The organism is Acinetobacter sp. ME22, from assembly GCF_022012315.1.
Taxonomy (GTDB): Bacteria; Pseudomonadota; Gammaproteobacteria; order Pseudomonadales; family Moraxellaceae; genus Acinetobacter; species Acinetobacter brisouii_A.
This window is the reverse complement of record NZ_JAKLTL010000013.1, coordinates 1-57,671: the sequence shown is the minus strand read 5'-3', so window position 1 is coordinate 57,671 and position 57,671 is coordinate 1. Positions and strand designations below refer to the sequence as shown.

The following is a 57,671-nucleotide window of genomic DNA, read 5'->3' as shown; positions in this document are numbered from 1 at the left end:
TTCCATTCAGTGCCATGCCAAACGTTGCAAACTCACCTGCAACAGGGCTGCGTTGCCAAGCCTGTGCTGTGCCAATCGCATGTGCTGCCAAGCCTAGAGCTAAACCTGCTGCGCGCTCATCATCAATATTTTTTAAAATTAAAGATGAAAATGATGCACCAATTACACCTGAAAGAATCACAATCAGCGTCACCAACGTTGCAGGAGCGTGAATAATTTCTGCAATATTCAAGGCAATCGGTGTGGTGATTGCTCGTGTTGTAAAGGCAAGAATGGTGGGTTCAGACAAATGAAGTAAATAAGCCAAAGTGACAGGTAAGGCGGAAGCGGTAAGGCTTGCGAAAACCAACATTTTGCTGAATTTTTTTAAAGGTAAATCCTGATATTTCATACAGGCTAAAGGAATCGCAAGCGCAACAGTCACATAGCCTAAGAGACGGCTAAATAAAGGCTGCACAGCATGACTATAGTCCTGATACGAAATCTTAAATATTGAAATTAATGCCAGAATAATAAACATCGAAAAGACAATAATTGGGATTTTTGGAAAAAGAGCATTCAGTTTTTTTGAAATCAGATAACCAATAAGCGTCAATGAGAATGAGATGATCAGTAACATGACATGCTCCCCGTGATGAATTTTTTACTGATCAAAGCATAAACCCACAAGGGAATTAGCGTACTGAATATCAAAATCCCTAAAAAAATCAATAAAGAGTCCTTAAGATGAAACAGCATGATCAATGACCCAACACATACAGGTAAGAAAGCAAAAGCACTTTCTTTCATTAATGCGCTGCTTGAAAAAATGAGGCTGGAAGGAATCTGTCTTATTTTTTTCCAGATCAGCATGATTGCTAATAATAAAAATAAACCTGCAAGATTGCCTAATTCTGGATGAGCAACATGGTTCATAGCCGCATAAGCCAGTTCACGACAGCTAATAATGAGCGCAATGACAAACACGCTCACTTTTAAATTGAGAGTCATAGTCAAATAATTACAGTGTAATAAGGAATAGTATATTTTTTTAAAACCAAAATGTAAACGTTTACATGAAGGTCAACCTATTTATTCTAGATGGTATTTGGTTGAAAATGCCTTTGCGAGATTAAAGATTTCGGAGGGATAGCAACCCGATTTGACAAGCTTGCAGAAATTTCAGTCTATGGTTTAGCTTGATTGTATGTGGATTTGTTGCAACGCCAAAAGTGGACATGTCCTAGGGAACAACGTCTGTTTTATATTTAATTCATACGAATATTACAGTTAAATGTTTGTTCAACAAAGCCATCAAGACCTGTTAGAATTAACAATATTCATGCAGACCTTATTCGATAAACAGGCGTAGCAACGGGCTATACTTTAAGTCAAAGATAAAAAAAGAATGTATGACTTAACAATAACTTTAGTCATTGTGTGAAGGGCTTGAGGTGAAAATTAAGTACAAATCCAAATATTTAGCACTACATAATTATTTTTTAGATCATGAAAATTCTTTATTATTGCTATTACCGCCTAGTGTTTTGACAATCATTCTTTTCTTTGTGAATGATTTAAGTTTTTTATTGGCACATACCTTAGCTGAACTTTTTTCTGTCATTGTCGCTTCGGTTGCATGCTTGGTGGCATTGACCTCGCAGCACTTTTCTCGTAATCACTATATTATTGTGCTATCGGTTGCTATTGGTTGGTGTGCTGTCCTTGATATCTTGCATATGCTTTGCTATCCGGGAATGAATTTATTTTCTAGTACGCAATATGATGCTAATTTAAGTATTCAATTTTGGCTTGCTGCACGTTTTTTACAAGCTTCTGCACTCTTAATTGCACCTTTGATGTTATCGCGCCAAGTCAATATGGCGAAATTACATTTACTATTTGGTGGCTTTAGTTTAGGTGGGGTGTGGATTGCAGCCAAAATGCCACTACCTTTGTGGTTTGTACAAGGTTATGGACTGACAAGCTTAAAAATTACCGCTGAATATCTGATTATTATCATGCTTTGCGGTGGTTGGTATTTTCTGTATCGACAGCGCCATAAAGTTTCATCAACCCTTTTTGTGAGTATGTGCTTATCTATAGCGATCACAATTCTATCTGAGCTACTATTTACTCAATATAAAACCACAGATGGTTTAGTTAATCTTATCGGGCATATCCTGAAAATTTATGCTTATTGGTTCATTTATATTGCCCTTGTGAACACAACACTGAAAAAGCCTTTTGGTGATTTAACACAAGTGATGAATGCGTATGATGCGATTCCTGAGCCAACATTTATTGTGAATCAGCAAGGATTAATTCAGCAGGCTAACTCGGCAGCAGAGCGTTATTTACAACAATCTAAACGGATTTTGCAGGGCAAGTCAGCTCATCAATTACTACATAATGTTCATATTCCGATAGCTTCTTGTCCAATTTGTCGACATCTTGTCCAATCAAGTCAAAAAGATTTTCTTGAAAAAATTAGACTTGAGCCACATAAAACTTTGGAATGTCATTTAGCCCCATTTCAGCACGACAGTCAGGGTGATTTAACTTGGGTTATGGTAATTCGGGATATTAGCCACAATGAGCGTCTAACCCAAGATCGAGAGCGACTTGTGAGTGATCTAGCCGCAAGAGTTCAAGAGTTGCGTTATTTAAATGAGATCATACAACAGTGTAAACATTCGCACTTATCCTTAGCGGAGTTATTTACAGCAATGCTGCGTCTAATTCCTTTGGGATTAGGATTAAAGGAATTAAAGATCCGAATTCAAACCCAATGGGGCAGTTTCGGGGAACCTGTATTGGCGAAGACATATAGCGAATTTCAACTAGAGCAAGAACAACAACACTACGGCACAATTTTTTTATGGGATTCAACGGCTATCACATTGTATCTTAGCCAAGAACAGCAACGACTGATGGGACAAATTTGTGCACAATTGGTTGATGCAGTAGTCCGAATGATGGCTTTAGAACGCATCCAGCGCTTGAGCTTTTTTTACGCGACTTTGAGTGCAACGAATCGTGCAATTAGTCATACACAAACACAGCAGCAATTATTAGAAACAGTGCAACAATCCTTATTGCAACAGCAATCATTTGATCAGTTATTTATTGCGCTTCCAGATGAAACCCAACAATTAACGATTTATTTTTCTCATCATATTGAGCAAGATATGTTACCAACTTTGCAAAAAGTTGTGAATCAATTACATCTCTCTTTACATAATGCAGTAGGTGAATATGCAAGTGACCCTGTTATTATTCACCACGTTTACGATATTAAAAATGCGAACTCATTTGAATATAAGGCATGGCAGCAATATTTACATCAGCAAGGCATTCATCAGGCTGCCATCATGCCGATTTTACAAGAGCGTAAACTTCGAGGGATTATTGGTTTATATAGTCAAAGTGCCATTGATTTTGATTTAGAACAAATTCAACTGCTTGAGAATTTATCCGCAGATATGTCATTTGCCTTAGAGCGCTTCTCTTCAGAAGAAAAACTCGCTCGTGCACAAAGCCGCTCTTTGGTGATGGCACAGCGATTTTCTGAGATTTTTCGTTCATCACCTGTTGCAATGCAAATTATTTCTACGAACACTCAGCAAATTAAAAATATTAATCCTGCTTTTGAGCGCTGGTTAGGTTTTTCATTAACTGAAATTTTTGAGTTGCCACAGTTTTTGGAAAAAGTCATACATCAAAAATCTCCAGAACAAGGTCAGGCACTTCAACAGTTATTTCAAGGTACCTTACAACAACCACTTTCTGAAATTTATGTGAAAGATTGCTTTGGAAAACAGTATGTTGCTCAGGCAACCTCAGTGATTGTGAATCAAGAGGTCATTGTTTCTTGGGTTGATCTTTCTTTGATTCATGAAAAAGAGCAGCATCTCATCGAGAGTGAGCAACGCTTTAGAAACATGGTTGAACAGGCTGTTATTGGGATTTATGTGCGTCGAGATGGTCGTTATATTTATGTCAATCCAAAATTCTGCGAACTGATTGGCTGGTCAGCAGAGCAGTTACTTGGGCAAGAAGTTTTAAACTATACATCCCAAGACCCTGAAAACCTAGAGAGTATTGTTGAGGCATGGCAAAAGTTACAGCAAAACCCAAGTCGTATTGTTTCTTATAGTTTGCCATTACGTTGTCAACATGGACAATATCGTGAAGTTGAAGTTCAAACCCGAAATATTTTATGGGATGATCAGCTGCCAGCAACCATCGCAATGGTCTATGACATCACTGAACGCAAACAAGCTGAACGTAAGATTGCACGTTACCTAGAGCGCTTAGAGGGAACAATTGAAGGAACATTGCAAGCAGTTTCTACCATGGTTGAATTGCGTGATCCTTATACAGCAGGACATCAGCGACGTGTTGGTTTAATTTGTCGGAGAATTGCAGAAGAATTTGGTTGGGATGAGAAACGTTGTCAACAGATGTATTATGTTGGTTTGGTGCATGATCTTGGTAAAATTTCGATTCCTGCTGAATTATTAAATAAGCCTACGCGTTTAAATAGTTTGGAATTGGAGCTGATCAAGGGGCATGCTCAAGCGACATATGAAATTTTAAAAGATATTCCATTCGATTTCCCATTGGCGCAAATTGCTTTACAACATCATGAACGCTTAGATGGAAGTGGCTATCCAAATGCTTTAACATCCGAGCAAATTTATTTTGAAGCAAAAATATTAGCAGTGGCAGATGTTATTGAATCTATGGCATCTCACCGCCCATATCGTGCCAGTCTAGGGCTTGATTTCGCACTTAAGGAAATTCAGCAAGGACGAGCTAAGATTTATGATGCCCAAGTTTGCGATATTGTTATGCAACTCTTCCAAGAAAAACATTATGTCTTACCTACTTGAGATCTCGTGTTCTGCATTTCAGTCAAACGAGAATATGTCCGTTGAATTTCAAAGTGCAATCGTTCACCCTGATAAATTTCAAAAATATTAACTTCGGAGCTAATCAAAAGTTGAATGTTTTGATCGTATAATTCATCCACCAAATAAATGAACCGCCGAACCACATCATAGATTTGATCATTTAAAACAGGTATTTCAGAAATCAGCACATACTGAAAACGCTGTGCCAGCTCAATATAATCCGCAGGGCTGCGTGGTTTGCGGCAAAGTTCATCAAAGCTAATCCATAGAACCTGATCTGAATAGGCATGTGGTTGCATCAATCTTTGTTGAATCAGCAAAGCATCATGGTAGATGGTTTCTGAGATACTGAGTTGTTGGAAACATTGCTGCATCCACTGCTCAGTTTGAGGGGTGAGTGGATATCGGAAATGCTGACCCTGCAAATCATTATCTCGATAGTCGATTCCTGAATCTAAATGAATCACTTGGCAGCGTTGCAAAATTAAATCAATCACAGGTTGAAAACGCTGATTGTTTAAACCATGTTGATAGAGTTGCTCAGGTGGAATATTTGAAGTTGCTACCAAAATGATGCCTTCAGCAAACAATAACTGGAATAGCTCAGTCATGATCATGGCATCGGTGAGGTTAATTACAAAAAACTCATCGAAGCATAAAATTCGGGTTTGTTCGGCAATTTTCTTGGCAACATCCTGTAGTGGATTGCGTTGCCCCTGACGCTCGATTAACAGTTGATGCACCATTTTCATAAAATGATGAAAATGCATACGTTGCTTGTGCTGAATCGTAAGACTATCGAAAAATAAATCCATCAGCCATGTTTTGCCACGCCCGACACCTCCCCAAATATACAGCCCTTGTGGTGGTGTTCCTGCTTTTCGAAAGAAGCGCCAGAAACCTGTGGGTTGAGCGGGTTGTTGTAACTGCTGCCAAAGTTGATCTAGTGCTAAAACCACGTGTTGCTGCTGAGTATCTGCACGTACTTTCTGGTTATTTAAAAGTTGTTGATAGTGTTGGGCAGGGGAAAGGGACAGTGATTTCATGAAATTAACCTGCACTGGTTGCAAAGCGGAACAATAAACTGATGCCTGAGCACAGAACTAAAATATAGATCAGTTGGTTGAAATGCGTCAGGCTCATCTTATTCATCATTTTTCGACCAATATATGTACCAAGTAGCATACTTGGTATGAGCAATATGACTAAAAGCAATAAATTGAAGGAATATAAACCTAAAATTAGACATAAGATCAAGCGAACGCTGGTACTCAGTGAAATTAGAACACTTTGCGTGGATTGGATCTGAATTTTTTGATCAAGATTTCGTTGTAAAAACAGCGCGTATAAGAAACCTCCACTGCCAAACAGCGCACCAAATAACCCACCAAAAAAACCAGTGACTGTCGCAAGATATGGCGAATTACTTTGAATTGGTGCAGTTTTTTTAAGAAGTTGATATACGCTATATGCGATACAGAAGATCGCCATGCACAAGAGTAAAAATTTGGGCTGACCATACGTCAGTAAACAAATGCCAATCGTTGCGCCAACCAACATAAATGGAAATAAGCGCTTAACTTGGAGATATTGCACATGCTGTTGCGATTGATACCAATTTTTAAAAGATGCAATGGCATCTAAAATTACAATCATGGGAATAATGTGATTCAGTGGCAGATATAGACTCAGCCAAGGTGCAGCAATGAGTGTCGTACCAAAACCAGAAAGCCCAAAAATAATATAGGCAAAGAAAATAATAGGAAGATATGCCCAATGCCAATCTGTCAGAATAAGTTCCATATTCAACATCCGATCTGTTTTAAAACAGCATAAGCCACTACAATGATCGAATCTAATTCAAGATTTATTATGATTAATCTAAAAATGAGATCAGTATGCCAAGTATGAAGCAACTGCAATATCTAAAAAAAATTGTGGAAACGGGAAGTTATCATTTAGCTGCAGAGCAGTTGTTTATTGCCCAATCGGCTTTGAGTCGGCAGATCATACTCTTAGAAGAAGAGCTAGGATTTAAGATTTTTAATCGGGAACAACGCCAGATTCAGCTCACAGTTGCAGGGGCATATTTTTATAAAAAAAGCTGTCAGCTTCTACACAGTTTGCAGCAAACCACACAGCAGGCACTGGAACTGAGTCAGGGTAAGCATGCTTATTTTCGTGTGGCACATTCGAGTAGTATTGGTTTATCTGAACGTTTTATTGCAGCAAGTCAGCAGTTTGCTTCGAGTCATCAACTGAGCATCGAATTTACCCAACATTCTTCTGAACAACAGATTGAATTATTAAAGAATCGGCAGCTTGATGTCGGCGTTTTGCGTTTGCCCGTACTGACGCATGATTATGCTGAACTGGAATTGTTTGAATATCAACAAGAACGCTTATATGCAGCGCTGCCTAAAGCCCATCTTCTGGCACAGCAGCAGACCTTACAGGTTGCAGATTTGAAACATGAACAGTTTGTTTCTGTGCCACATCCTGAACGTGGTGGCATGAGTTATGTCTTGCGGAGTTTATGTGTGGCAGCAGGCTTTAACCCAAAACCTGCCGCGTTACGTTCGCGTAAACGTATGCAATTGGCTTTGGTGCAGCAAGCCGCTGGGGTAAGCATTGTGGCAGAGTCAATGATTGACCTAGCATTTGAGGGTGTGCATTATGTGCCGTTAACGGATGCAGCTGCTCAGGCACAAGTGGTGATTGCACTGCATCGACAGGCGAGTCCATTACTCATGGCTTATGTTGAAATGTTGTGTGGTGCTCAAGGCTTATGAAATTAAACATGTATCTCGCGTGCGTTGTTTTATGTGTTTCATCTCATGTAGCGGCTCGCCAACCTGACTGGGCAAAAATTTATCAGCAAGCCTCTCCGAGTGTCGTGAGTATTTATGCTTTGCATCAGCCGAATATCGCTGCAAATCAGCAAACACAATTCAATACAGCAACAAGCAGTTATGGCAGTGGTTTTTTTATTGATCAAGACGGTTATATTCTCACCAATGCGCATGTGATTGCCAATGCCAGCCAAATTCTGATTCGTTTAAATTCCAAGCAGCAACAAATTGCACAACTGATTGGGCAAGATCGTCTGAGTGATTTAGCGGTACTCAAAATCAATATGACGGTACAACCGCTGCGTGTTGCCAAGAACCCATCTGTAAAAGTTGGGCAAGCAGTGGCAACAATTGGTAATCCACTCGGTTTAGAACAGTCTATGACCACAGGGATAATCAGTGCGCCACAGAGAGAAGGAGTAGGGGAGTTTATTTTTCCGTTATTGCAAAGCAATTTATTGCTGAATGTCGGTTACTCAGGTGGGCCATTACTCAACCCACAGGGGCAAGTGATTGGCATCAATACTCAAAGTATGTACAGTGCACAAGGTGCGATAGGAGTGAGTTTTGCGATACCGATTCAACCTGCTTTACAGATTGCGGCACAGCTCAAACAACAGGGTCACGTCAGTCATGCCTATTTAGGTGCTGCATTTCAGACAGATCCATTGACTCAGCAGGTCAGTATTAGCGCGATAGCAACTGATTCTCCCGCAGAAAAATCAGGGTTACAGGTTGGTGATATTTTTTTGAAATGGAATCATCAAACTGTAACCAATGAATCCCAAATTAAAAACTGGCTGTACAGCACTATGTCAAAGCAACAGGTTGAGTTGCTGATTTTACGTCAGCAACATCAAATCAACGTCAGCATAATGCTGAGTGAACAGCCCGTAGACTAAATTATTCAGTCACTTCAACGGTTAAACCATAAGTCCAAGTTTCAGCCGCAGGTTTTTTGCTATTGTCTGCATTGGCTTCTGGATAAGTTGTTGTAATTAAATACAAACCTGGCTTTTCAAATTTGATTTCCACTTCACCTTTGTTATTGGTTTTGGCTTGGGTTTCTTCACGCTCAGCATTGCGATCATACGCACCTGCACCTTTGAAAACTTCCATATTTAAATTTGAAACAGGTTTACCATTAAATAATACCTGACCTTTTAATGACTCGCCTGCATACAGCTCACTTGGATGAGTGGTTAGTTTGAACTCAAAACCTTTGTTGCTTGGTGCAGGAATTGCAGAAGGCTTGCCTTTGGTCACATAAGTTTCAGCTACAAAATGGCTCGTGACTGAGAAAGTTTGCGCATTGGCTGGAACCTGATCTTCTTGAATCATGCGTGGCGGCATTTTATTGCCTTCTTGACCCGCAGGGCGGTTGGCATTGGCTTGTTCGGGTTTTTTATCGCCTTCAGGCGCTTTTGGTTGACCTAAAAATGCAGGGCGTACACGTAACCAACGACCATCAATCAGTGCATATTTCGGACTGTTGCCCAAAGCATCTTGGGTCATAACGCGATATGTGCCTTCTTTCGGCAGATCAAATTCAGCCACGCTGAAACGCTTCAAAGTTGCTGCAGGGCTAAGCACTTGACTTTGACCATCGGGTTGAGTCACCACATAATTGGTTTTGAAATTATTCCCTGCCACGAAAAATTTTTCGATAGTAATCGCACTTTGGAAGCTCACACTTGGTGTTGTGACATCGAACGACTCAGGCAAAATGAATGGACTGATGGTATGGGCATGGCTGAGTACAGGCAAGGCAGCAACGAGGGCGATTTTGAACCAGTTTGGCATATGGGGAACTCCAATCACAAAAAGAAACAATCTGAATAATCGCGTATAATCTACTTGATAAAAAGTATCATTTTCAATACTATTTTCATACTTTATTCTGGAGAATCACAATGTCCGCTGCATCTAGAAAGATTTTATCGCTTCATCTACAGCGTTTTCGTTTAAGACCTTTGATGATTGCGATGGCTTTGATGAGTCCATTAGGAACATTACAGGCGCAGCAGATTCAGTCTTCTCCAAATTCACAACAGATTCAGCACAGCTCACACCGTTTCCATCAAGATCATGTGCTTGGTACGTCCTTAGATGTTGTTGTCACAGGTACCAATGCTCAACAAGCACAACTGGCTCTGAATAGTATTCAAAATGAAATCAGTCGTTTAGATGCCATCTTGTCAACATGGAAAGATCAGACTGAAATTAGCCAATTGAATCAAACCAAAAAGATTCAGGCATCTGCTGAACTTTTTGAAGTGGTCGCAGCCTGTGAAAACTGGCGTAGCCAAACCTACGGTGCATTTGATGCACGTTTGGGACAGTTGTTAAGCCTTTGGGAAAACAGTCAACATGTGAAGCCAGTGGAAACTGAGCAGCAACGCCAAGCGCTTGTTTCTCAATTACAATCAGCAAAAATTCAACTTGATCCACAGCAGAAAACCATTCAGATTGAAGGGAATATCAAGATTGCCCCTGATGCTTATGCCAAAGGTTATATCATTGACCGTGCTCTAGCGGCAGCACGTCAGCAAGTTCCTGAAATGCAAGGCTTGATGATTGACATTGGTGGTGATATCCGTGTGTGGGGACAAGCACCGCAAGGCGATGCATGGCAGATTGGGGTACAAGGCACAGAGCATTATGACAATGCTGCACCACAACAAACCTTGAAGCTTAATCAGCAAGCGATTGCATTTAGCGGTCAGGGTTACCGTGATTTATCAGGACAAACTCATTTACTCAACCCCAAAACTGGTCAGCCTGCACAACAGGTTGAACATTGTGTTGTGGTCGGAAAATGTGCAGCCGATGCAGATGCACTGGCAACAGCTTTAGCCGCTATGCCTGCAAACGAAGGTTTAAAACTGGTCGAGCAGTTGGCTGGTTATGATGCCAAAGTGGTGTTAAGCAACGGACAAACCCAACAAACGTCTGGCTGGAACAGCTTGGTTGCGATGCCTGAAGATGTACATTTACAACCAATTGCAGGGAATGCTGCAAGTTCATGGCCTGCGGGTTATCAAGCTGTGATTGATCTCACCATTCCTCGTTTGAATGTAGAGAACTATCGTGTGCCTTATGTCTCGGTTTGGATTACAGATGGTGATAAAAAACTGGTGCGTACCCTTGCAGTCTGGGGGAAAGATCAAAAATGGATCAACTCGAACTATGTCTGGTGGCGACGTTATGGTCGTCAAATGCCAAATTTAGATGCTGTGGCTAAACCTTCTCGTCAACCAGGTCAATATAAACTGGCTTGGGACGGTAAAGATGATCATGGCAAGTTGGTCGCTGCTGGCAATTATATTGTGCATATTGAAACCACGCGTGAGCATGGCGGTCATTCGTATCAAAGTATGAACTTTGAAGTGAAACCGAAAGCAAGTTCACAAAGCCTGCCAGCCCAAGCCGAAGTTGGTACAGTAAAGCTCAACTTCCAACGCTTTAACTAAGTTTTTTGGCAATACCTTCGAGATTATTCTGTGTATCAACGCCGAGATTTTTACCGCCATGCACGTTATGTGCATGGCTGGTTGTCTGCTTTTGCTTTTATTGTTCTGATTTTCTTTGCTTTAACAGGACTGTTTCTCAATAACCCCAACTGGTTTCAGCCTTCTGAGCAAGAAAATACCACCAGTATGACTTTACCTGCCTCACTCTTGAGCAAAGTCCGTCATCAGGAAAACCCAAGTACCGAAATTTTAACGGTGATTCGTCAGCAGCAGCATCTGATTGGACATTTTCAAAGTAGTGAACGTCTAGATGACACGGAAATGATGATTCGTCTAGAAAGCCCCGCGGGATCGACCGATATTGATGTCATGCTTGATACAGGTAAAGTTGAGATTTCACAAAAACCTGCGTCAGTTGTGTCGATGCTTGATGACTTGCACCGTGGAAAGAATGTCCCTCAAACATGGAAATTGCTGATTGATATCAGTGCGATCTTAATTTTAGGGCTGTCGATTGCGGGTTATATTTTATTTTTAACCTTAAAGACACGTTTGTTGTCACATTTGGTATTAACTGCAATTAGCCTGTCGACATTAATAGGATTGCTTTACTTCGCGTTATAAGGTGAGTTCAAAATGACTCCTGCTGTACTCATCATTTTTGCAACATTAATTAGTTTGTTGTTGTTGCATGTGTTCTGGATTGCCTATTTATGGTGTCGTTCACGTCGTCAGGCAAAGCTAAATCTGACCCGATCAGGCTTTTTAGTGATTTATGCCAGTCAGTCTGGGCATGTAGAAGCTTATGCCAAACAGACTGCGCTGCAATTACAACAGATTGATCAACTCAATGCATTGGTGAATATTCAGGATTTAACCGCTATACAGTTACAACAGGCACAGCAAGTATTGTGGATGGTGAGCACCTATGGTGATGGGGATGCACCTGATAGTGCGCGTCTGGCTGTAAAACGTCTGTTTCAACAAACACTGGATTTAAGTCAGCAGTCTTATGCAATTTTAGCCTTTGGTGATCGGCGCTATTCACATTTTTGTCAGTTCGGGCAGACCGTTGCAAGCTGGGTACAGCAGCAAGGGGCGCAAGCCTACTTTGATTTGCTATGTGTCGATCATTTTGCACAATCTGACCTTGATGTATGGCAGAAGAAATTGCAGCAAATCATTGATCGTGAAATTGATTTTTCTGAGGATGATGTTTATGCAAGCTTTGTCGTCAAGCAACGTACTTGCTTGAATAAAGGCTCATCAGGAGCAGAAATTTATCAGTTACAGTTACAAACTGCTCCAAATATCTCATGGCTGTCAGGCGATATTTTAGAAGTGCAATGTGAAAATTCTGTTCAGAATATTCAAGCATTTCTACAGCAACATCAGCAGGGCATTACTGAGAAATTATCGCAACAATTGCGTCATAAAAACTTGCATGATGTGCCTGTGCGCTTGTCACAAGAAACCTTTAACGCATGGTTGAAACGGTTTCAACATTTACCAACACGTGATTATTCGATTGCCAGTATTCCCGAGCAAGGTTACGTGGAGCTGATGATTCGTCAGCAGCATACACCTGAAGGTTTAGGCTTGGGTTCAGGCTGGCTCACACAACGAGTACAGCTAGGTGAAATGGTACAGGCACGCATTCGTAGTAATCCACATTTTCATTTGCCATCAACTTCACAAGCATTGATTTTAATTGGCAATGGTACGGGGATTGCAGGGCTAATCAGTCATTTGCAGCAACGTGTTCAGCGGAAACAGGGTCAAAACTGGTTGATTTTTGGTGAACGCCAACAGCAGTATGATCATCTATATCGTGAGCAAATTGAATGCTGGCGGAAGCAGGGAAGTTTGACGCATGTCGATTATGCTTTTTCACGCGATCAGGCTGAAAAAATTTATGTCCAAGATCGACTGTATCAACAAGCACAGCGTTTAAAAGAGTGGGTTCAGGCGGGCGCAGCGATTTATGTTTGTGGCAGTTTGCACGGAATGGGACAAGCGGTTGAACAGGCATTGTGTGAAATTTTGGGCAGTGACACGGTTGATGAACTGCGCCAGCAACAGCGTTATCAGCGAGATGTGTACTAAGGCAAAATGATTTTATGTCTAGAGAATTTAAACATAGAAAAGATGTAAATATGATTTTGATATTACAGTCCTGATTCATTCATTCGTAAATCATGTAAGATTTAAAATAAAATTTTAGGTCTGGAAAGATGAGCAATCTTAATAAATATGAGCGTATGTCCAACGCTGAACTGAAAAAGCTATTTATACAGTCAGAATGTAGTGATTTAAAAGAAATGCACGGGGCAGCGAGTGGGAAAGTATTATTTCCTATCTGGTTTAAAAAATTAAATCTTTGGAAAGGCAAAGTTTTTCATTTTTCAGAACAGCATGGTTTAACAGGTTTAAATCGAATAGGAATGCCTTATTTTGAAATACTGAAATACTCTTTTGAAGGTCATATCGCAAAGTCTTTATTCTTTGATAAACAAGTCATTGTCATTGACCATAATTCCCCGAAAAATCCAAGTTGGGTTCGACGTTATCATGATGAACTGGTGAAGGTTGAGGATCAGGTTTTTTTGGGTATGTCCTACTATAAACAAAAGACAGGTTTAAAATTTGTCAGTTATTTTATTTTAGATTTTTCAGAAATTTAAAGGATAAATTAAATTCTAGAGCTGCTTAAATGACCCAGTCTCAAGCATAACGATTTGGGGATCACTGATACATTTCGCAGCGCTCATTGAATATCTTTAAAAGTATAGACTCATATCAAATAGCTTCTATTTTTAGGATAAGAAGGCTATTTGATATGTTTTATAGTCTAACCATCAAAGGTGTGGTTCGGGACTTAGAACTTTTTCTCTAAAGTTAATAAGTAACTTGGAATAGATTTGGTAATCCGTGTTTCATACATGCTGCCATCGGATTGATTGGTTAAATATTCTTTATAGCGTGTACCCAATAAGTTGCGTGCGCTAAAGGTTAAGCCCCAACCATGATTAAAGGTTTTGGTGGTACTAAAATCTAGACCAACACGGGCATTGGTAGTGCGGTCATACGGCTGGCTAGCCAATCCACGGGTGAATTTCGGGGTATAACTTAAGTTGAAACTGGTCGAAACATGCATTGGTTTGTAGTTATATGAAATACCCGAGCTAGCTGTATAAGGTGCAACATCACTGGCAAGGCGTTCCTGTGTACCATCATCCACCGTTGCATGTACGGTAGAAAGTTGGGCATTCAGCATGAATGAATGTCCAGATCCTGTTTCTTTTAGGGCATATCGTCCAGTCAATTCAACACCATAAGTGACAGCCTTATCTTGGTTCTCTGGACGTTGCACGTAGCGCGAACCCTCGAGTGCAATCACATTTTCAATATAGTCTTTAATATTGCGGTAATAACCCGTCAAAGACACACCACCATTCGGGGAGTTATATTCCAGTGTTGATTCGAACGCCGAGATTTTTTCTGGACGTAAGTCAGGATTCCCCCCTTTGTCAGGGTTGTTGAGAGAGCCTGCATCGCTGTCATTGGAAATGGTGATAGTTGGCACAAGGCTTTCAGCACGCGGGTTACGTACCGACTTGCTGAGGTTGGTTTGCAAAGACCAATGATCATCAAATTCAAAACGATGTGCTAAAACTGGGCTGAGATTATGGTCTTGATAATCCACCAAACCACTACGCTGAATCCATTCTTGGCGTGCACCCAACGTGATGGTTTGACGTTCAGTCATGCGTAAACTGCCTTCAGCATATAATGCATAACGATTTTCATTGAGTGTATCAGTCAGATTACTTTCAAGGCTGTTGGTGCGTGTATCAAAACCAAATTTTAACTCTTTATGATCATCAAATTTTCGAACACCATCATAAGCGAAACCATATTCATTAATCGTTTCATCGGTATAGGTTTCACGATTATTTGATGTGGTGAGTTGAGTTTCATTTTGATGTTCAGCAGAAAGACGTAGTTTATCTGAACCATTATCAGTTTTACGTTCATAACGTGTGTTTAGGCGAACGCTATCATTGTCATCATTTTGATATTGGCTGCTGCTGACATTCTTGCTTTTGGTATCACGGTAAAAAACTTCAGCCACCAGTTTTTGTTCATCATCCAAGGTATATTCAACACGTGGTGCAAACATGCGCATGGTGCGGTCAGTATCCACGGTTTGTTCGCGTGTGCCTTGACTATTGGTCGTAGTACTGGTTGATGTAGTATCAATCCACATCTGATTGGCAGACAAACTATATGTCCATGCCTGATCTTTACCATCGGCTTGCAGACTGACTTGACGACGACTTTCTTGCTGATCACTGTCTGCAATATCTCCATATCCCACACGGAGATTACCATTCAGTAAGGTATCTAACGGCTCTTTCAAAATGATATTGATCACGGCAGAAGAAGCAACCGAGCCTTGTGCCACACTGGGTTGTTTGACCACTTCAATGCGTTCAATCATGTCAGTCGTAATGGTATCGACAATTGACATGCCTCCACGTGGTCCACCCTGTACAGGTTCGCCATTGATCAAGAATACAGGTGCGCTACCACCACGAAAACGCATGCCTGATGCAGCACCATTGCCTCGTGGGCCTTGCCCTGAACTCGGAATTTGAAAACCTGCGGCGCGACGTAGTGCATCGGTGACTGACTGATCGCCATATTTGAGCATTTCTTCGCGGGTAATGATGGTTTTTGGAATCGCACTCAAATCTTTATCGATGGCTTTTTTTGCACTTGCACTCACTTGAATGGTTTTTAGTGTGGTGACATCCTCTGATGTTTTATTTTGAGGCGCATCTTCCGCCCAACTTTGCATCGCGCATAAAGATAAAAGCAAAAAACTGACAGGAGGTATTTTTCGGTAGGTGCAAAAGTGCTTTGCCATGTGTAAATCCATGTATGATAATTTTATGACGTGCGTATATTAATTGATAATTATGAAGACAATGAGAATATTTACTTTAATTGTAGAACTTTATCTCATTGATTAATTTTGATTTATGTGAAAATTCAACTTTAGCTTATCATGTTATAAATCCAATAATATAATATTAATCAATTCATTATAAAAAATATGTTTTAACGAAAATCAGATGATGAAGTCAAGATTTTAGGTTTAGTTATTTTGATAGAAAAATCAGTGTATTCAATGGATTCTGTCAATTTATATTGCAATCAGCCATATTACATAAAAATGGGCTAACTAGAAAATGACCTTTTATCGGGATAAGGAATAAAAAACCAAAGATCTATAGTGGAATCTCTTGTTCTGACTGAAAAAATTGTGAATACTCAAGCCCGAAAATTTAGGCTGTAAGATTATCTTCTGGGGTTAGGCAATAATGGTGAATCGATATCCATTTTCACGTTTACAACAAGCGTTACTGGCAGTAAGTTCATGCTCATCTTTAGGGTTATTCACCCCAATATTGGCACATGCAGAAGATGATACTCAACAGTTGGCGACAATTACGGTCAAAGCCGAAGCACAACACACGGCTTACTATCAACCTCAAGTCAACTTATCTGGTTTTACCCAGAAAAATATTGCTGCAATTCCAGCGTCAATTAGTACGGTGACGGCAGAGCGTATTGCAGATCAGCATGCTAAAACGTTAACTGATGTGGTAAAAAATGATGCCGCAGTTGGCGATGGCTATGCAGCGATTGGTTACTATCCCAACTTTGTGATGCGTGGTTTTGCTTTAAACCTTGGATCAAGCTATTTACTGAATGGTAATTTGATTCGTGGTCAGCAAAATGTTGCACTCGAAAATAAAGAACAAGTCGAAATTTTAAAAGGCATTAGTGCGATTCAAAGTGGCATGTCGACACCAGGGGGTGTGGTGAACTATGTGAGCAAGCGCCCGAAAGATATTCATTCTGTCACTGTTGAAGCTGACAGTCATGGTGGCAATCGTATAGCAACTGACTTTGGTGGTTTTCTGGGTGAAGATCAGCAGTTTGGTTATCGGGTCAATATTGCCAAAGAAGAAATGCACCCTTATGTTGAACATGCCAATGGTCAGCGTTTGTTTGGCTCTTTGGCTTTGGACTGGAAAATTTCAGATCGTTCAAAACTTGAATTTGATATTGAGTCACAGCGTCAGCGTCAGCGTTCTGTACCAGGCTATCAATTGCTCGATGGCACGACTGTACCAAGCGGTGTGAGTTCAAGTCGTTTACTCGGTTATCAAAGCTGGAGTAAACCAGTGACCGATGAAAGTTTAAATACTAGTCTCAAATATAGCTATAAAATCAATGACAACTGGACAGCCAATCTGACCGCTTCACAAAGTCGGGCAGTGGTCGATGATTATTCATCATTCCCGTGGGGATGTTCTACGAAAGGGGTATGTGATTATTCAACATCATTAGCAAATACTTTTGACCAAAACGGGAACTATGACATTTATGACTACCGCAACCCAAATGACACTTATATAACCAATCAATTTAAAGCAGGTTTGAATGGTCAGTTCAGTACTGGAACATGGCAGCACACTTTAAGTTTAGAACTATCGCAAACTTATAAGCGTCGCGCCCAATACGATGCAATTAATGCCCTTATTGGAACAGGGAACATTTATACAAATAGTGTGACTTATAGCCCAACCACAGCCACTTTGGGAAATCATTACAAATCGTTAGATAGTCAGCAAACCGCATTAAACTTACTCGACCAAATTGATTTTAATGGCGCATGGTCGGTTTTAGTTGGTGGTAAGTTATTGCATCTGAATGAAAACGCGTATGATGCCGATGGTAATAACATTCGAGATACCCATTTTAATCGTTTCTTGCCGCAACTGGCCTTGATGTATCAGCCTTGGGAACATACTCATGTCTACGCTTCTTATGCCAAAGGTTTAAGTGATGGTGGTCAAACACCTTGGTATTCAAAGAATTATAATACTACTTTAGCGCCTGTGCATTCGACTCAATACGAATTGGGAATTAAGCAACAGTGGCAATCCCTTCTTTTTACAGCGGCATTGTTTGATTTAAAACAAGACAATCAATATACCGACACCGCAGGTGATTATGTCACCGAAGGTGAACAGCACAATCTAGGTTTGGAGCTTGGTTTACAAGGTCGACTGACTCAGAACCTCGATATGACATCGACATTGGCTTTAACCCGTTCACGTTTAACAGGTACACAAACGGCTGAATATCAGGGTCATCAAACCCAGAACGTTCCAACCCTGCGTTTTGCGAGCCATTTGTCCTATCAAGTTCCACAAGTGGAAGGACTTCGCTTATTGGCAGGCATGCAGTACAGCAGCAGTAAATATGCGAATAAGTCTGGTACGGTAAAAGTCCCAAGTTATACTGTGTTTGATGCAGGCACAGCCTATAACTTCCGTGCTTATGGCTATGACAATACGCTTCGCTTCAACATCGACAACTTGTTCAATAAAAAATACTGGCGTGATGCGGGCAGTTTCTTAGGAGATGACTACCTATTCCTTGGTGCACCACGTACTGCACAACTGTCATGGACTATTAATTTCTAAACTGAAAGTTTCGATTGCTGTATTTACAGACTGCTTGGGCTAACTGCTCAGGCAGTTTTTTATTGTGGGTTACTGAATGTCTTGCTTGGACTAAAACTTGCATGAATAATCCTGTTAAACTCAAAACCATTCAAGTGATTTAAGTTACAGGATAGTGATGTCATACAATCAGTTATATATCAATGGTCAATGGCTTACACCCAAAAATGGGCGAACGTTTAGCAGCATTGATCCGAGTAATGAACAAGAAATAGCCCAAGTGGCTGCGGCTTCCGTTGAAGATGCTGAACTGGCTGTACAAGCAGCGCGGCAGGCATTTGACCAGACTGACTGGTCACAGCAGCCAAAACAACGTGCAGTTTATTTGCGTGCGATTGCGCAGGAAATTCGTCAGCAATTAGATCAGTTAGCTGAAATTGAAGTTCGGGACAACGGTAAACCTTTACCTGAAGCAGTTTGGGATATTCAGGATGCGGCAGGTTGCTTCGATTTTTATGCCGATCTTGCCGAACAACTTGCTGATACCCAAGACGAACAGATTCCACTTTCCGATGAGCGCTTTAGTAGTGTGGTGTGTAAGGAAGCGGTAGGTGTGGCATGTGCGATTATTCCATGGAACTATCCACTGTTGATGGCGGCTTGGAAAGTTGCACCTGCATTGGCTGCAGGCTGTACGCTCATTTTAAAACCTGCTGAAGCGACCTCACTGACTGCCATTGAATTAGGGCGAATCGCAGAAAAAGTCGGTTTGCCAGCAGGGGTGTTGAATATTGTCACAGGTATTGGCAGTGAAATTGGGCCATATTTGACGGGACATCCAGAAATCGACAAAGTGGCTTTTACAGGCAGTGTACCTGTCGGAAAGCAGATCATGCAGTCAGCTGCACATAATGTCAAAAACTTGAGTCTTGAACTCGGCGGTAAATCTGCATTTATTATTTTCGCTGACAGTGATCTTGATGCTGCGGTGGAATGGATTATGTTTGGCATTTTCTGGAACCAAGGGCAGGTCTGTTCAGCAACGTCTAGAGTCTTGGTCGAGCAAGCCATCTATCCAGAGCTTCTCAAACGACTGGCTGAAGCTGCACAGAAAATCAAAATTGGTCAAGGTTTGGAAGCCGATGTCAAACTTGGACCTTTGGTCAATGCCAAGCAATATCAACAGGTCATGAATGCCATTCAACAAGGAAAACAGGATGGAGTAATGCTGATGAGTGGAGGGAAACGCCCTGCACATCTTGCACAAGGTTATTATGTCGAACCTACGATTTTTACAGATGTTCCAGTAGAACATCCCTTATGGACGGATGAAATTTTTGGCCCTGTCGTTGCGATTCGTGCTTTTGAAACTGAACAAGAGGCGATTCAACTGGCGAATCAATCTATTTTTGGTTTAGCTGGTGCAGTTATGTCAAAAGACATTGCTCGTTGTCAGCGTGTTGCAGGTAAATTACGTGCTGGGATCATTTGGATTAACTGTTCACAACCAACGTTTACTGAAGCACCTTGGGGTGGTTATAAGCAAAGTGGTATTGGACGTGAACTAGGAATCTGGGGATTAGAAAATTATTTAGAAATCAAGCAAATCACCAGTTATGACAGCGATCAGCCTTGGGGATGGTATAACTCATAATCTAAATGGACAATCCCCTGATTCAATCCATCAGGGGTATTTATTGGATTAACAGGCTGAATCTGAGGGAAAAATTTTTTGATCTGGCGCATATTGGCTCAATTTCTGCTGTGTGGCAGATTTCAGTGTTTTCAGTTGATCTAAAACTGTACCAATCATTTTCAGTCTTGTTAATGTCCCTTTGAGTTGTATTGGCTGTATAACTTTGTTCAGGTTTACTCAAGGCAAATGCGCATAGCATCATGATCAAAAGTTGAAAAATTCTCATGAGTTCCTCTTATTGTGTATTGTTTTTAAATGATCAATTTCTTTAAGCTGACTATACATTTGCCATAGCTGCACAAAGTGAGCATGCTTTCCAGTCTGGACGTTAAAATTTTGTTTACATTTAATGAGAAAAATAACCATTATTGACAACAAAAATGAGATATATTCATAGGTTCTTAAAATATATTTGATAGGAATCACATCTAAGACAAATAACATGAAAATTTATAAACCAATAATAAATATAGTTTTTTTATATTAATTATTTTAAATAATCGTTCTATAATGAGTCAAAAGGACATATTGATAATTGATGCACAATGATACTTAAAAAATTGATCTATTCATTAAATCTTAATTTACGTAAGCTGATTTTATATTTGGCTGCGTTTAGTGTGTGCAGTCTTTTTTTGATTTCATTGGGTGTTAGTTATTATATTCAAAAATATGAGCTAGTTGAAAATGCGCTAGCCGTAAATATGGAATATGCTTCTAAAATTTCCAACACCTCAGATAGCCATTTTAAAATTATGCAAAAGGAACTTGCATATAGTGCCAAGCTTTTAGCATCGGAAATGAATGATTCACAGAAGTTACAAACAGAAGTGGATCGGATGAGGGATCAATCCAATTATTTTAATAGTGTGATTGTATCCGATGCGCAAGGTCGTTTTTTAAGTTATACACCTTTAAGTCTAAAATTATCAAAAAATAAAGTAAACCATACCTTAGGTTTTGATCTTTCACTGAAAACCAAGCGGCCTTTAATTTCACCGCCATACTATGGTGCAAGTAAAAATTTACTAATTTTTATCTCACATCCGATTTTTGATCAGCAGCAGCGTTATTTAGGATTTATTGGTGCAACAATTTATTTAAAGAAAGACAATATCTTAAATCAGATGCTCTCTAGTCATTATGGCTATAAAGATAACTATATGTATGTGATTGATCAAAGTAAGCATATTATATTTCACCCTGATCCTACCCAAGTTGGAAAACTCGCCAATCCAGATGTAGTTGCATTGTCTAATCAGAATAATGGTGAAGCATATTTAAAGGATGCTAAAGGTCATTCTTTATTAGCAGGGTTTGCTCATATGCCGACAACAGGTTGGATGATTATTTCACAGCAACCAGAAAATGAATTATTGCAAGAAGCTCATGAAACGATTTATCAAATGATCGTTGGGATGCTGTTCTTCTATTTATTAATTTTCTTCATTGTATGGCGAATTTCATATTTAATTTCTAGCCCGCTTTCTTTGTTGGCAAATATGGCAAGTAATTTACATAAGCCTGAAATTGATGAGAAAATTCAGGATGTTGAGCCTTGGTTTGTCGAGGTTTTAAAATTTAAAATGTCACTTTTAATGAGTTCAAAATATTTTAAAGAAACCATCTCTGAACTCAATTTCCATGTCAATACTGACCCGCTTACTCGACTGTATAATCGACGAGGTATGGATTTATCAGTCAAACATTTTATGGAAAAGAATATTCCATTTGCAGTCATTTGTATCGACATTGATTATTTCAAAAAAATTAATGACAAATTTGGACATGATCAAGGCGATCTGGTGTTAAAAGAGGTTGCAGATCATATTCGAAATAGTTTCCGCGATGAAGATATCTGCTGTCGTAGTGGCGGAGAAGAGTTTATTGTTTTAGCTGCAATGCTGAAACTCGAAACCGCAGTTGAGCTGGCTGAACGTTTACGTCAGCGAATAGCCAATGCCTCAATTGCGCCTGTGGGGCAGGTCACTATTTCAATTGGTATTGCCCACTGGATTGGCACATCAAAAGATATTAAAACCGTATTTAAGCGTGCAGATGAAAATCTGTATATGGCAAAAGCTGATGGGAGAAATTGTACTCGTTTTTAAAACCTAACCATCACTGATCTAAGTTCAGAGGATATGCAAAAGCATATCCTCCACAGCTTAAGCTGCATGCTCTTGATCGAGTTGAATAAGTGCTTCAGAAGTTTTTTTAATTTCGTAGATCAGTTGTCCTAACAAACACTGATTTGAAGTCAGTGTCACCAATAACATCGCATGCTGGCTTGGAATTGCAGTCAGAAAAGCTTTGCCATTTTCTGCATCTAAGGTCACAGATTGACAGCCTGTGAGCTGAATTTCATTGAGAAAAGCTGCAATCATGGCTAAAATTGAACTACTTACCGCAGCAATTTTACTTCCATTACTCAGATTTTTCTTAGAAATACTAGTAATTTCAAATCCATCGCTTGAACAGAGCATGACATATTGTACGCCAGATACGCTACTGAGCAATTGCTGTAATTGCCGATTGGCTGTTTGAATAAATTCACTTGATACTTTACGAGATAGAGGATTCGCTGAACCGCTATTAAGCATAAAAAGACCTTTGGTTGGGGATATTAAGATAAAAGATTAACTTCGGTGCTAGAAACCATTGCTTCGACTAAAAGTAAAACATCTTCTTGTTGGCGCGCATCGACAAAAAATAAAGGATAATTACAGTCTTGTTGCTCTAGCCAATCACGATAAATCAGTGTTGGGCGTTCAATCTTTTCATCGACATGCGTAATGCCAATGACAATATTCTGGTTAGTATTACGAAATGCAGCAATATAGTGTGCTAAATCTTCAAGTGGATTTTCAGCTTGATGATCAATTAATAAAATTGTTCCGATTGCACCTTTGCAGATCACTGACCAAATAAAATCAAAACGATCCTGCCCAGGTGTTCCATATAAGCCAACTTTTACTCCATCGCCTAATGTAATCTCACCATATTCAATACCAACGGTGGTATGGGCTTTGGTATGAGCTTCAGCATCGGTGTTAACGGCTTCACTCCCGACAACTTCAATTTCAGACAATGCACGGATAGCAGTCGATTTTCCCGACCCCATGGTTCCACCAAAAACAATTTTGTACTGTTGTAGAATCATCATCTGTCCTCATTAAAAGCCTAAGCGGCGACGGAGTTTTCCAAAGAATTTGCGCATTAAACCTGCATCATCTTCTGAATGGGTATGTTGTGGTGGGTATTTTACTTGGTTCTTTTGAATTAAGGTGCCTAAACCTGTTGCTAAGGAAATAGAAACAAACTGGGTTACACGATCAACCGATAAACCCAGTTTCTCAGCAACAGTAATAATATTTGCGCCCTGTGCAAAACATGCAGACATTCTTAAAATATCATGTCGATCTTTAGGGTCTTCAGGTTGTGGCCATTGCTTTAAATAAAAACAATCCTGCTGCTGTACAAATTTATGAAAAGATGTAGAACGCCATAACACATTCCATAACCAATTTTTTAAATCTTGGCGTTGAATGGTATTGAAGGCTTGGCGATCATTCATGGTAGCATAAATGGTGTTTAGGCTAGCATTGGTTTGATTTGGGTGCTGGTCAGAAACCCAAGCCCATTGGTTACGTGGATCAACCATTGCCAAAATACCGTTTTGGTCAAAAACTTGTATTGTGCCGTTTTCAGGATTCAAAATTTCCCGAACAATGGTATATAAATCCTGACGGCTAATATCAATGGTTTGTGCAGTTGTTGATGATATATGCTTTGTATCGGTATCAGCAGATTGAGATAGCCAGTCTTTTAGATAAACGGTTTCATCAATTGGCAGATATAAAATATTTTCTTCAATTTGACCATGCTTCGCTGCATTATTAATCAAACGCAATAAGCGAATATTTTGGTTTTTAATCAGCTTTTGAATGCTTGGAGCATCAAAAAACATATCATTAACCATCAATACCTGAAGTTTTGGATCTGCAATATTTGTCCAATTCACCAGCACATTTTGGGGAATCAATTTTTCAATAGCCAGTTTAATCTCGCTAAGAACTTTTAAACTTAGACCAAAAATAGCAATATTTAAGGAGGATTGTTGTGCAAGTTGCATATCTATATCCATCGAATATTTATGGTTAGATAGAATCTGACGCAAACAACCAAATTTGACCGATCGTCTGCGATTCAGACCACCGGTCTAGAATCTGTTTAGGAAAAATCTAGTTCTTTTTCAAACGTTCTGAGCTCATGTCTTGCCATTGCTAGATTTGATTTTCCACGTTCAAGCACTAAATATAAAAACAAATTAGGATTAGAATCTAGAGGTCGAATAAGGTGATATTGTTTACCTAAAGTAATCAGAATATCTTCAATATGATCATTTAATCCTAATGCTTTCGCGATTTTACGTTTCGAACGCAAAACTTCTGTGTTTCCAGCAGCTGCAAGTTCAAGATCTAAGCCTGAACCTTGTGCTGCAAGTGCGAGTCCACTTTCTGAGTCAACGAGCGCAACAGCCACAAAGCCATCAATTTCAGTTAAAGCAGATAAAGAAACTTTTGCCATGTTTTTAATCCTATTTAAATGTTTAGGGTAAATTTCTTATCTACATTATTTATTCAATTTTGAGGATAAAGCAACCTACCTTTCGTATACCAATTTAATATAAATCCATGATTTTTATAAGTGATTTAAAAAAATCCATTATTTTTAAAGTTAAATATTCATCTAAAAATTAGAAGCTTTTTAGATGAACTTTCACAATATGCTTAATAGTTTAAAACTATTTATTATATTGATATATAAATATTATTTTTAACAACCGCTTAAAAATTAGAATTTTATATTTTTAAAAATTATAAAACTAATATTTAAATATATATTGGCTTTTTTAAAAAAAATTTATGCCAACTCAAAATAATATATAAAAGGTTTTATCAATCAACAAGAGGTTTTTTAATTAAAATAACCAATAAATGTGATGCAGTTCACACTTTCAATTAGATAAAAATTTTGTCACAGACAAAACATAAAAGCCTGATTCGCTCAACCAAAACATCAAATCCTTCAACTAGCACCTTATAATCCTAATCTCAATCTGATTGAAAAGCATGAGCGCAAGTTAAACGCAAATGTAAAGAGTGGTTCGTTATTGTATTAATCGGCTTTTTTAAATGCTCTTTCATTTCTGTATCGGGAATTAAATCAATTGACTATACTTCACTATGGCCAAAACACTGTCGTTTAGCTTGAATAGAAAATACGAACCATAAATAAAGCCCCCCCATAACAAAAACTGTCGCGAATAACCCGATCAGAATATTGTGTGCAATGTCCAAACGTTGGATATATTTTTGCACAAAAGCCTGATCATTTTTAATGACCACCTGATGCCCTGCGGCTGTCGTCCCATGAAGTTCATACACAATATTGATACAGGCCTGACGTGCATTCCAATATGCCTTCTCATCATTTCTCTGACACAAAATCGTGCTGTATTTCATATAGCTCAAGCGAATCGGGAAGTTTTGAGTACAGACATCGGTTTGAAAACTATTACATTTAAAAATTTGTACGGTTTTATTCTGGGTAAAAAATAGTTGGCGTTCACGATAATTTTTGCCATAGCTCAGGTGGACATCATCTGAGAAATTTTGCTGATTCACCTGCTTCGGGAAAAACTGTTGCTGATCGACAAAACAGCCAATCAATGCTGCACAAAAGAAAATTAAACACACCATAAAGCCTTCCTGACGTGTGGCATACAGGAAAGCGGTGAGTTTTTTGGGAATAAAGTTCATGTTCAGTCAGAGAAGAGTCTCTAGAAATTGTTCAATTAGCCTTTAAATTTCTTAATGCTTTTTGATAAATGTGCACGCATCATTTGACGAGCCAAAGCACCATCTTGATCAACAATGGCTTTCAATATATTTAGATGTTCTAAATGCACATTCTCTAGATATTCCTGACGTGAACTTGGGTTCAACTCAATGGAGCGTACGCGTGCCCGTGGAATGATTTTTTCACCTAAATATTTTAAAAAATCAACGAAATATTGATTGTTTGATGCTTCGGCAATCGCAATATGGAAACGGTAGTCTGCTTGTACAGTCCCATCAATCACATCGGAAGAAATATGTTTTTTAAAATCATCCAATGCGGCCTGCATTTTATCAATATGCACCTGTTGGCGACGCTCTGCTGCAAGAAAAACGGCTTCAGTTTCCAAGCTGATGCGCAGTTCAAGTAAGGCAATAATATCATTGATGGTTTCTAGACTCGCATTTGAAAGCAAGAAGTTCTGCTCGCCTTCCTGCTCTTTCACAAATGTCCCAATACCGTGACGAGTTTCAACGAAACCCAAAGAGCGCAGTTCAGTAATCGCTTCTCGAATTACCGAACGGCTGACTTCAAACTGTTCAATCAGCTCAAGTTCGGTTGGGATTTTATCGCCAACCGCATAGTTTCCACTTTGAATCTGCTGAATCAACTGTTCAACAATCGCATGACTTAACTTTTGATGGTTTTTCGTTTTATGCGTTTTCTGGATTGTTGAATCGATCATCTTTCTCACACGTTCAAAGCAGACAGGGAATGCCAATTATAACATGAACTCAATTCGACTGACCAAATCCTTTGTATGATCATAGAGCTAGCTTTCATGTTGTTGGTAGTTGTTTCTGCGATTTTATACGAAGTTGACAAAGCAACATCGAAATCAGAATCAGACTACAGCCATATAAGCTGATTCGGTCAGGCAGTTCATGCCAAAATACATAGCCCCAAATGCCTGCAAATATAATCGCAACATAATTCACAGGGCCAATTTGACTTGCAGGGGCAAGGCTATACGCTTTTGACATACACAACTGACTAATATTGGCGAGTAAACCTGCTGCAATCAGTAAACCCAATTCATGCCAATGAAGCCCTCGCCAGTGCCACAGTGCAGGAATGGCTGAAATTCCCGAACCAATCAGGCAAAAGTAAAACACAATTCGTTCGACAGGTTCCGTATCGGTCAGTGCTCTCACGGTGACAAATGCCATCGCTGAGCAGAAACTTGCCAGTAAACCCACCAATGACATGACGCTCAGCATGCCTGTATCGGGTTTGGCAACCAATAGAACACCAAATAAACCAATACAGGCAGCTAAAATTGCTGCTTTGGTAATTTTCTCTTTTAAAAATAACCATGCGATCAGCGGAATAAAAATGGGCGATGAATAACTAAATACCATCGCATTGGACAGTTTTAAATGCGCGAGCGCATAAAAAAAGGCATACATCGATGTGAGCCCAATCACACTACGCCATGTATGCATCCACAATTTATCGGTCTTAAAAAACCCCAACCCTTTTTGAAATAGCATCGGAATAAAGATCAGCATACCGACCACATTTCGGAAAAAAACCGTGGTGTAATAATCAACCGTTAAAGAGGCATAGCGCACACAAATGCCCATAATTGAAAAGAGCAAAGCAGCGCTGAGTAAATAAAAAATTGCGCGTGCAGTCTGACTCTGACTCGGTGCTGTAGTGTGCATTGCCCATTTTTCCTTATTCAACGAGGAGCTTTTGCTGCGTGCTTATCACGCAGCAAAAGCCGATTAAACTGCGGTAATGACTTGGTTCTCAGTAAAATATTTCACCAGATTTGCACAGGCCAGATCACCCATGGCTTTACGTGTTTCACGTGTGCCACTGGCATAATGCGGTGTCAGCACTACATTCTCTAAAGCAAATAACGGACTTTCACTACACGGCTCATGTGCGTAAACATCCAGACCTGCCCCTGCAATCACACCCTGTTCTAAAGCTGTAATTAAGGCATCTTCATCCACCACAGAACCACGGGCAATATTGATCAGAAAACCTGTTTTACCCAAGCGCTGCAAAATATCTGTGGTAATGATGTGTTGGGTTGCTGCCGTGCTTGGCAAGGCAAGCACCAGAAAATCTGATTTCTCTGCAAGCTCTTCGACACTGGCAACATATTCATATCTCGAACCTGTTTTAGGCTTACGGTTATGGTAGATAATCTGCATTCCACAGGCTTCGGCACGCTTGGCAACCTCTTTACCGATGTTCCCCATCCCCAAAATACCGCAAACTTTATTGCCTAAACTGGTGGTGAGTGGGTAGGCACCTTTTGCCCATTGACCTGCACGCACAAAACGATCTGCACGAATCAACTGACGCGCCACCGCATACATCAGCATCATGCCTGTATCGGCAACACAATCATTGAGCACATCTGGCGTATTGGTCACGATAATATTTTTACTTTTGGCATAATCCACCGCAATCGAATCATAGCCCACACCTGAACTGGCAATAATTTTCAGATTTGGTAAAGCATCAATCAGGTCTTGCTTTGCCCCAACCCCACCACTGGTGGCCAGTGCTGTGAATTTATGCCCATGTTGTTGTAAGAATTCACTTGGATTTTCCATTTTCCAAAGTTTATGCACCGTTGTGAAATGTTGTTCGATCTCTTGTACATACATATCGATTTGTGGGCCAAGCATTAGAATTTCTACATCAATTTTTTCGCTCATGTCTTATGCTCCTGTTTTAATTTGAATCCGTTGAATTGGGCCAACAATCACTAAATAACTAAACATGGCCAACAGTGAATGTGCGGCAACAAAGTATAAAGCACCTGAAAAAGACCCTGTCGCATCGACAATATAACCAATCACAAGCGGAGTAATAATACCTGCGATATTGCCTAAACCGTTAAACACACCACCCGTTAAACCAATCGCTTCTTTCGGTGCGGTATCTGCAATGACTGCCCAGCCAATCGCAGCCAAACCTTTGCCAAAGAAAGCAAATGCCATCAGCATAATCACAACCCACTTGGCATCGACAAAATTACAAAACACCAGTGTGGTTGCAAAGAACATGCCCAAGGTAAATGGAATCTTACGGGCAACGGTATTAGAAAACCCTCTACGAATCAGAATATCCGAAACAATGCCACCCAACATACCGCCTGAAAATCCACAGATGGCTGGAATTGCAGCGACCATGCCCGCTTCCATGATCGACATGCCACGACCCTTGATCAGATAAATCGGGAACCACGTAATAAAGAAGTAACTGAGTGCGGTAATACAGTATTGTCCAATATATACCCCGACTAACATGCGATTGGTCAATAAAACCTTGAGAATTTCCCACTGCGAGGCTTTATCTTTAGACTGTTCTACGACAGGTTTTTTCTGATCTAAATCAATCAATGCCCCACCTGCACGCATATGTTCTAGCTCTGCGGCACTGACACGTTTATTTTTCAGTGGGTTTAGCTCAACAGCCGCCCAAATCATCACCAAAATAAAGCCGATTCCGCCCATGAAAAAATAGACGTAGTGCCAAGAATACTTGGTCACTAACCAACCCATGATCGGTGCGAAAATAATCGTGCCAAAATACTGCGCCGAGTTAAACGCTGAAGATGCCAAGCCACGCTCTTTGGTGGGGAACCATGTCGCAACCACACGGCTATTGGCAGGAAAGGCAGGTGACTCGACCAAACCTAACATGAAGCGGAAAAAGAAAAAGGTAAAAATCAGAGAAACAAAATGGAAAGTATTTCCAATTAAACCTTGGCAAAAGGTACACAGCGACCATAAAAATAAGCTGCCACCATAGACCAGTTTTGAACCGAAGCGGTCGAGAAACCAGCCACCAGGAACCTGACCTATCGCATACGCCCAGCCAAAGGCTGAAAAAATAAGCCCTAATTCTTTAGGGCTTAATCCAAACTCATGTGAAATGGTGGTTCCCGTAAGCGAAAGGGTGGAACGGTCTGCATAATTAATCACGGTGATGACAAAAATCATCAATAAAATCAGGTAACGAACCTTACTTGAACCTTGAGGCTTCGCCATTGTTATCGACATAATCATACTCCTTATGATTATTTGAGCAGCACTTCGCCTCACACAGGCAAGTGTGAAACAAAGTGCTTTTCTACAAAATTATGAGCGCACAAGGCACGGTTTTTTATTGTTAAATGTCCAGTTTGGAATGAGGAATTGCATCGCCTCGGCATCATTACGTGCCCCGAGACCTTTCTTGTTATAGAGTTCATGGGCTTTATAGAGATTATCCCAATCTAACTCCACACCGAGGCCTGCTTTGCTCGGCACTTGAATTTTACCATCACGAATTTCTAACGGCTCTTTGGTCAAATGATCAATGCCTTCTTGCCAAATCCAGTGCGTATCAATCGCTGTGACTTTGCCCACTGCTGCGGCTGCGACATGGGTAAACATCGCCAGTGAAATATCAAAATGGTTATTTGAATGTGAACCCCATGTCAAATTGTACATTTGGCAAAGTTGAGACACGCGAACCGAACCATCCATAGTCCAGAAATGTGGATCAGCCAAAGGAATATCAACCGATTGCAATTGAATGCTGTGTGACATCTCACGCCAGTCTGTGGCAATCATATTGGTTGCAGTTGGCAAACCTGTGGCACGTTTAAATTCGGCCATAATCTCACGGCTAGAAAACCCTTTTTCCGCACCACATGGGTCTTCTGCATACGCCAGCACACCTTTTAGATGTTTCGCCAGTGAAATCGCTTCATCGAGTTCCCAAGCTCCGTTCGGATCTAACGTCACACGCGCATCTGGAAAGCGACGAGCAATCGCGGTCACGGCTTCGGCTTCTTGTTCCCCGTGTAGTACACCACCTTTCAGTTTGAAATCTTTAAAGCCATAGCGTTCATAGCTGGCTTCAGCCAAGGCCTGAATTTTAGCAGGGGTCATTGCAGCTTCATGACGAACTTGATACCAGTCATGTTTAGCATGTTCAGCAGGTAGATAATCCAAATTGGTCTGACGACGATCCCCAATAAAGAACAGATATCCCAACACCTCGACTTCACTACGTTGCTGTCCTTCACCCAATAGGCTTGCCACATTAACATCCAAATGTTGACCAAGTAAGTCTAGCAGTGCTGCTTCATAAGCGGTGACGACATGAATCGTGGTACGTAAATCAAAAGTTTGTAGTCCTCGCCCTTCCTGATCTCGGTCAGAAAAACGTTGCTGAATATTTTTCAGAATATTTTTGTACTGCCCAATCGGCTGTCCAACGACCAAAGGGATTGCATCACGCATGGTACTGAGGATTTTTTCACCGCCTGGCACCTCACCCACGCCAATATTGCCCGCATTATCTTCAATCACAATAATATTACGGGTAAAATATGGGCCATGCGCACCACTCAGATTCAATAACATACTATCATGCCCTGCAACAGGGATCGCTTTAATAGATTTCACAATAGGCGTATCACGCATATACCACTCCTTAGTACACATTTCTGTCTTTGTTCTGCGATTAAACTTATAAGACATCATACAACATGTCAAGCCAATATTGAATTTTTACCTCTATTTTTAATTTTTACTTAAATTTTGCTTGTGCTTCACTTAATTTAAGCTATAAGATGTCATACATCATATAACAACCGTATGCTTATCCAAGATGGATGGAGAAGCATACCCGATCGACATGATGTCGCCTTAGATCTTAACCGCTAAGGGCTCAATGACAGAGTATTTATTATGGAAAATACACAGCAATCCTCGGGCAGTACCCTTGCTGCAACAAGCAGAAAAGTCAAAGTGGCAACCCATACCAAGACACGCTATTACATTTTAGCGATGATCTTTATTATCACCGCACTCAATTATGGAGATCGAGCCACACTGTCTATGGCAGCAGCGCCAATGTCTCAAGAACTGGGAATTAGCTCAATTACAATGGGTTATATTTTCTCTGCATTTGCTTGGGCTTATGTAATTGGTCAACTACCAGGTGGTTGGTTACTCGATAAGTTCGGGGCTAGGCGCGTTTACTTCTGGAGTATCTTCCTCTGGTCAATCTTCACCATCGCCATTGGTTTTGTTCATTTCCTTGGCGATACTGGTGTAGTGATTAGTGCCTTATTTCTCTTGCGCTTTTTAGTTGGCTTAGCCGAATCACCTGCTTTTCCTGGTAACAGTAGCGTGACCGCAGCATGGTTCCCAACCAAAGAACGTGGTACGGCTGCGGCAATTTTCAATGCATCGTCTTATTTTTCAACCGTGATTTTTGCTCCTCTCATGGGATGGTTAGTCGGCACTATGAGTTGGCAGTCAATCTTCTGGGTCATGGGAAGTTTAGGGATTATCTTGTCTTTGGTTTGGCTCAAGGTCATTTATAGTCCGAAGCAGCACCCAACAATAAACCCCGAAGAATTGGCTTACCTTGAAGCAGAAGGTGCCTTGACTGATATGGGCGAAAATATGGGAAATACTCAACGGAAAAAAACCACTTGGGCTGAAGTTAAACAGATTTTAAGCTCACGGATGATGCTTGGGATTTTCTTCGGACAATATTGTGTGAACTGTTTAACTTACTTCTTCTTGACATGGTTCCCTGTGTACCTTGTGAAAGAGCGCCACTTAAGTATTTTAAAAGCAGGGTTTGCTGCGGTTGCGCCTGCATTATGTGGATTCATCGGCGGTATTTTAGGAGGAATTATTTCGGATCGTCTGATTCGTATGGGTTATTCGCTCACTTTGGCACGTAAACTTCCGATTGTTCTTGGCTTCTTACTATCTACTTCAATTGTGGTGTGTAACTATGTTGACTCACAAACTGCAATTATCTTCTTTATGTCATTGTCGTTCTTTGGCAAAGGGGTCGGTTCTTTGGGATGGGCCGTCATGTCGGATGTCGCACCCAAACAAATGGTCGGTTTATCGGGTGGAATGATGAATGCTTTTGGCAATACTGCGGGTATTGTTACACCAATCGTCATTGGTTATATCTTGGCAACCACTAACTCGTTTAACCTAGCACTGGTTTATGTGGGCATCCATGCCATTGTTGCGATTATTTGCTATACCTTAATTGTTGGAAAAATTCAGCGTTTCGAATTGCGCAGCACAAGTCAATAATGTTTTATCTTTATTATGATAGACAGCCATCATTGCTATGGCTGTTTTTTCATTTTGACTCAAGCTATATGATGGTTAAATCGAAATAAAATGTTTAACTTTAAAAAAAATATTGCTTTAAATTGATGACCAAACTTTGATAAAGCTATCATCACAGTCTTGATCTTTTGAAACATCGATTGACTTTGATTTATATAAATTTAAGATAAAAACACAATATATTATTTTGGATGTGGCGAAATATGGCAAACCTTACGATTATAAATCGGTTGATCAGTATAAAAAAAAACCAACTGTGTCATGCCATGCTCACCTGTTTAATCACCAGTTTTGCAGTTGTTGGTCATGCTGAAAATCCAACCTATCCTGTCGGGAGCCCTGTATACAATTTATGGGCAAACTATTATCAAATTGAAAAAACTGATCCGCAACAGGCAGCAAAAATTCTAGAGCAACTTGCTGCACTCACACCAAATGATCTGAATCTTTGGAAAACCTCAACTTACCTGCAAATTCGCCTCAAACATAATGACCAAGCATTGGCTAGCCTTGATCGTGCATTAGTACTCAATCCAAATGATGAGCAACTTCTACTACAGAAAGCCTATTTACTTAACGCTGCACAAAGGAATAAAGAAGCTCTCCCAATCTTTCAACAGCTTAGCCACTCACAAGACCCTGCTACTGCTGCAAAAGCACAGGTTGCAGTCAAAAACCTAAGCCCTGCTGAAAATTCAGCCCCAGATTCACCCTATTTTGGAGATATTTATTTTTCACCCTCTTATGAGGGGCGTTATGACGATGTCATTTTTCCACTTAAAGTTCGTTATGGACGTAATTTTGGGGAAAATAATCGGGTACAGGTTTATAGTTTTTTAAATATTAACCGAGATACTCAATCAAAAGGTGGTGCACGACCTGAAATCATTGATCAAAATGCGTTGATTGTCGGCTTAGGCGCCAACTATCAACCATGGCTTAACCTGCCAATTCGTATTTACCTTGAAGCAGGCGGAAGTTATGACTTAGTTGATCTAAATCGAAAAAAATTCCGTGAAAGTGTCAATGGAGGAATCACTGCTTACCAAGAATGGTATGGTGACCAATTTAAACATGAAGCTCCTAGCAATCAAGCGGTGTGGTTCAATGAAGCCTATGGCAACATTGCAAGTTATTCGCGTGAAGACTATAACGTGATTTCTGACCTTCGATGGCGCTCAGGTTTAAACTATAAACATGAACAATCAGGAACTTGGCAAGCTTATCTCAAAGCTCATACAATGAATGATACTAACCATGAATACTACAATAACATCTTTGAGATTGGTCCAGGTCTAGCATGGCAACCGTTTCATTTACCAATAAAACTACGCGTCGAACAGATGTATGGTAAGTATGTGATTGGTACGCCGCCATCTGTCAAAAGTACATTTAATAATACACGGGTAGAACTCACTCTATTTAAGGATTTCTAAAATGACAGCACCAATTCAACTTTCAATTATCTTCGGGACGCGCCCTGAATTGATTAAACTTGCGCCTGTAATTTTATTGGGACAACAAGATCCACGTTTTCAGATTGAAGTCATTTTCACAGGGCAGCATGTTGAATTGGTGCGTGATGCAATTGATTTTTTTAAGATTAAAATCGATCAGCATTTAAAAATTATGCATCCTGGACAAAGCCTGAATCAGCTGCTAATTCATGCACTCACCCAACTTGAACATACATTTAATAATGGTCATCCTCGCGATGCCATTATGGTACAAGGAGATACTACAACCGTTTTGGCTGGAGCATTGGTTGCATTTCATATGAAATTACCTATTGCACATGTTGAAGCAGGTCTCCGTTCTTATGATTTGTTACATCCCTATCCTGAGGAAGGCAATCGTCAACTGGTTTCTCGCCTTGCTCGCTGGCATTTTGCACCTACTCAACTGTCAGCCAATAATCTGTTAAACGAAAAAATCCAGCCTGAAGATATCTTTATTACAGGCAATACGGTCGTTGATGCAGTCTATCTCGCAAAAGAATTTATACAAGCTTCAAATTTACAGCCTACACAACGCCTATCTGCATTGGGTATTGCACTCAATGCTGACGAAAAGCTCATTTTAATCACTGCACATCGTCGGGAAAATTTTGGTGAAGGGATTTTAAATATTTGCCGTGCAGTTAAACAACTATGTGAACGCTATCCTAATTTACATTTTGCATGGCCTGTACATCTGAATCCTGCAGTACATGATGTTGTGAGTGATGCATTTAAAGACATGCCTCAAGTCCATCTATTGCAACCTCTTGACTACCCAAACTTATTGGCTATATTGCAACATGCTCATTTAATTATGACAGACTCAGGTGGAATACAAGAAGAAAGTCCATCTTACCAAAAACCTGTTTTAATTTTACGAACAACCACTGAGCGCCCAGAAGTACTCGATGTGGGCGCAGGTGTTCTAGTTGGAACAGACACTGAGTTAATTGTTAGTGAAGCGACCCGACTGCTTGAAGATACAGCCTATTATGCCAAACGTGCTTATGTCAAAAATCCATTTGGAGATGGAACCGCAGCACAACAAATTTTAGATCGATTGGCATTAGATCTTCATCACTCATAAATTTTTCAACCAGCTATAAAGTTCATCAACTTTATAGCTTGGTATAATGTAAATGCATCCACAGATATAACCAATATACGCTAGCTCGATTCATATAATGTGGTCCATCAAAGATATAAACTCTCTGTCCTTCATAGGCTTTCAATTGCGCTACGATCTCCCATGGATAAGCCGCTCGAAATGCTCCATTATTTTTACGCCGAAAAGCTTCTAGAATAATCACAACACGATTTTGACCAAAACGTTGTATCAGACGCTGATATATTTGAGCAGCTTGCTGTGGTGAACGTGTCCCAACCCCCACACCATCTTGAAAAAATACCTTAGCATTTTGTGGTAACCAGTCAGCTAGCCACAAATCTAGATCATTTGCCTGTGGATCAGCGCTATAAATACTGATCCAAACGGGTCGGTTAAAGTCAGCAAGGATTAAGCCTAACTCATATACTCCACTCCATGATGGATCGGCTTCTACAGGAAAATAATAGTCGGAGGCTTTGACCTGATCTTGATATTTGATGACTTGCTGCGATTGCTCAACCAAAAGATTGAGATTCCCACGTGCATAAGGTTCCTGATAAGAACCTGCTAGTCCAAGAACAATATGTTTTGCCCATGCTTGACGCTGAATTTTTTGCCAATTGGGTAAGTCTGACCATGTTTCCAAGTTTGCAATAGGCATCCATGCCTTACCATCGACCACAGACCATTGCGTGACCAAAGTATTAATTCCCAATAAATCCCATGCACCATCCGCTGAACTTAGTTGATCGGGCTGCCAAAAAATACCTTCTAATTGAGCAGGAGCATGTGGTGTTTCTGGGCGAGCCATCGTTACAATGGGGCCAAAAATAACTGTACATACAATAGCTAAACTAAATAGACTAAAAATTAAAAGTTTCCACAATTTCATTCTTGATCAGACTTTTGAAATTTTTTGCGATTTCTGTACCACACCCATAAGATCAATACAAAAGCAGCAAATACCACACCAATTGCAATCATTAACATTAATGAATATTGACGAATCACAGGGAGAGGTTGGTTATCGACCACCATTTGTTTTAAGACAGAAATGTCACCTTGTTCAGAAACATACATACTGACCGTATTATCTGGTATCTGATCTTGAATGGTTGCCCAATATTGCATAAAGCGTTCAGCACCAACAGCACTGTCTGTAATGACCCAAAATTGATCATTTTTCATATTAACAAAAAAACCATGCTGCGCTGCTGCAGCATATAAAGTATCTGTATTGGCTTTAAGTTGTTGCTGATATTGTTGTTGGTCAACAATCACATTAATTTTGTTGGGATTGTTTGGGTTGTATTGGGTAATGTTGACTGCTACAGGTGCATCTGTAAGTAACATTTTTTTTGCAACTTGCCCAAGATAAATTGCTATACCAAGTGCATCAGGCTGATTAATGGCAATGGTTGGATTACTGACAAAACTGGAGGAAATCGCAACAACTCCATTTTTATATTGATGAGGAAAATCTAATTTAGATTTCGTTGCATCAATCCATAATGCACCTTTCGCATTAGGTAAACATTCAACACTATTAATCTGTGCATTTTCTAAACGTAAATTATAATGTGTGACACTTGGTGTATATTTCCCGATAAACTCAAACTGACGATCAATTGGTGTTGAATCTAGTTTGGCTAAACTCATAGTTCCTGCAAGGTTTTCGTTTAACCAAACTTGAATTACAGATCCCTGTAACATGCCACTTTGTGAACGTAAAGCCAATTGACCATGTAAAACATCTGTTGGCTGCCAAGTTGCGGGGAAATTTAAACTCACCGTTTTCGAGCTATCATCTAGTTGGATATCAGCAATACCTAAATCGGCTAAGTTTTCAAATTTTCGTAAAGTTGCCCATTTAGGAGCTTGTACCGAATGTTCGAAAGTTGCTGAAGAAACATTAAGTTGTTGTGCATATTCACGATTTAATAGTGCATTAATTGCATTATTAAGTTGCTGAGGTGAGTGATAAATAATCCGTAAAACAGGCTGTTGGTTTTCAGACGCAAGCTTAACTTGAGCAGCATTTAAAACAGCATCGCTATGCTGAATCTCAATAACAAAGTTAACAGGACGATGTTCTTCTGGTTTAGGAGGTTGCGTGACCCAGTAAATGGGTGTTGCAAAATTCCAGTTGTTTGCCAGTCTTGCAAGCATTGAAGCTTCTAAAATACTATTTTGATCAAATTTTAGCTGCGCAATAATCGGATGATCTTGGCGTAACTGTGGATTAAATAATGCATCAGGTAGCTGACTCAACCAGTAAGTTAAACGAATAGGCGTATAGTCGATTTGAATATTATTCAGATAAGTAAATTGCCTTGTGGGTTGTAAACAATAACTGTTGGCTTGCTGGTTATTTTTAAAGATCGATTCTTGTTGCACCAAGATATCTAAGCGGTGAAAACCTGATTTGCTGGCTGGAATTTTGAAACTCAGTTGACCTGTATCATCCAAACTTGATTTAAAAATTGGTTTATCATCATAATTTACGAAAATCGTCGCATGATTGTCTGTTTCAAAGCCAGCAGAAAACTGAATATCTTGCCACTCTGCTCCTTGCCCAACATAAAAATAATAAGGTACTGTAATAGTTTGGCGTTTAGAAGATAAATCATCAAACTGCCATGTGGTTGCTTGTACAAAGGATGTCATTGCTGAAGCAACAGCAAAGACTAAAGCGAAAGAGTGATATTTAAAATGTTTAATTTTCATTATTTTTTCTCTTTACGTCGTTCAGTTTTATACCAGTTAATTCCATTACCTTTTAATTTATTTTGCAGCATGTCCCAAGCTGCTTTAAATACAATCACAAGGAATACTTGAGAATAACTAAAATACGCAATAAATGCATAGAAATAAAAAGAGCGGGGAGCTTTTTCTAAAGCTAGAGTAAACCAAATCTGAGCCAAGTACAGCACAAATGACATAATAAACAATGCAGTAAAAGGCCCAGGAACCGTTGTGCCATCTAAACCCAATAACCCGATAATTAACGTTAAATGACTTAGAAACAGTGCTGGAACAAACATGATATAACACATCACATTATTACCAATCTCAACACCTATCGGAAAAGGATGACGAATTGAAATGGGTAAATACTTGCGAGTGACATAAAAATTCCCTTGAGTCCAGCGCGAGCGTTGTTTAACAAAAATATCAAGCGTTGATGGATCTTGCTGCCAGCCAATCGCATAGGGAACCCATTTAATACGCTTTTGCCCTAAAAAAACTCGAAAGCTCATTTCAGTGTCATCAACTAATGATTTTTCATCAAAACCACCTAAAATATCTAAGGCATCTCGCCAGATTACATAATTGGTTCCCATCAGGGTCGATAGCCGAAAACGATGCCAGCGTCCTCCTTGAAAAATCCATTGAAAATAAATAAATTCAATCGCAATAAATGTACTTAATGCACTATCTTTCCAATTACGCGTTCGCACCTTGCCATTTACTGCAATTAAAGATTGATCCGCCATCAAAGTCTGAGCCAATAAACGCACACAATCGGGTTCAGGTGTACTATCGGCATCATAGACAATAATCATTTCACCATTGGCATGCTTTAAACCATTATTTAATGTTCTAGATTTCCCTTTTCCGCCTTGCCCTTTCGGAACATTAATAATTCGAATTACAGGATATTCGGCAGCTACCTTTTCAGAAATAGCCAAAGTATTGTCTTTTGAGCCATCATTAATTAATAACACCTCATAACTTTCTGCAGGATAATCTTGTTGTGCCAAAGAACGTAATGTATCTTCAATGACAACTTCTTCATTATAGGCAGGGATCAAAACACTCAACATCGGCCAATGTTCAGGAATCGGTAAAGCTTCTTTTTCTTTTTTTGATTGAATCGAATATTGCCAAGCTGCAAAACTTAACCACGCCCAGTATGCCTGTGGAATCCAAATTCCAATAAACCCTGTCAGGAAGCAAATATCAATGGGAGTCATGGCGTTTCACCCATCGGACAATGATTGTTGAGACTAAAAGCACAATTAATAATAAACCTAAAATTAAAGATAGCCATGAAGCTGAAGTTCCAAATAAACCTAAAACTTCTGGAAATTCTGTAGAAAGCATCAAATGCAAAGGTACAATGCTTAAACTCGCGGCAAGCAATAGATGACCAACAACATTGGTTTCTAATGTATTAGATGTACTATTAAAATCTATACCATGAAAACTCCAAGAAATTCCAAATTTAGGATAACGGATATTTTTTAACACAATATCTTTTGGTGGATTAACAATAATATTCATCCCGATATTTTGTCCAGTATAGGCACGAGCATTATAAAAATAATGCTGCCCAACCTGAATTTCTCGTGAAGGTAATGGTAATTGATTTTTCTGTGATTCAATCACATATAAGCCCTGAGGAAGTGAAAGTAACATAGGCGTCCATCCCGATGTACTATAAACACCCATTGGACGAATTCCAATTGCACTGGCAATAACTGCCTGACTTGAGAACGTTGTAGGGCGTGCTGTAGAAAACTCGAATAATGGAATTGCTCCCTGATCAACCGCCTGTTTAATTTTCCAGTACATCATTAAACTAAACCCCGAATAAGGAACGACAACTCCAGGGCGAATCTTTTGGCGAATAATACGTTTGAAACTTGCAGAATTAAGTTGATCAATCGTAAAAACTGGCCACCAATAGCTTTCCGCAGGGAAAAACATACCCACTTGTTCAGGTTGTAAATCTGTTTTCAATACAGATGATGCTACTTGTGTTACAGGGCATTGATAATATTGTTGATAAAATTGACGTAAGGCAACATCGGGAATCTGATCCACATTGAGCAGCAAACTACACACCTGAATCATATAGCTCATCTATTTTCTCCCGTATCATTGTTTAATGATTCGAAAGTGAAGTACTTTTCCTCAACTTGTAATTTCAAATTTGGAATTTGATAAAGCTGCTCTAAAATTTGTGGCGTCGCATTTTGTTCAGCTACATGAATAATAATAATTTTAATTAAGGACATGCGTGCATCTGTGAAATACAAAACACTACTCTCATGCTCCTGATGTAATATCTCGATAATCTGATTTTGGACAGCTTTCCACTCGTCAACATTGAGCATGTCACGCAGTAATTGGTGATTTCCAATTTTAATATACAGTGTTTCATATGCGTCTATCTTTTGATATTTTAGAAGTTTATGAATTTGCTGTTCGGTAGATTTAAATGTCCCTATCGGCAAAACATTATTAGAAAGATAAAGACGATAACTGTCGAGTAGTTTATCAGTTTTATTACTACTACTTAAAATATCTCGGAACGCACTTAAAAATAAAGGAGCAAAGGGTAAAATAAAAAGTAACAGTAATTGCCGACCAATATTAAAAATAAAGTTATTAAAATCAAATAGGAAATAAATAATTACTAAGACAAAAGATAAAATTCCAATAATAAAAGCAACACTGAAGCGCAGAAATGCGCCCAGTAATACCATTAAAATAATTAGTACCCAACTTCCTCGAAATCCTGTACTTAACCATTCATAGGAAATTAATCCTAAGTAGATCACAGTCATAATAGGTAAGAAGATGATAGATTGGTTTGTTCTTTTTATCCAATTCATAGTCGTGAGGTATCATCATATTAAGTTCAGAGTATTATAGTTTATGATAAAAATCTATTTTTTAGTTTAATTTACTCGCCATTCAGTGAAGTCATCGAGCATTAAAAATCATGAATACTAGCAGGCCTCTCTTTGTAACAGTGGCTTGCTCACTGCTCCAGAAATTTCAGCATTTGAACAACATAGTGAGCAGCTATTTTTGAACAGAATATTGATGCGCTGCATTTGACTATGCCAGATAGCTTTTAGATATGCCTATGCTGACTTTACAAGATGAGTTTTGTCAGAAAAAGTGCCAAACAGCATGGCTAACTTCATTCTGTGCAAATGATGATCAGCGGGTGTTACAAGTGGTTTATGCAAACATCCGTATATGCTCACCTTAATCATGGATAAATTGTTCTAAGCGAATCATTGCATAAAAAAATTGCCTCAGATTGAGGCAATTTTCATATTTGGAACATCTTAGAGTTCATTTTTTACTGTCGCCATTTCAGCATTACTGGCTGATTTTTTACTGCGACCAACCACAAATCCGCCAACGAACAGTACCAATGTCACCATAAGCAATCCGAACAGCACGTACATAATGCTCCAAAGAACCGTCACAACACCTTGATCATGATCACCTGTTGGCAGCATTAAGCCCAAAACTGCCATGATCAAGATAATCACCGTCGAACTAAACAAAGTAATGTTGACTTCAAAGGCAAACCAACGACCCAAAACAGGTGGGCGCCATGGCAAAACACCATTGTCATCATAAGTTGCACCGCCATATAAATTGCGCGCAAATACCGCAACAAAGAAACCGCCATAAGCAACTGCGGACATAATTGCAGCGACCCATAAGTGTTGCGGAAAGTCTGCAAACCAGATCATCCAGAGCGCCAACAATGCAAATCCGACAAAACTGTACACCTGCCAAACCACATGGAAACGTGCATGTGGTACCCAAAGTGGATTGGTCATGTGGGTCGAGTTACTGTCAAAAATCAGCGGAATCAGGCTATAACCCAAACTGGTGATGGTCAGTAAAATTTGTATAATTAAAATATTCATCCTTGTGCTCCATGCATTTATTTCTTTGTTTTATGGTGTAGTAATTGCGGGGAATTTAAGCCAATAGATCCAAGGCAACATCCACAATCATGTCTTCTTGACCACCCACCATGCGGCGTTTTCCGAGTTCAACCAAAATATCGACTGTTTTTAAGTCATAACGACTTGCTGCACGTTCTGCGTGACGTAAGAAACTCGAGTAAACACCTGCGTAGCCAAGCGCTAATGTTTCCCGATCGACTCGTACAGGTCGGTCTTGCAATGGGCGCACCAGATCATCCGCAGCATCCATCAGGGCATATAAATCTGTGCCATGTTGCCAACCAAGTTTGTCTGCTGCCGCAATGAAAACCTCCAAAGGTGCATTGCCTGCGCCTGCGCCCATTCCTGCCAGACTGGCATCAATTCGGTCACAGCCTTCTTCAACAGCAACTATCGAATTGGCAACGCCTAAACTCAGATTGTGATGGGCATGAATGCCTGTTTGGGTTTCAGGATTCAGGACATCTTTGACGGCTCGGAAACGGTCACGAATATCCTGCATGTTCATCGCCCCGCCAGAGTCCACCACATAAATGCAGCTTGCTCCGTAGCTTTCCATCAGTTTGGCTTGCTGTGCCAGACCTTGCGGGGTTTGCATATGACTCATCATCAGGAAACCAACACTGTCCATGCCGAGGTTTCTTGCATATTCAATATGCTGTTTGGAAACATCAGCTTCGGTACAGTGCGTTGCCACTCGAACCACACGCGCACCCGCCTGATAGGCATTTTTAAGATCGTGAATGGTGCCAATTCCGGGAATCAGTAATGTGGCAATTTGAGCATGCTGCACAACATCTGCGGCAGCTTCAATCCATTCCAAATCAGTATGTGCAGCAAAACCATAGTTAAAACTTGAACCTTGCAAGCCATCGCCATGGGCAATCTCGATTGAATCAACACGTGCCATATCCAATGCCTGAGCAATCGCCTGCACCTGATCTAAACTGTATTGATGGCGAATCGCATGCATGCCATCCCGCAAGGTCACATCCGAGATATATAGTTTTTTATTTTGAACATCCATGATTGAACTCCTGTTAACCCAGTACCGCCTGTGGTTGCTGTGCCAAAGCCATACGTTCGGCCGTTGCCAGTGCCGCTGAGGTCATAATGTCGAGGTTGCCTGCATAGGCAGGTAAATAATGTGCTGCACCTTCAACTTCTAAAAAGATGGCGGTCTTCAAACCACTGAATGTGCCATAACCTGCAATATGTAAGGGTGCATCTTCAGGAATCACTTCAAACTGAATCTGCTGTTTTAAGCGGTAACCTTTCACATAATTCTGAACTGCAGCCACCATCTTCTGAATACTGTCAGCAATCTCTTGCTGATCGGCCAATTCACTCAGGACATACACCGTGTCACGCATCATGAGCGGTGGTTCAGCAGGGTTCATGATAATAATGGCACGCCCCTTACCTGCCCCTCCGACTACTTCCAATGCCTGACTGGTGGTTTCAGTAAATTCATCAATATTGGCACGTGTCCCAGGCCCTGCCGATTTACTGGCAATTGATGCGATGATTTCAGCATAGTGAACTTTGGCAATTTTTGAGACAGCCGCCACCATCGGAATCGTAGCCTGTCCACCACAAGTCACCATGTTGACATTGTGAGTATTTAAATGTTCATCCAAATTAACCACAGGAACACAGTAGGGGCCGAGTGCGGCTGGGGTTAGGTCAATCAATCGAATATCTGGCTTATGCTGACGCAGCAAGGCTTCATTGTGAATATGGGCATTGGCACTGGTCGCATCAAAAACATATTCGATCTCTTGAAATTCAGGTGAATTAATTAAGCCTTGTACACCCTCATGGGTGGTTGCAACACCCATGCGTTGTGCACGCGCCAAACCATCTGAATCAGGGTCAATTCCGACCATCACCGCCATTTCTAATTGCTGTGAATAGCGCAAAATTTTAATCATTAAATCTGTGCCAATATTCCCTGATCCAATAATGGCAACTTTTGCTTTCTTCGCCATATCTGCTCCTTAATTTTTATTCTGTCACGTAAAATCCAGCACTACCCAGTTGTTGCATTTCAACTGAGACATATTGATTTGGGTAAATCCATTCTGCTGCGGTTGCACCACCCGCCATCACAATCCAGCCTGCTTGTAAGGGTTCGCCTGCTGCGGCTGCCAGTCGTGCCGCCGCCACCAAAGAACGTAAAGGATGTCCCAGTAATGCTGCGGTAGAACCGACATGTTTGACATGACCATCGATATTTAAAGTCAAACCCAAGTTACTAAAATCAGTTTTTGCACTTGCCCAAGAGCCAATCACAAAACCACTTGAGGATGCATTGTCAGCAATCACCTCAGGCAAACTGAATTTGAAATTTTCATAACGTGAATCAATAATTTCTAAAGCAGGTGCAATGGCTTCCACTGAAGCGAGTGCTTGTGCAGCCGTGACATTACCGATTAAAGGTTTCTTTAAAATAAATGCCAACTCAGGTTCACAGCGCGGATGTACATAATTTTTAAAGGAAATACTGGTACCTTCTTCAATCTGCATGGCATCGGTTAGACGCCCCCAAATGACATCGGACAAGCCCATTTGCTGCATTTTGGCACGGCTGGTAAACCCCATTTTGACGCCAACACGCTGTTCGCCCCGTCCTAAACGCTGAGCAATTGATGCCATTTGGATTTCATAAGCTTCTTCTAAACTGAGTTCGCCTTTCGGGTCAAATTGTGCAACTTCTGTGGCATGGCGTGCAGCTTGGTCAAGTAAGCTGGCAAAATTATGGATACTGTTCATGCAGAGACTCCTGAAAAAACGGCACGGACACTGCCTAAACCCTGAATACGTGCTTCAATCACATCACCTGCCTGTACACTAACCATGGCACCTAAAGCACCTGATAAAATGACTTCGCCTGCACGAAGTGGTGTACCAACACTGACCATAGTTCGAGCCAACCACTGCACTGCATTTAAAGGATGTCCCAAGCATGCAGCACCCGCACCTGTGGAAACTGGTTCACCACGACGGGTCATCACCATGCCACATAAACGTAAGTCGAGTTCCGACAAAGCCCGCGGGGTTGTTCCCAACACAAAGGCGCTCGATGATGCATTGTCAGCAATGGTATCGGTAATTTTGATGTCCCAATTCTGAATACGGCTTCCCACAATTTCCAAGGCAGGTAAGGCATAGTCAATTGCCTGCATAACATCGAGTAAACTCGGATTCGGCATATCCAAATCCTGTTTCAATACAAAGGCAATCTCGGCTTCAACCTTGGGCTGAGCCAAAATATCGGTTGGAATTGGATCAGAATCTCCATAACTCATATGGTCAAACAAAATTCCAAAATCAGGCTGGTCAACGCCCAATTGCTGCTGCACAATCACAGAAGTTAAACCGATTTTGCATCCCACTCGACGTGCGCCTTGAGCCAGCTGACGTTCAGTGTTAATCGCTTGAATTTGATATGCTTCATCTAAACTTAAATCGGCCCATTGTCGATGCAGAGGTTCAATCGCATTGCCTGTCTGCTCAGCCTGATACAAAGCATCGGCAGCCGCTTGTAGACGTGCAGTACTCATGCTTCGGCTCCTTCTGCTTCTGTAACCACGGCTTTAACCTGCATTTCATCTTTGGTTTTTCCACCGACAGCCCAATGTGCAGCAGGTGTACTGGTCGCATAGACACGAATGGACTCTAAAGGTGCATCTAAAGTTTCAGCGACCGTTTGCGCCACGGCTTTGACGCAGGCTTTGACTTTGGCACTATCTCGGCCTTCGACCAGTGAAATATGAACAATTGGCATAAGGTATCCCTCTCAAATTGCGACTGTTCCATATCAAAATCGGACATTATTCTGAATATTGTCGAATCGCTGTTCTTGTTATAGTCAAGAATGCGCTGAACCTGAATTGACATCCAATGCTTTTTTAGCCAGTATTTGATACTAAAAAAGTATTGGTTTTGATTTTTAAATTCACCTAATTTACGATTTAATTGATTTTTTTATTTTTATATTAATCATAATTAACTGTTTTTATTGATATATTAAAATCATTAGAATGCGAAAGTTATCATACTTAAATTAATCTACAAGATTCATATCATCATTTTTTAAGTATTAATTTCAAGGAAGAAAGCATATGGACTTAAAACAGATGCGTTACTTTATAGCGCTGGCGGAAGAGCAAAATTTTGGGCGTGCAGCCGAGCGTTTGCATATTACTCAGCCACCCTTAACCCGCAATATTCAAGCTTTAGAACAGGAACTCAATGCTGAACTGTTTTTACGTAATAGCAAAGGTGCAGTGCTCACACCCGCAGGAGAGCTATTTTTAATCAAAGCACGGCATATTTTATCGCTTGCTCAAGATGCCAGTGAGCAAGTCCGTTTAGCGAGTCAGGGTTTTATTGGACAGCTTGATGTCGGCATTTTTAGTTCAGGCATTCTGAATATTATTCCGCAGTTGCTTGGGGCATTTCACGTACAGCGCCCTGAAGTCAAAATTCATTTGCACTCTATGGGGAAAGCCGAACAAATCGCCGCACTTCGCGACCAGCGGATTTTAATTGGATTTAATCGCTTAGTGCCCAAAGAACCTGATATTGCTGTGGAATGGGTACGTCGTGAACCGTATATCGTGGCGTTGTATGAAGGACATCCTCTTTGTGAAAAAGAGGTGATTACTTTGGCGGATCTCGACAATCAACCAATGATTATGTACCCAAATGCGCCAATGCACGGCATGATGCAAGTGATTAGTCAGGCCTTTCAACAAGAAGGTGTCAAATTACGTATAGAACAAGCAGTTGATGATGTCATGACCTCAATGGCACTCGTGGCTAGCCGTTTTGGTTTATGTATTACCACTGAGTCAGCATCCAATTTACGTTTACCAGGTATTGTCTATCGGCCATTACGATCACTAGAATTACAAGACATTGAACTCAGTTGTTTGTACTTAAAAGATCACGACTCAATCATTTTAACTGCTTTTCTGAATTTAATCCGTGAGATGCGCCGCAGTTTTTAGACTCAGAATCCGCATAAATATGAATAAAATAGAATATAAAAACCCTTCAAATCAGATACCTAACTTGAAGGGCAAAAAATAGAAATTTTTAACTAGGCTTAGAAAGAATATTTAAATCCAACTTTTACACCATAGTTACGATAGTCATTACTACCAAGCTGAGAGGTTGCATTGAGCCATACGCCTGCATTTGGGCTAATCTGACCATTTACACCCAGTTTAAACTCAGCAATATTTTTTGAGCCATCTTGCTCAACTTGACCATCATCCATACTAATTGCGTAAGGGTGACTATTATGCAACCAATTCATTTCTACAAATGGTTGCAATGTTGCAGCCTGAGCAGTAGAAGAATTTGCCATATAAGCTTTTAAACCGATACTTGACTGCAAGTTATTGGCATTTCCTACAACTTTTGTTCCATTCGTTTCAGTATGCTCATCAGCATCAATTCCTGACCAGATTAACTGTGCTTTTGGCTGAATAAAATACGCATAGGCTAGGTTAGAGGCAACTTTAAAGGCATATCCTGTTTCTAATGAAGCTGACATGCCTGAAAGATTATATTTTTCTTCGACCAGACTTGTACCATTTACACGTGCATTCAAACTATTCCACAATGCCCAGCCATCAACATAAAAATTTGACTGATTGGCTTGATCTCCAGACAGTGTTGCATAAACACCAATATTATAGCCATCTACAGTTCCTGTAGATTGATAACCACTTATAGATGAATGACTATCACTGGTTGCTTTACCATAACCTGTCATTAAACCTGCTGCAAAATGTTGATCTTGACTGTTGTCCAACTGGACTAGATCAACACCCAACTGAACTGTAGATTGGTTTGTTTGAGTTGAAATTTGCCCTGTTGTATCTTTAAATTTGGTACGGTCTGTAGTGCCTTTGATCCACACTGTTTGCGAATTTGTTTTGCTGGCGGCAAAACGATCTTGTAGATTGATCTCAAATAATGTATTTGCAGCAGCTAGATTTGCTAAATAAGATCCAGCCTCAGGGCGTAATGTTTGTGTTGCAGATGTATTTTTACTGCTGAGATACCAACTTTCAGTATCCGTACCACTTGTATTTCCTTGAACTAATGAATATTCATAAGCACCAGCAACAATACGGCCATTTTGAACAAAAGCATTGGCGGTTGATGTACCATCAACTTCAATCACTTCCAGACCTTCAACCGTTTGTGATCCCGAACCACCCAAATTTGTCACGGTCACGTAGGTTGTACCTGACGCATCACCTGTAATCACTAATTTATCAGTTAGTGAAGCATCATCACCTAATACGCTATCAAGTAATAAACTACCATTATTACCAACATAGTTTCCATTAACTGTGAATGTATCTCCAGCAACAGCATTACTTGTTAAATCAATTGTTCCTGCATTTGTAAATGTACCTCCAGCTCCAACAGTTACGTTACTTGTTGTTGTATCAGCGAGAGTAATTGTACCGTTGTTTGTAAAATCTCCTGAAGCATACCAACTATTACCATCAGATAAGGCTAAGGTACTTCCAGAAGCAATATTGATCGTGCCTACATTGGCATTACCATCTGTAGTAAAAATTGTCGCATCGCTCGCTGAACCAACATTGATCACTGAATTCCCAGAGCTATCCCCTGAGATATCACCATGCACTTCAGGTTGTGTGGTGATTGCTGTTGTACTTGAAAGCAAATTGAGGGTTGCAGCTCCCAAAACCACATTGCCATTTAGCACACCATAGTTATCAATTGATGAACTGACTGTTCCAGCATTGTAAATTGCATAACTTGAACCCGTGATCGTACCACTATTGATCAAAGAGCCTAGCAAACCAGCATTGTAAACACCTGTACTACTTGATGAAATTGTTCCTGTATTATTAATGCCATCTACAAGGCTTCCAGTATTGTAAATACCATATGAATTCCCTGAAATAATTCCATTATTAAGAATTGCACCATTTACAGTACTGGCACTAACTAAAACACCAGTAGTACCACCATAAATTTCACCATTGTTGATAATATCGCCATTTACTGTTGTGCTTGCATCACTGATATAAATTCCAGCAATATCACCACTCATATAGCCTGTTGTATCATTGAGGATATCACCATTAATTGTTGATGCTTTTTGTATACGCAAAGCTGCTTCATCACCCCATGCATCACTCGTGCTGACAACACTTCCTGAGTTATAGATTGCTGCGCCATTTACCGTCGTACCTGCACTGACAGTTGAGCCGTTGAAAACTTCAATACCATGTCCAGCTGCATTGATTGTGCCTGTGTTGACAATACCATCACTCACAGAACCACCATTTTCAACACGAATACCACGTCCATCATTGGTCACAAGTGTTCCATCGTTGGTCACGGAAGTTGCACTTGTTCCAGTCACTAAAATAGGTGAGCCTGTTGTGATATTAATTGAACCTGCATTCGTGACGGTGACACTTGACCCACTACTCACGCTACATGATGCTGTCATTGCTGAACTAATTGTTGTGGGACAACTTGCTGCATTTGTATGCAAAGAAATCGTAGAGAATGTACAACCAAGCAAAGCTGATCCCAAGACCGCAGAAATCTTAGAATCACCTAAAATGCTGCGTTGATCTTTTTTCACTTGGGTGTTACTAGCACCTGAACCATTTTTTCCTAATTCAGAACATACCTGAAAGCAACATTTTGCTGCACACCAAACGATATTGTAGACTTTATTCACGCAGACCCCTTTATGCATAATGTATGCAGAAATGATATTTATTTGTAACTGCGCGATATTAGTATTTAATTGAATAATGTCAACTAGTTAACGTTTTTTTAAAGTTATGTGATATATTTTGAAACAATATATTATTCAACATATTATTAAAATAAAATACAACTTTTGCGGATTCATTCCCCATACCTGATTACATACGAATGCAGTTACGCCCTTCATTTTTGGCACGATACAGGTTTTCATCAGCTATTTTAAAAACAGTTTCTACATCTTTCGAGCTGGATGGCCAGTAAGCAATGCCTATTGACACTGTAACAGTACCTATCATCTCCATTGACTGATTGGCGAGTTTCTTTCTTAAATTTTCTGCCAATGAATAAGCAAGATCCACATCAAAAATTGGTGAAAGTACGACAAATTCTTCCCCCCCAATTCGGCAACAAACATCATCACTACGGAAACTGGCTTTAATATGAGCAGCCAATTCTTTCAATACAACGTCACCTTTATCATGCCCAAAGCTATCATTAATGCGTTTAAAATGATCAATATCAATAAAAATTACGGAAAATTCTGTATTAGTTTTTACCAGCTCTTTAATAAAAAAATCCATACCACGACGATTATATAAACCAGTTAATGGGTCAGTATTAACATGATGATTAAGCTCAGAAATAGTTTCTTTAAAATACTGTGAGCTTAATAATAAAGACATTTTAAACTTGAGTACTTCAACAAACCACGGCTCTACTTTCTGAATTTTTTCATCTATTTCAGGATGATTTAAATTACTTGCCATTTTGGCTAAATCTGAAAGTGGGTTAGAAATCAAATAAGAAATACGCCAGATAAAAAAGAAAATTAAAAGATAGAATATTAGCATTGCAAATAAAATTTTATAAATAATTTGATTAGCCTGATCGAGTAATTCATGTGTTGGCTGCTGTGAAACCACAATCCAATTGGTAACAGGAATTCTGGAAAATCCAGCTAAATTATCAATACCAAGGCTATTCACCAAGCGGATTTGACCCTGTTTATTTTGAGTCATTACATCAAGACCCGTATTATTTTTTACAATATTACCAATGCGTTTTGCATCAGGATGAAAAATAATTCGTCTTGAACTGTCCATGACATACATATAATTTTTTTTGTAACCATATTGACTTGCAAGCATCTGGCTCAAAATATTGTCTTGTTTTAAGTAAATTGTTGCCCCAACAAATCCAAGATATTGATGTTTTTGGTTAAAAATAGGCTGTGAGATAAATACAACTAAGTTTTTAGTGACAGAATAATATGGTGGTGTAATCACAGCTGATTTTTTCGCTAATGATAATTTAACACCTAATGTTTGATTCACTACACGAGTATCAAGATTTAAACTATATGGTGAATAACTCACAAAATTTCCTGACTCATTTCCAATAATCACACTATTGAAATAATTAGATTGATATTTTAATCGATCAACTTCCGCTTGACGTTTTTTTGAATCTTGAAAATTTTCTGATAATATTTTTGCACTATAAGCCAATTCACGTTGCATAATCATAAAATGACTATTAGTTCCATTGGCAATTTTTGAAGCATATTCTAAATTCACTGATAAGGAGTTTTGAATCAGCTCTTTCTTTTGAACATAATAACTGACTAAAATTGAAACTAAAAATAAACTAAACACACTAAATGCTGCTAAACATAAAATGAGTTTTCTGAGATCAAGGTTCAGAGAGTAAATCGTTTTTCTTAGCCACATTCTTAATCTAATAATATTCATCTTTAAAAAATTATTATAAAGCTAAAAAATAATGAGAATCAAAATAATCTAATCTCGTAGTTTTCATATTTTAGATATAATGAGAAATTAGTCACAAATTTAATGTAAATTTATTTTAAGACAAGTATAAAGATCATTTCATAAGTTAGTTTTTACTCAAGACTCTATTGTAAATTCTAGCAATTCATTAAACCTCGATCTCAAATAATGTCCAGCAAGAATCTTAAAAGTTTTGAGATTGCCAAATATACACTCAATTTCAATTCTTCTTTTATTGATTTTTCAGTTGTAATTTTTAAATTCAGGATGCAATTTACAGCACCTTTTGGCTTTTAACGGTAATAAAATATTCAGAGACACAGCCACAATACCCTGAGAACCCTTATCTACAAGGATAAAAGCACGAGCAGAAATTTTGTTTAAATAACGTTTAAATAGTTTGAAATCATACAATTGATTTCATACTGCTAAGATGTATGAATCTTATTGACTGAGGCTTTGGAAGCTTCTCTCAGCTAATAATTTGATGCAATACGTCTGATTTCTATCAAATTGCAGTGATGAGAACATAAGCATTAACTGTTAGGAGTCATTCATTTCACCCTAGCGATCTGGTCTTGGTATCTTTCCGAAGTTCAGCATTTTTTGGTGAGAATCACCACATATACTTGTTGGTCTGCAATAATCTGACAATATTTTTGGTATCATAAACAATAAAATTACATAACTTACGCAAGTTATGAAAAAAGCAAGCTTGTCAGGAATTCGTCCACATATGGCCGCCCAATTGAATACTTTAGCATCACATTAGCCGTCTAAACACCATATCAAGGCAATTACTTTCATAAGTGATAAAGTTATTTAACTTATGTAAGTTATGAAAAAATTAAGCTTGTCAGGAATTCGTCCACATATGGCCGCCCAATTCAATACTTTAGCATTACATTAGCCGTCTAAACACCATATCAAGGCAATTACTTTCATAAGTAATGAAGTTATTTAACTTATGTAAGTTGTGAAAAAATTAAGCTTGTCAGGAATTCGTCCACATATTTTCTTTCAATTGAATACTTTAGCATCACATTAGCCGTCTAAACACCATATCAAGACAATTAATTTCATAAGTAATGAAGTTATTTAACTTATGTAAGTTATGAGAAATTTAAGTTTGTCAGGAATCCGTCCACATATTGCCCTCAAGCTGAATGTTTTATTGTCATATCTGCCGTCCAGTAATCATTGAAAGGGAATTACTTTTACAAGTGATGAAGTTACTTAACTTACGTAAGTTATGAGAATTATCAAGCCGTCAGGAATCTGTCCACATATGGCCGTCAAGCTGAATGCTTTATTGCTATATCAGCCGTCCAGTAATTATTGAAAGGCGATTACTTTCATAAGTAATAAAGTTACTTAACTTATGTGAGTTATGAGAAATAAATCATTTAAATTTTTCTTTGAAACCAACTTCTAATAAATACTGATAATATTTTTTTACATTTTGCTGCTCCTGAAGCTCGCAAGCTATTCTTTCACGAAAGTCATCTATTGACTCACCAACATTCGCATACTTCGCTCCAAATTTTGGGTATAAGGTTAAGTCACATAGTTTATTTGCAAAAAAAATACTCTGCTTTGGAGTCAGTAAGTAACTTGGCTCTAGCACAATTTCATTTAAGTTTAAATTTAGATCGACTTTAAAATCAAATGAGAATTCTATATGTGTAATTGTTCGTCCTTCTTTTCTTTGAACATAATTCACATCAATATCTGTAAATTTATTAATTTGGTCTATTGCAACTGTAAGCACACGCTTCTTAAAGTCTCCCATTACCTTATATTCATTTTCGAGTAGACCTAGCTTTTCTCTTAACTGAAGAATACTAATATATAATTTTCCTTTTCCTTTCCATCTAATCAATAATTCATATAGGCGTATAGCATAGACACTTGATAGTTGCGAAATTTGTTTTAATTCATAGCGCGTGAATTTTTCTTCGAGCTTGACAAATAATTGTAAAATATCTTGTGTAAATACAAGCTGAGCGCAAGCAGCTTCTTTGACATACCCAACTTTAGAGACCCAACGGCTTTTATAAATCGCTGGTTTCCCTGTTAGAGGGTCTATAGCTTTATAGGTAAGCCTACGCTCAAATAGATTGTCACATGCGGTCTGTAGGGCCTCATACGCTGATTGGCGACCTAAATTGAAGTGCTTCATATATTCAGAAGCATGAATTGTCAAAACAGTATCTGAGCTAAGATCCTTTTCAATATCCCTTGCCGCAATAATTGCAATTAGAATTAAGCGTTGTTCAGATAAGTTTAAAGAGTACGACGCTTCAATTAAATTATTATCTTTATAAATTACATTTGCCATATCATGACTCATAATGAAAACACTATTTGTGGACAATACCAACTAATGTCCATAAATGGAAGCTTTTCTATGTCAGGAATCTGTCCATATATGTCAGGAATCTGTCCATATAATGACAGGAATTTGTCACTTTGAATCACGGAATTTGTCCATATAATGACAGGAATTTGTCCATATAATGACAGGAATTTGTCCATATATATTCTCTGAAAGCTATATCTTGTAAGCTTTACAGCGGATCTATAAATATAAAAATAAATAAAATATAAATTTAAAAAAGAGATTTGCTTGTGGATAACTTAATAAAAAAACTTATTTTCCTATTTATAGTTGATTGAATTGATAAAAACTTATACATTACTAGCAATAAAATTACGTAACTTACATAACTTATGATTGTTTTAGTTGGTGGTGAAAAAGGTGGAGCTGGAAAAAGCTGTCTTGCCCAAAACTTGAGCGTTTATTTGCAAAGAAAAAATAGAGATGTGCTTTTATTAGATGCAGATCCTCAAGGAACAACGACAGACTGGATCAAAGAGCGAGATGACAATGAAGAATTGAAAAATATTCCATCGGTTCAAGCATCAGGAAATATTCGTCTTGTTTTAAAAGATTTAGCAAAAAGATACCAAGACATTGTGATTGATGCTGGTGGACAGGATTCTGAAGCATTACGTTCAGCAATGACAATAGCAACACATATGCTACTTCCATTTAGACCAAAACGTAGAGATTTAAAGACATTAGATCATATGGAACAAGTGTTAAAATTAGCAAAGGCAGTAAATCCTGATTTAAATGCACGGGCTATTATTACTCAATGTCCAACTTTACCATCACAGGTTCAACGTATTTTAGATGCAAAGGACGCATGTTTATCTTTTGGCATAAAAGCATTAGATCAAATAACCACAAATCGAAATGTTTATGATGATGCTGATGAAAATGGTCTTTCAGTATTTGAAGTAACAAGTGACCCTAAAGCAAAAGCGGAAATTGAAGGCATCGCACAAGAATTCTTAGGAGTGTAATTTATGGCAGGTCTTAGTGGTTTGAAAAAGAAAACTGAAGAAATTTCAGAACAAGATCAGCTTGTTGAAAGTTTCATTTCTGGCGCTGAAAAAAGAGTTAAAGATTTAGAAATTTCTCAAAAGAAGTTTGTTCGCTGTACATTTTCATTAAATGAAGAATTAAGTCAGCTTATTGATGAGCTTATTGTTAAGAGTAATAATGCACGTGTGAATCGATCAAGTATTGTGAGAATAGCTTTAGAATCATTAGCTGGACAGACCCCTGAAGAGTTTCAGAACCTCATTAATAAAAATTCTAAATAAAACAGCCTGTAAATAATTTTGTATAATCATTGTTTTGCATAAATTGTACTCGTTCAAATTTGATCTGACAGTTAGCTATTTTTTAGTGTGTCTGTTAGGTTGAATTTGAGCTAAATTCTTCTTAGCCCGAATTCGCTTCCCATTAAATAGTGTTTCTATGCGCTCAAGCGCAGCAATTTGATGATCATTTAACTCATTTTATTTTTAGCCACTTTGCCCTTTAAAGCTCTCAGTCTCTTTTTAAAGTTCTCTAAATTGAGTAAGCCCACTTTGTATTTGATTGTTAGTATGCAACATGAGAAAGTTTTCTTTATTTGATTGAGATTCCACACCATTTATCAAAATAGGTAAATTTCCCTTTATTCAAAATAAATGTCTGATCAGATTTGAACTAATACACTTTTTAAAATCTTATTTTAAAAAATTTAATACATGTATTAAACATTTATTTAAGTTGTTTTTTAATTTTGTAAATTAAATCATAAAAATATTTATTAATATTTTTATATATTTATTTTTGCAAATTTGTTATTTTCTCCAAATACTTATACAAGCAAACCACTCTGATAAAGAATAATCACTATGACCTTTAAAATTCTTATTAGCTGCATATTTCTTGTACCAACCATCGCTTCAGCTAACGCATGCTACACAAAGTCCGATACCTTAATAAAACAACTATATAAGACTTTTCCAGTAGATGGATCGAACAACATACTAGATGCAAGCCCTGCACTACTAAATAGATTCTTTTCTAAGCAGCTTACTAACCTCATCATCAAAGATAAAAAATGTGCTGAAAGGATACAGGGTATTTGCAATATTGAGTTTGATATCTTGACTGGTGCGCAAGACTCTCTAGACCAAAATAAATACCACTATTGCAAGCTGCTCGCACACAGGCGATAGTACGATTGGAATACGACCACATCTCACAATTCTTAATTTTTAGAATAAGCTCAAAGACCAAGTATATATTAATTGAAGATATTGAATACAATGAAGAAATAAATTTATTGAAAATATTAAATAGAAAAGTTATATAAAACAGTAATTATATGATTTTTTTAAATTAAAAATGAAACTAAAATACATGTACTTTAGTTTCATTAAATATGTAAATTCTATGGCGGAAAAGTTAATGATATTCGTAAAAAATGTATTGTGTATTGTGCTTGGTTTTTTTATTCCATTAATTGTATCGGCACTCTTATTATTCCTTGTTTTTGCTATTTCTATTCTTCTACAACACCCTAATAATTCAACAATTGAGGGTATTATCTATGCTAGAACTTTTGCCTTACTCTTATTAGGGACTGTATTTTTTTCTGGAGTTCAATCAATCATTTATAGTTTCATTATGAACCTATCTGTTTTACCAAAGCTGAAGAAAACCAAGAATATTATCCTACTAAGCAGCATGTTAGGCGGGTTGTCTGGGCTAGGCATTCTTGTTTTTAATCTAATTCTTGATCGAACTTTCCATTTTGACCTTTGGTACTTCTACATCATTTTATTAGGTTTTGTTGTTGGTGCAATTTCTGGGTATCTATTGTTAAAAATTAGATCTTTGCTTTTTTAAC

The 57,671-nt window shown here is 39.1% G+C and carries 47 protein-coding genes (1 of these 47 running past the window's edge); 17 read left to right on the top strand and 30 right to left on the bottom strand.

The window, feature by feature from the left end:
* Positions 1 to 619, bottom strand: partial view of an LrgB family protein gene (locus LVY74_RS14885; protein WP_237815721.1) — the 5' portion only. It extends 50 nt beyond the left edge of the window; the window shows 619 of its 669 coding nt (coding positions 1-619); the start codon lies at positions 617 to 619; its stop codon lies off the left edge, out of view.
* Entirely contained in the window at positions 610 to 990 is a 381-nt protein-coding gene (locus LVY74_RS14880) for a hypothetical protein (protein WP_237815720.1), read from the bottom strand. Before LVY74_RS14880 ends, LVY74_RS14885 begins: the two co-directional genes overlap by 10 nt.
* 557 nt (positions 991 to 1,547) lie before the next feature.
* Between LVY74_RS14880 and LVY74_RS14875 the strand changes: the two genes are divergently transcribed.
* Complete coding sequence (locus LVY74_RS14875) at positions 1,548 to 4,877, top strand: MASE3 domain-containing protein (RefSeq protein WP_237815719.1); 3,330 nt, start codon at positions 1,548 to 1,550, stop codon at positions 4,875 to 4,877.
* Here LVY74_RS14875 and zapE read toward each other — a convergent pair.
* Positions 4,859 to 5,944: a cell division protein ZapE gene (gene zapE / locus LVY74_RS14870; RefSeq protein ID WP_237815718.1), complete on the bottom strand. Its 1,086-nt coding sequence runs from the start codon at positions 5,942 to 5,944 to the stop codon at positions 4,859 to 4,861. The two genes, LVY74_RS14875 and zapE, sit on opposite strands and share 19 nt — an antisense overlap.
* A 4-nt stretch (positions 5,945 to 5,948) precedes the next feature.
* Positions 5,949 to 6,701 (bottom strand): sulfite exporter TauE/SafE family protein, encoded by a 753-nt coding sequence (locus tag LVY74_RS14865; RefSeq protein WP_237815717.1) that lies wholly within the window; start codon positions 6,699 to 6,701, stop codon positions 5,949 to 5,951.
* Positions 6,702 to 6,796: 95 nt separating this feature from the next.
* Here LVY74_RS14865 and LVY74_RS14860 point away from each other — a divergent pair, with 95 nt between their 5' ends.
* Positions 6,797 to 7,690 (top strand): LysR family transcriptional regulator, encoded by an 894-nt coding sequence (locus tag LVY74_RS14860; protein WP_237815716.1) that lies wholly within the window; start codon positions 6,797 to 6,799, stop codon positions 7,688 to 7,690.
* An 8-nt stretch (positions 7,691 to 7,698) separates the two neighbouring features.
* On the top strand, positions 7,699 to 8,652 hold the full coding sequence (locus LVY74_RS14855; protein WP_237815715.1) for a S1C family serine protease: 954 nt from the start codon (positions 7,699 to 7,701) through the stop codon (positions 8,650 to 8,652).
* Position 8,653: 1 nt separating this feature from the next.
* On the opposite strand, the gene LVY74_RS14850 is transcribed toward LVY74_RS14855, so the two are convergent.
* On the bottom strand, positions 8,654 to 9,553 hold the full coding sequence (locus LVY74_RS14850; RefSeq protein ID WP_151778140.1) for a DUF4198 domain-containing protein: 900 nt from the start codon (positions 9,551 to 9,553) through the stop codon (positions 8,654 to 8,656).
* 110 nt (positions 9,554 to 9,663) lie between these two features.
* Here LVY74_RS14850 and LVY74_RS14845 point away from each other — a divergent pair, with 110 nt between their 5' ends.
* The 4 genes from LVY74_RS14845 to LVY74_RS14830 all read left to right on the top strand — a co-directional run bounded on the left by LVY74_RS14845 (position 9,664) and on the right by LVY74_RS14830 (position 13,907).
* Positions 9,664 to 11,223, top strand: coding sequence for a DUF2271 domain-containing protein (locus LVY74_RS14845; protein WP_237815714.1), 1,560 nt, complete (start codon positions 9,664 to 9,666; stop codon positions 11,221 to 11,223).
* 30 nt (positions 11,224 to 11,253) lie between these two features.
* Positions 11,254 to 11,847 carry a PepSY-associated TM helix domain-containing protein gene (locus LVY74_RS14840; protein WP_237815713.1) on the top strand — a complete coding sequence of 198 codons (594 nt, stop codon included), beginning with the start codon at positions 11,254 to 11,256 and terminating at the stop codon, positions 11,845 to 11,847.
* 12 nt (positions 11,848 to 11,859) lie between these two features.
* Entirely contained in the window at positions 11,860 to 13,329 is a 1,470-nt protein-coding gene (locus LVY74_RS14835) for a sulfite reductase subunit alpha (protein WP_237815712.1), read from the top strand.
* Between the two features lie 128 nt (positions 13,330 to 13,457).
* The gene (locus LVY74_RS14830; RefSeq protein WP_237815711.1) at positions 13,458 to 13,907 is read left to right on the top strand and encodes a hypothetical protein; all 450 of its coding nucleotides are present in this window, start codon (positions 13,458 to 13,460) and stop codon (positions 13,905 to 13,907) included.
* Between the two features lie 194 nt (positions 13,908 to 14,101).
* Here the strand turns inward: LVY74_RS14830 and LVY74_RS14825 are convergent, their stop codons facing one another.
* Positions 14,102 to 16,156 carry a TonB-dependent receptor plug domain-containing protein gene (locus LVY74_RS14825; RefSeq protein WP_237815710.1) on the bottom strand — a complete coding sequence of 685 codons (2,055 nt, stop codon included), beginning with the start codon at positions 16,154 to 16,156 and terminating at the stop codon, positions 14,102 to 14,104.
* A gap of 460 nt (positions 16,157 to 16,616) precedes the next feature.
* On the opposite strand from LVY74_RS14825, the gene LVY74_RS14820 reads away from it, so the two are divergent.
* From LVY74_RS14820 to LVY74_RS14810, 3 genes are all read left to right on the top strand, one after another.
* Positions 16,617 to 18,791, top strand: coding sequence for a TonB-dependent siderophore receptor (locus LVY74_RS14820; RefSeq protein ID WP_237815746.1), 2,175 nt, complete (start codon positions 16,617 to 16,619; stop codon positions 18,789 to 18,791).
* A gap of 157 nt (positions 18,792 to 18,948) precedes the next feature.
* Entirely contained in the window at positions 18,949 to 20,424 is a 1,476-nt protein-coding gene (locus LVY74_RS14815) for an aldehyde dehydrogenase family protein (protein ID WP_237815709.1), read from the top strand.
* 587 nt (positions 20,425 to 21,011) lie between these two features.
* Complete coding sequence (locus tag LVY74_RS14810) at positions 21,012 to 22,577, top strand: sensor domain-containing diguanylate cyclase (RefSeq protein ID WP_237815708.1); 1,566 nt, start codon at positions 21,012 to 21,014, stop codon at positions 22,575 to 22,577.
* 57 nt (positions 22,578 to 22,634) lie between these two features.
* On the opposite strand, the gene LVY74_RS14805 is transcribed toward LVY74_RS14810, so the two are convergent.
* From LVY74_RS14805 to gudD, 10 genes are all read right to left on the bottom strand, one after another.
* Positions 22,635 to 23,069: a roadblock/LC7 domain-containing protein gene (locus LVY74_RS14805; RefSeq protein WP_237815707.1), complete on the bottom strand. Its 435-nt coding sequence runs from the start codon at positions 23,067 to 23,069 to the stop codon at positions 22,635 to 22,637.
* 23 nt (positions 23,070 to 23,092) lie between these two features.
* The gene (locus tag LVY74_RS14800; protein ID WP_237815745.1) at positions 23,093 to 23,629 is read right to left on the bottom strand and encodes a GTP-binding protein; all 537 of its coding nucleotides are present in this window, start codon (positions 23,627 to 23,629) and stop codon (positions 23,093 to 23,095) included.
* Between the two features lie 12 nt (positions 23,630 to 23,641).
* The gene (locus LVY74_RS14795) at positions 23,642 to 24,601 is read right to left on the bottom strand and encodes a hypothetical protein (RefSeq protein ID WP_237815706.1); all 960 of its coding nucleotides are present in this window, start codon (positions 24,599 to 24,601) and stop codon (positions 23,642 to 23,644) included.
* 98 nt (positions 24,602 to 24,699) lie between these two features.
* The gene (locus tag LVY74_RS14790) at positions 24,700 to 25,056 is read right to left on the bottom strand and encodes a roadblock/LC7 domain-containing protein (RefSeq protein WP_237815705.1); all 357 of its coding nucleotides are present in this window, start codon (positions 25,054 to 25,056) and stop codon (positions 24,700 to 24,702) included.
* Positions 25,057 to 25,703: 647 nt separating this feature from the next.
* Positions 25,704 to 26,291, bottom strand: coding sequence for a hypothetical protein (locus LVY74_RS14785; RefSeq protein WP_237815704.1), 588 nt, complete (start codon positions 26,289 to 26,291; stop codon positions 25,704 to 25,706).
* A 35-nt stretch (positions 26,292 to 26,326) separates the two neighbouring features.
* Positions 26,327 to 27,055 (bottom strand): FadR/GntR family transcriptional regulator, encoded by a 729-nt coding sequence (locus LVY74_RS14780; RefSeq protein WP_237815703.1) that lies wholly within the window; start codon positions 27,053 to 27,055, stop codon positions 26,327 to 26,329.
* A 94-nt stretch (positions 27,056 to 27,149) separates the two neighbouring features.
* Complete coding sequence (locus LVY74_RS14775) at positions 27,150 to 28,037, bottom strand: DMT family transporter (RefSeq protein ID WP_111895529.1); 888 nt, start codon at positions 28,035 to 28,037, stop codon at positions 27,150 to 27,152.
* A gap of 63 nt (positions 28,038 to 28,100) precedes the next feature.
* Positions 28,101 to 29,051: a 2-hydroxyacid dehydrogenase gene (locus tag LVY74_RS14770; RefSeq protein ID WP_237815702.1), complete on the bottom strand. Its 951-nt coding sequence runs from the start codon at positions 29,049 to 29,051 to the stop codon at positions 28,101 to 28,103.
* Between the two features lie 3 nt (positions 29,052 to 29,054).
* Positions 29,055 to 30,401 carry an MFS transporter gene (locus LVY74_RS14765; protein WP_237815701.1) on the bottom strand — a complete coding sequence of 449 codons (1,347 nt, stop codon included), beginning with the start codon at positions 30,399 to 30,401 and terminating at the stop codon, positions 29,055 to 29,057.
* Between the two features lie 78 nt (positions 30,402 to 30,479).
* Positions 30,480 to 31,814, bottom strand: a complete 1,335-nt coding sequence (gene gudD / locus LVY74_RS14760; protein WP_237815700.1) for a glucarate dehydratase — start codon at positions 31,812 to 31,814, stop codon at positions 30,480 to 30,482.
* A 267-nt stretch (positions 31,815 to 32,081) separates the two neighbouring features.
* Between gudD and LVY74_RS14755 the strand changes: the two genes are divergently transcribed.
* From LVY74_RS14755 to wecB, 3 genes are all read left to right on the top strand, one after another.
* On the top strand, positions 32,082 to 33,461 hold the full coding sequence (locus LVY74_RS14755) for an MFS transporter (protein WP_237815699.1): 1,380 nt from the start codon (positions 32,082 to 32,084) through the stop codon (positions 33,459 to 33,461).
* 305 nt (positions 33,462 to 33,766) lie between these two features.
* A complete protein-coding gene (locus LVY74_RS14750; RefSeq protein ID WP_237815698.1) occupies positions 33,767 to 34,936 on the top strand; it encodes a tetratricopeptide repeat protein in 1,170 nt (389 codons plus the stop codon).
* 1 nt (position 34,937) lies between these two features.
* Complete coding sequence (wecB, locus tag LVY74_RS14745; RefSeq protein ID WP_237815697.1) at positions 34,938 to 36,086, top strand: non-hydrolyzing UDP-N-acetylglucosamine 2-epimerase; 1,149 nt, start codon at positions 34,938 to 34,940, stop codon at positions 36,084 to 36,086.
* A gap of 31 nt (positions 36,087 to 36,117) precedes the next feature.
* Here the strand turns inward: wecB and LVY74_RS14740 are convergent, their stop codons facing one another.
* The 11 genes from LVY74_RS14740 to LVY74_RS14690 all read right to left on the bottom strand — a co-directional run bounded on the left by LVY74_RS14740 (position 36,118) and on the right by LVY74_RS14690 (position 46,625).
* Positions 36,118 to 36,999 (bottom strand): hypothetical protein, encoded by an 882-nt coding sequence (locus LVY74_RS14740; protein WP_442862805.1) that lies wholly within the window; start codon positions 36,997 to 36,999, stop codon positions 36,118 to 36,120.
* Positions 36,996 to 38,834 (bottom strand): cellulose biosynthesis cyclic di-GMP-binding regulatory protein BcsB, encoded by a 1,839-nt coding sequence (locus LVY74_RS14735; protein WP_237815695.1) that lies wholly within the window; start codon positions 38,832 to 38,834, stop codon positions 36,996 to 36,998. Before LVY74_RS14735 ends, LVY74_RS14740 begins: the two co-directional genes overlap by 4 nt.
* Positions 38,834 to 40,084, bottom strand: coding sequence for a glycosyltransferase family 2 protein (locus tag LVY74_RS14730; RefSeq protein WP_237815694.1), 1,251 nt, complete (start codon positions 40,082 to 40,084; stop codon positions 38,834 to 38,836). The genes LVY74_RS14735 and LVY74_RS14730 overlap by 1 nt, the downstream gene beginning before the upstream one ends.
* Complete coding sequence (locus tag LVY74_RS14725) at positions 40,071 to 40,976, bottom strand: hypothetical protein (RefSeq protein ID WP_237815693.1); 906 nt, start codon at positions 40,974 to 40,976, stop codon at positions 40,071 to 40,073. Before LVY74_RS14725 ends, LVY74_RS14730 begins: the two co-directional genes overlap by 14 nt.
* On the bottom strand, positions 40,973 to 41,731 hold the full coding sequence (locus tag LVY74_RS14720; RefSeq protein WP_237815692.1) for a hypothetical protein: 759 nt from the start codon (positions 41,729 to 41,731) through the stop codon (positions 40,973 to 40,975). Before LVY74_RS14720 ends, LVY74_RS14725 begins: the two co-directional genes overlap by 4 nt.
* A 465-nt stretch (positions 41,732 to 42,196) precedes the next feature.
* Positions 42,197 to 42,793, bottom strand: a complete 597-nt coding sequence (locus LVY74_RS14715; protein WP_237815691.1) for a hypothetical protein — start codon at positions 42,791 to 42,793, stop codon at positions 42,197 to 42,199.
* A gap of 55 nt (positions 42,794 to 42,848) precedes the next feature.
* Positions 42,849 to 43,862, bottom strand: a complete 1,014-nt coding sequence (gene mhpE / locus LVY74_RS14710; protein WP_237815690.1) for a 4-hydroxy-2-oxovalerate aldolase — start codon at positions 43,860 to 43,862, stop codon at positions 42,849 to 42,851.
* 13 nt (positions 43,863 to 43,875) lie between these two features.
* Positions 43,876 to 44,826, bottom strand: coding sequence for an acetaldehyde dehydrogenase (acetylating) (locus tag LVY74_RS14705; RefSeq protein ID WP_237815689.1), 951 nt, complete (start codon positions 44,824 to 44,826; stop codon positions 43,876 to 43,878).
* 16 nt (positions 44,827 to 44,842) lie between these two features.
* Positions 44,843 to 45,610 carry a 2-keto-4-pentenoate hydratase gene (locus tag LVY74_RS14700; RefSeq protein ID WP_237815688.1) on the bottom strand — a complete coding sequence of 256 codons (768 nt, stop codon included), beginning with the start codon at positions 45,608 to 45,610 and terminating at the stop codon, positions 44,843 to 44,845.
* Positions 45,607 to 46,401 carry a 2-keto-4-pentenoate hydratase gene (locus LVY74_RS14695; protein WP_237815687.1) on the bottom strand — a complete coding sequence of 265 codons (795 nt, stop codon included), beginning with the start codon at positions 46,399 to 46,401 and terminating at the stop codon, positions 45,607 to 45,609. The genes LVY74_RS14700 and LVY74_RS14695 overlap by 4 nt, the downstream gene beginning before the upstream one ends.
* Complete coding sequence (locus LVY74_RS14690; RefSeq protein WP_237815686.1) at positions 46,398 to 46,625, bottom strand: tautomerase family protein; 228 nt, start codon at positions 46,623 to 46,625, stop codon at positions 46,398 to 46,400. Before LVY74_RS14690 ends, LVY74_RS14695 begins: the two co-directional genes overlap by 4 nt.
* A gap of 337 nt (positions 46,626 to 46,962) precedes the next feature.
* Here LVY74_RS14690 and LVY74_RS14685 point away from each other — a divergent pair, with 337 nt between their 5' ends.
* Positions 46,963 to 47,853, top strand: a complete 891-nt coding sequence (locus tag LVY74_RS14685; RefSeq protein WP_237815685.1) for a LysR family transcriptional regulator — start codon at positions 46,963 to 46,965, stop codon at positions 47,851 to 47,853.
* Positions 47,854 to 47,951: 98 nt separating this feature from the next.
* On the opposite strand, the gene LVY74_RS14680 is transcribed toward LVY74_RS14685, so the two are convergent.
* The 3 genes from LVY74_RS14680 to repM form a co-directional block, all read right to left on the bottom strand.
* Positions 47,952 to 50,591: an autotransporter outer membrane beta-barrel domain-containing protein gene (locus tag LVY74_RS14680; RefSeq protein WP_237815684.1), complete on the bottom strand. Its 2,640-nt coding sequence runs from the start codon at positions 50,589 to 50,591 to the stop codon at positions 47,952 to 47,954.
* A gap of 190 nt (positions 50,592 to 50,781) precedes the next feature.
* Positions 50,782 to 52,374 (bottom strand): sensor domain-containing diguanylate cyclase, encoded by a 1,593-nt coding sequence (locus tag LVY74_RS14675; protein ID WP_237815683.1) that lies wholly within the window; start codon positions 52,372 to 52,374, stop codon positions 50,782 to 50,784.
* A gap of 1,441 nt (positions 52,375 to 53,815) precedes the next feature.
* The gene (repM, locus tag LVY74_RS14670; protein ID WP_237815682.1) at positions 53,816 to 54,754 is read right to left on the bottom strand and encodes a replication initiation protein RepM; all 939 of its coding nucleotides are present in this window, start codon (positions 54,752 to 54,754) and stop codon (positions 53,816 to 53,818) included.
* A gap of 392 nt (positions 54,755 to 55,146) precedes the next feature.
* Here repM and LVY74_RS14665 point away from each other — a divergent pair, with 392 nt between their 5' ends.
* The 3 genes from LVY74_RS14665 to LVY74_RS14655 all read left to right on the top strand — a co-directional run bounded on the left by LVY74_RS14665 (position 55,147) and on the right by LVY74_RS14655 (position 57,670).
* On the top strand, positions 55,147 to 55,785 hold the full coding sequence (locus tag LVY74_RS14665; protein ID WP_237815681.1) for an AAA family ATPase: 639 nt from the start codon (positions 55,147 to 55,149) through the stop codon (positions 55,783 to 55,785).
* A 3-nt stretch (positions 55,786 to 55,788) separates the two neighbouring features.
* On the top strand, positions 55,789 to 56,088 hold the full coding sequence (locus LVY74_RS14660) for a hypothetical protein (protein ID WP_237815680.1): 300 nt from the start codon (positions 55,789 to 55,791) through the stop codon (positions 56,086 to 56,088).
* Between the two features lie 1,126 nt (positions 56,089 to 57,214).
* Positions 57,215 to 57,670, top strand: coding sequence for a hypothetical protein (locus LVY74_RS14655; protein ID WP_237815679.1), 456 nt, complete (start codon positions 57,215 to 57,217; stop codon positions 57,668 to 57,670).
* Position 57,671: the final 1 nt, after the last annotated feature.

Coding starts and splice junctions, on each gene's coding strand:
- LVY74_RS14880 (WP_237815720.1), bottom strand. CDS start 990: ATGACTCTCAATTTAAAAGTGAGCGTGTTTGTCATTGCGCTCATTATT.
- zapE (WP_237815718.1), bottom strand. CDS start 5,944: ATGAAATCACTGTCCCTTTCCCCTGCCCAACACTATCAACAACTTTTA.
- LVY74_RS14865 (WP_237815717.1), bottom strand. CDS start 6,701: ATGGAACTTATTCTGACAGATTGGCATTGGGCATATCTTCCTATTATT.
- LVY74_RS14860 (WP_237815716.1), top strand. CDS start 6,797: ATGCCAAGTATGAAGCAACTGCAATATCTAAAAAAAATTGTGGAAACG.
- LVY74_RS14855 (WP_237815715.1), top strand. CDS start 7,699: ATGTATCTCGCGTGCGTTGTTTTATGTGTTTCATCTCATGTAGCGGCT.
- LVY74_RS14850 (WP_151778140.1), bottom strand. CDS start 9,553: ATGCCAAACTGGTTCAAAATCGCCCTCGTTGCTGCCTTGCCTGTACTC.
- LVY74_RS14845 (WP_237815714.1), top strand. CDS start 9,664: ATGTCCGCTGCATCTAGAAAGATTTTATCGCTTCATCTACAGCGTTTT.
- LVY74_RS14835 (WP_237815712.1), top strand. CDS start 11,860: ATGACTCCTGCTGTACTCATCATTTTTGCAACATTAATTAGTTTGTTG.
- LVY74_RS14830 (WP_237815711.1), top strand. CDS start 13,458: ATGAGCAATCTTAATAAATATGAGCGTATGTCCAACGCTGAACTGAAA.
- LVY74_RS14825 (WP_237815710.1), bottom strand. CDS start 16,156: ATGGCAAAGCACTTTTGCACCTACCGAAAAATACCTCCTGTCAGTTTT.
- LVY74_RS14815 (WP_237815709.1), top strand. CDS start 18,949: ATGTCATACAATCAGTTATATATCAATGGTCAATGGCTTACACCCAAA.
- LVY74_RS14810 (WP_237815708.1), top strand. CDS start 21,012: ATGATACTTAAAAAATTGATCTATTCATTAAATCTTAATTTACGTAAG.
- LVY74_RS14805 (WP_237815707.1), bottom strand. CDS start 23,069: ATGCTTAATAGCGGTTCAGCGAATCCTCTATCTCGTAAAGTATCAAGT.
- LVY74_RS14800 (WP_237815745.1), bottom strand. CDS start 23,629: ATGATTCTACAACAGTACAAAATTGTTTTTGGTGGAACCATGGGGTCG.
- LVY74_RS14795 (WP_237815706.1), bottom strand. CDS start 24,601: ATGCAACTTGCACAACAATCCTCCTTAAATATTGCTATTTTTGGTCTA.
- LVY74_RS14790 (WP_237815705.1), bottom strand. CDS start 25,056: ATGGCAAAAGTTTCTTTATCTGCTTTAACTGAAATTGATGGCTTTGTG.
- LVY74_RS14785 (WP_237815704.1), bottom strand. CDS start 26,291: ATGAACTTTATTCCCAAAAAACTCACCGCTTTCCTGTATGCCACACGT.
- LVY74_RS14780 (WP_237815703.1), bottom strand. CDS start 27,055: ATGATCGATTCAACAATCCAGAAAACGCATAAAACGAAAAACCATCAA.
- LVY74_RS14775 (WP_111895529.1), bottom strand. CDS start 28,037: ATGCACACTACAGCACCGAGTCAGAGTCAGACTGCACGCGCAATTTTT.
- LVY74_RS14770 (WP_237815702.1), bottom strand. CDS start 29,051: ATGAGCGAAAAAATTGATGTAGAAATTCTAATGCTTGGCCCACAAATC.
- LVY74_RS14765 (WP_237815701.1), bottom strand. CDS start 30,401: ATGTCGATAACAATGGCGAAGCCTCAAGGTTCAAGTAAGGTTCGTTAC.
- gudD (WP_237815700.1), bottom strand. CDS start 31,814: ATGCGTGATACGCCTATTGTGAAATCTATTAAAGCGATCCCTGTTGCA.
- LVY74_RS14755 (WP_237815699.1), top strand. CDS start 32,082: ATGGAAAATACACAGCAATCCTCGGGCAGTACCCTTGCTGCAACAAGC.
- LVY74_RS14750 (WP_237815698.1), top strand. CDS start 33,767: ATGCTCACCTGTTTAATCACCAGTTTTGCAGTTGTTGGTCATGCTGAA.
- wecB (WP_237815697.1), top strand. CDS start 34,938: ATGACAGCACCAATTCAACTTTCAATTATCTTCGGGACGCGCCCTGAA.
- LVY74_RS14740 (WP_442862805.1), bottom strand. CDS start 36,999: ATGAAATTGTGGAAACTTTTAATTTTTAGTCTATTTAGTTTAGCTATT.
- LVY74_RS14735 (WP_237815695.1), bottom strand. CDS start 38,834: ATGAAAATTAAACATTTTAAATATCACTCTTTCGCTTTAGTCTTTGCT.
- LVY74_RS14730 (WP_237815694.1), bottom strand. CDS start 40,084: ATGACTCCCATTGATATTTGCTTCCTGACAGGGTTTATTGGAATTTGG.
- LVY74_RS14725 (WP_237815693.1), bottom strand. CDS start 40,976: ATGAGCTATATGATTCAGGTGTGTAGTTTGCTGCTCAATGTGGATCAG.
- LVY74_RS14720 (WP_237815692.1), bottom strand. CDS start 41,731: ATGAATTGGATAAAAAGAACAAACCAATCTATCATCTTCTTACCTATT.
- LVY74_RS14715 (WP_237815691.1), bottom strand. CDS start 42,793: ATGAATATTTTAATTATACAAATTTTACTGACCATCACCAGTTTGGGT.
- mhpE (WP_237815690.1), bottom strand. CDS start 43,862: ATGGATGTTCAAAATAAAAAACTATATATCTCGGATGTGACCTTGCGG.
- LVY74_RS14705 (WP_237815689.1), bottom strand. CDS start 44,826: ATGGCGAAGAAAGCAAAAGTTGCCATTATTGGATCAGGGAATATTGGC.
- LVY74_RS14700 (WP_237815688.1), bottom strand. CDS start 45,610: ATGAACAGTATCCATAATTTTGCCAGCTTACTTGACCAAGCTGCACGC.
- LVY74_RS14695 (WP_237815687.1), bottom strand. CDS start 46,401: ATGAGTACTGCACGTCTACAAGCGGCTGCCGATGCTTTGTATCAGGCT.
- LVY74_RS14690 (WP_237815686.1), bottom strand. CDS start 46,625: ATGCCAATTGTTCATATTTCACTGGTCGAAGGCCGAGATAGTGCCAAA.
- LVY74_RS14685 (WP_237815685.1), top strand. CDS start 46,963: ATGGACTTAAAACAGATGCGTTACTTTATAGCGCTGGCGGAAGAGCAA.
- LVY74_RS14675 (WP_237815683.1), bottom strand. CDS start 52,374: ATGAATATTATTAGATTAAGAATGTGGCTAAGAAAAACGATTTACTCT.
- repM (WP_237815682.1), bottom strand. CDS start 54,754: ATGGCAAATGTAATTTATAAAGATAATAATTTAATTGAAGCGTCGTAC.
- LVY74_RS14665 (WP_237815681.1), top strand. CDS start 55,147: ATGATTGTTTTAGTTGGTGGTGAAAAAGGTGGAGCTGGAAAAAGCTGT.
- LVY74_RS14660 (WP_237815680.1), top strand. CDS start 55,789: ATGGCAGGTCTTAGTGGTTTGAAAAAGAAAACTGAAGAAATTTCAGAA.
- LVY74_RS14655 (WP_237815679.1), top strand. CDS start 57,215: ATGGCGGAAAAGTTAATGATATTCGTAAAAAATGTATTGTGTATTGTG.